This window comes from Niallia nealsonii, from assembly GCF_002835805.1.
Taxonomy (GTDB): Bacteria; Bacillota; Bacilli; order Bacillales; family Cytobacillaceae; genus Niallia; species Niallia nealsonii.
In genome coordinates, this window is the sequence record NZ_PISE01000022.1 from 115344 (window position 1) to 173014 (window position 57671).

Annotated in this window: 58 protein-coding genes, 3 pseudogenes and 1 riboswitch (2 of these 62 cut by a window edge); of the genes and pseudogenes, 50 read left to right on the top strand and 11 right to left on the bottom strand. The window is 34.4% G+C overall.

The window, feature by feature from the left end; translation table 11 throughout:
• The 5 genes from CWS01_RS11295 to CWS01_RS11315 all read left to right on the top strand — a co-directional run.
• On the top strand, window positions 1-36 hold the final stretch of the coding sequence (locus CWS01_RS11295) for an ABC transporter ATP-binding protein (protein ID WP_101177303.1). It extends 1689 nt beyond the left edge of the window; the window shows 36 of its 1725 coding nt (coding positions 1690-1725); its start codon lies beyond the left edge, outside the window; it ends in the stop codon at window positions 34-36.
• Entirely contained in the window at window positions 33-1898 is a 1866-nt protein-coding gene (locus CWS01_RS11300) for an ABC transporter ATP-binding protein (RefSeq protein WP_101177304.1), read from the top strand. Before CWS01_RS11295 ends, CWS01_RS11300 begins: the two co-directional genes overlap by 4 nt.
• Before the next feature lie 204 nt (window positions 1899-2102).
• Window positions 2103-2912, top strand: coding sequence for an amino acid ABC transporter substrate-binding protein (locus tag CWS01_RS11305; protein ID WP_101177305.1), 810 nt, complete (start codon window positions 2103-2105; stop codon window positions 2910-2912).
• Window positions 2899-3600: an amino acid ABC transporter permease gene (locus CWS01_RS11310; RefSeq protein ID WP_101177306.1), complete on the top strand. Its 702-nt coding sequence runs from the start codon at window positions 2899-2901 to the stop codon at window positions 3598-3600. The genes CWS01_RS11305 and CWS01_RS11310 overlap by 14 nt, the downstream gene beginning before the upstream one ends.
• Before the next feature lie 33 nt (window positions 3601-3633).
• Complete coding sequence (locus tag CWS01_RS11315) at window positions 3634-4371, top strand: amino acid ABC transporter ATP-binding protein (RefSeq protein WP_101177307.1); 738 nt, start codon at window positions 3634-3636, stop codon at window positions 4369-4371.
• A gap of 172 nt (window positions 4372-4543) precedes the next feature.
• On the opposite strand, the gene CWS01_RS11320 is transcribed toward CWS01_RS11315, so the two are convergent.
• Window positions 4544-4732 carry a hypothetical protein gene (locus tag CWS01_RS11320; protein WP_101177308.1) on the bottom strand — a complete coding sequence of 63 codons (189 nt, stop codon included), beginning with the start codon at window positions 4730-4732 and terminating at the stop codon, window positions 4544-4546.
• A 494-nt stretch (window positions 4733-5226) separates the two neighbouring features.
• On the opposite strand from CWS01_RS11320, the gene CWS01_RS11325 reads away from it, so the two are divergent.
• The 3 genes from CWS01_RS11325 (at window position 5227) to CWS01_RS11335 (ending at window position 8865) form a co-directional block, all read left to right on the top strand.
• On the top strand, window positions 5227-6513 hold the full coding sequence (locus CWS01_RS11325; protein WP_101177309.1) for a methyl-accepting chemotaxis protein: 1287 nt from the start codon (window positions 5227-5229) through the stop codon (window positions 6511-6513).
• A gap of 539 nt (window positions 6514-7052) precedes the next feature.
• Window positions 7053-8219 carry a rod shape-determining protein RodA gene (rodA, locus tag CWS01_RS11330; protein WP_101177310.1) on the top strand — a complete coding sequence of 389 codons (1167 nt, stop codon included), beginning with the start codon at window positions 7053-7055 and terminating at the stop codon, window positions 8217-8219.
• A gap of 400 nt (window positions 8220-8619) precedes the next feature.
• On the top strand, window positions 8620-8865 hold the full coding sequence (locus CWS01_RS11335; protein WP_101177311.1) for a DUF2573 family protein: 246 nt from the start codon (window positions 8620-8622) through the stop codon (window positions 8863-8865).
• A 177-nt stretch (window positions 8866-9042) separates the two neighbouring features.
• On the opposite strand, the gene CWS01_RS11340 is transcribed toward CWS01_RS11335, so the two are convergent.
• Genes CWS01_RS11340 through CWS01_RS11350 form a run of 3 tightly spaced genes read right to left on the bottom strand, consistent with a single transcriptional unit; the run spans window position 9043 to window position 9856 of the window.
• Window positions 9043-9378: a spore coat protein gene (locus tag CWS01_RS11340; protein WP_101177312.1), complete on the bottom strand. Its 336-nt coding sequence runs from the start codon at window positions 9376-9378 to the stop codon at window positions 9043-9045.
• A 29-nt stretch (window positions 9379-9407) separates the two neighbouring features.
• Window positions 9408-9686, bottom strand: a complete 279-nt coding sequence (locus CWS01_RS11345; protein ID WP_101177313.1) for a hypothetical protein — start codon at window positions 9684-9686, stop codon at window positions 9408-9410.
• A 38-nt stretch (window positions 9687-9724) separates the two neighbouring features.
• Complete coding sequence (locus CWS01_RS11350) at window positions 9725-9856, bottom strand: YuzL family protein (RefSeq protein ID WP_101177314.1); 132 nt, start codon at window positions 9854-9856, stop codon at window positions 9725-9727.
• 236 nt (window positions 9857-10092) lie between these two features.
• On the opposite strand from CWS01_RS11350, the gene CWS01_RS11355 reads away from it, so the two are divergent.
• The 20 genes from CWS01_RS11355 (at window position 10093) to CWS01_RS11455 (ending at window position 31663) form a co-directional block, all read left to right on the top strand.
• Window positions 10093-12471, top strand: coding sequence for a 3-hydroxyacyl-CoA dehydrogenase/enoyl-CoA hydratase family protein (locus tag CWS01_RS11355; protein WP_101177315.1), 2379 nt, complete (start codon window positions 10093-10095; stop codon window positions 12469-12471).
• 39 nt (window positions 12472-12510) lie between these two features.
• Window positions 12511-14271 (top strand): acyl-CoA dehydrogenase family protein, encoded by a 1761-nt coding sequence (locus CWS01_RS11360; protein WP_101177316.1) that lies wholly within the window; start codon window positions 12511-12513, stop codon window positions 14269-14271.
• 638 nt (window positions 14272-14909) lie between these two features.
• Window positions 14910-15269 (top strand): arsenate reductase family protein, encoded by a 360-nt coding sequence (locus CWS01_RS11370; RefSeq protein WP_101177318.1) that lies wholly within the window; start codon window positions 14910-14912, stop codon window positions 15267-15269.
• Between the two features lie 46 nt (window positions 15270-15315).
• Window positions 15316-15699, top strand: coding sequence for a glycine cleavage system protein GcvH (gcvH, locus tag CWS01_RS11375; RefSeq protein WP_101177319.1), 384 nt, complete (start codon window positions 15316-15318; stop codon window positions 15697-15699).
• A gap of 229 nt (window positions 15700-15928) precedes the next feature.
• Entirely contained in the window at window positions 15929-16276 is a 348-nt protein-coding gene (locus CWS01_RS11380) for a toprim domain-containing protein (RefSeq protein WP_101177320.1), read from the top strand.
• A 2-nt stretch (window positions 16277-16278) separates the two neighbouring features.
• Window positions 16279-16593 (top strand): thioredoxin family protein, encoded by a 315-nt coding sequence (locus CWS01_RS11385; protein ID WP_101177321.1) that lies wholly within the window; start codon window positions 16279-16281, stop codon window positions 16591-16593.
• A 532-nt stretch (window positions 16594-17125) separates the two neighbouring features.
• A complete protein-coding gene (locus tag CWS01_RS11390; RefSeq protein WP_101177322.1) occupies window positions 17126-17470 on the top strand; it encodes a hypothetical protein in 345 nt (114 codons plus the stop codon).
• A gap of 292 nt (window positions 17471-17762) precedes the next feature.
• A riboswitch (SAM riboswitch) is annotated at window positions 17763-17875 on the top strand.
• Between the two features lie 158 nt (window positions 17876-18033).
• Complete coding sequence (locus tag CWS01_RS11395; protein WP_101177323.1) at window positions 18034-19050, top strand: methionine ABC transporter ATP-binding protein; 1017 nt, start codon at window positions 18034-18036, stop codon at window positions 19048-19050.
• The gene (locus CWS01_RS11400) at window positions 19047-19715 is read left to right on the top strand and encodes a methionine ABC transporter permease (RefSeq protein WP_101177324.1); all 669 of its coding nucleotides are present in this window, start codon (window positions 19047-19049) and stop codon (window positions 19713-19715) included. The genes CWS01_RS11395 and CWS01_RS11400 overlap by 4 nt, the downstream gene beginning before the upstream one ends.
• An 11-nt stretch (window positions 19716-19726) precedes the next feature.
• Window positions 19727-20566: a MetQ/NlpA family ABC transporter substrate-binding protein gene (locus CWS01_RS11405; protein WP_101177325.1), complete on the top strand. Its 840-nt coding sequence runs from the start codon at window positions 19727-19729 to the stop codon at window positions 20564-20566.
• A 161-nt stretch (window positions 20567-20727) separates the two neighbouring features.
• Window positions 20728-21093, top strand: coding sequence for a carboxymuconolactone decarboxylase family protein (locus CWS01_RS11410; protein ID WP_101177326.1), 366 nt, complete (start codon window positions 20728-20730; stop codon window positions 21091-21093).
• 561 nt (window positions 21094-21654) lie between these two features.
• Entirely contained in the window at window positions 21655-22440 is a 786-nt protein-coding gene (sufC, locus tag CWS01_RS11415) for a Fe-S cluster assembly ATPase SufC (protein WP_101177327.1), read from the top strand.
• 16 nt (window positions 22441-22456) lie between these two features.
• Window positions 22457-23764: a Fe-S cluster assembly protein SufD gene (gene sufD / locus CWS01_RS11420; RefSeq protein ID WP_101177328.1), complete on the top strand. Its 1308-nt coding sequence runs from the start codon at window positions 22457-22459 to the stop codon at window positions 23762-23764.
• Entirely contained in the window at window positions 23764-24993 is a 1230-nt protein-coding gene (locus CWS01_RS11425) for a cysteine desulfurase (protein ID WP_101177329.1), read from the top strand. Before sufD ends, CWS01_RS11425 begins: the two co-directional genes overlap by 1 nt.
• Window positions 24983-25414, top strand: a complete 432-nt coding sequence (gene sufU / locus CWS01_RS11430) for a Fe-S cluster assembly sulfur transfer protein SufU (RefSeq protein WP_101177330.1) — start codon at window positions 24983-24985, stop codon at window positions 25412-25414. Before CWS01_RS11425 ends, sufU begins: the two co-directional genes overlap by 11 nt.
• Window positions 25415-25484: 70 nt before the next feature.
• A complete protein-coding gene (sufB, locus tag CWS01_RS11435) occupies window positions 25485-26882 on the top strand; it encodes a Fe-S cluster assembly protein SufB (RefSeq protein ID WP_101177331.1) in 1398 nt (465 codons plus the stop codon).
• 208 nt (window positions 26883-27090) lie between these two features.
• Window positions 27091-27936 carry a DUF72 domain-containing protein gene (locus CWS01_RS11440; protein ID WP_101177332.1) on the top strand — a complete coding sequence of 282 codons (846 nt, stop codon included), beginning with the start codon at window positions 27091-27093 and terminating at the stop codon, window positions 27934-27936.
• Window positions 27937-28270: 334 nt separating this feature from the next.
• On the top strand, window positions 28271-29689 hold the full coding sequence (locus CWS01_RS11445; protein WP_328588909.1) for a bifunctional metallophosphatase/5'-nucleotidase: 1419 nt from the start codon (window positions 28271-28273) through the stop codon (window positions 29687-29689).
• A 108-nt stretch (window positions 29690-29797) separates the two neighbouring features.
• Window positions 29798-30100, top strand: coding sequence for a YunC family protein (locus CWS01_RS11450; protein WP_101177333.1), 303 nt, complete (start codon window positions 29798-29800; stop codon window positions 30098-30100).
• Between the two features lie 477 nt (window positions 30101-30577).
• The gene (locus CWS01_RS11455; RefSeq protein ID WP_101177334.1) at window positions 30578-31663 is read left to right on the top strand and encodes an HD-GYP domain-containing protein; all 1086 of its coding nucleotides are present in this window, start codon (window positions 30578-30580) and stop codon (window positions 31661-31663) included.
• A gap of 92 nt (window positions 31664-31755) precedes the next feature.
• Here CWS01_RS11455 and CWS01_RS11460 read toward each other — a convergent pair whose 3' ends face one another.
• Window positions 31756-32745: a M23 family metallopeptidase gene (locus CWS01_RS11460; protein ID WP_407938560.1), complete on the bottom strand. Its 990-nt coding sequence runs from the start codon at window positions 32743-32745 to the stop codon at window positions 31756-31758.
• Between the two features lie 272 nt (window positions 32746-33017).
• Here CWS01_RS11460 and lipA point away from each other — a divergent pair, with 272 nt between their 5' ends.
• The 5 genes from lipA to CWS01_RS11485 all read left to right on the top strand — a co-directional run bounded on the left by lipA (window position 33018) and on the right by CWS01_RS11485 (window position 37380).
• Window positions 33018-33932, top strand: coding sequence for a lipoyl synthase (gene lipA / locus CWS01_RS11465; protein WP_101177335.1), 915 nt, complete (start codon window positions 33018-33020; stop codon window positions 33930-33932).
• 397 nt (window positions 33933-34329) lie between these two features.
• Window positions 34330-34611, top strand: coding sequence for a YutD family protein (locus CWS01_RS11470; RefSeq protein WP_101177336.1), 282 nt, complete (start codon window positions 34330-34332; stop codon window positions 34609-34611).
• Between the two features lie 233 nt (window positions 34612-34844).
• Window positions 34845-35984 carry an EAL domain-containing protein gene (locus CWS01_RS11475; RefSeq protein WP_235852033.1) on the top strand — a complete coding sequence of 380 codons (1140 nt, stop codon included), beginning with the start codon at window positions 34845-34847 and terminating at the stop codon, window positions 35982-35984.
• A gap of 26 nt (window positions 35985-36010) precedes the next feature.
• Complete coding sequence (locus tag CWS01_RS11480) at window positions 36011-36448, top strand: DUF86 domain-containing protein (RefSeq protein WP_101177338.1); 438 nt, start codon at window positions 36011-36013, stop codon at window positions 36446-36448.
• 155 nt (window positions 36449-36603) lie between these two features.
• Window positions 36604-37380: a TIGR01457 family HAD-type hydrolase gene (locus tag CWS01_RS11485; RefSeq protein WP_101177339.1), complete on the top strand. Its 777-nt coding sequence runs from the start codon at window positions 36604-36606 to the stop codon at window positions 37378-37380.
• Window positions 37381-37442: 62 nt separating this feature from the next.
• On the opposite strand, the gene CWS01_RS11490 is transcribed toward CWS01_RS11485, so the two are convergent.
• Window positions 37443-37940: a phosphatidylglycerophosphatase A family protein gene (locus CWS01_RS11490; protein WP_101177340.1), complete on the bottom strand. Its 498-nt coding sequence runs from the start codon at window positions 37938-37940 to the stop codon at window positions 37443-37445.
• Between the two features lie 138 nt (window positions 37941-38078).
• Between CWS01_RS11490 and yutH the strand changes: the two genes are divergently transcribed.
• The 4 genes from yutH to thrB all read left to right on the top strand — a co-directional run bounded on the left by yutH (window position 38079) and on the right by thrB (window position 42697).
• Window positions 38079-39086 carry a spore coat putative kinase YutH gene (yutH, locus tag CWS01_RS11495; protein ID WP_101177341.1) on the top strand — a complete coding sequence of 336 codons (1008 nt, stop codon included), beginning with the start codon at window positions 38079-38081 and terminating at the stop codon, window positions 39084-39086.
• Between the two features lie 328 nt (window positions 39087-39414).
• Window positions 39415-40710, top strand: a complete 1296-nt coding sequence (locus tag CWS01_RS11500; protein ID WP_101177342.1) for a homoserine dehydrogenase — start codon at window positions 39415-39417, stop codon at window positions 40708-40710.
• Window positions 40710-41774 carry a threonine synthase gene (gene thrC, locus CWS01_RS11505; protein ID WP_101177343.1) on the top strand — a complete coding sequence of 355 codons (1065 nt, stop codon included), beginning with the start codon at window positions 40710-40712 and terminating at the stop codon, window positions 41772-41774. Before CWS01_RS11500 ends, thrC begins: the two co-directional genes overlap by 1 nt.
• Entirely contained in the window at window positions 41771-42697 is a 927-nt protein-coding gene (gene thrB, locus CWS01_RS11510; protein ID WP_101177344.1) for a homoserine kinase, read from the top strand. Before thrC ends, thrB begins: the two co-directional genes overlap by 4 nt.
• Window positions 42698-42876: 179 nt before the next feature.
• Here thrB and CWS01_RS11515 read toward each other — a convergent pair.
• Window positions 42877-43172: pseudogene (locus CWS01_RS11515) on the bottom strand (NifU family protein).
• 87 nt (window positions 43173-43259) lie between these two features.
• Here CWS01_RS11515 and CWS01_RS11520 point away from each other — a divergent pair.
• Window positions 43260-43583 carry a YuzD family protein gene (locus tag CWS01_RS11520; RefSeq protein WP_101177346.1) on the top strand — a complete coding sequence of 108 codons (324 nt, stop codon included), beginning with the start codon at window positions 43260-43262 and terminating at the stop codon, window positions 43581-43583.
• Window positions 43584-43619: 36 nt separating this feature from the next.
• Here the strand turns inward: CWS01_RS11520 and CWS01_RS11525 are convergent, their stop codons facing one another.
• Window positions 43620-44699, bottom strand: a complete 1080-nt coding sequence (locus tag CWS01_RS11525; protein ID WP_101177347.1) for an NAD(P)/FAD-dependent oxidoreductase — start codon at window positions 44697-44699, stop codon at window positions 43620-43622.
• Between the two features lie 419 nt (window positions 44700-45118).
• Here CWS01_RS11525 and CWS01_RS11530 point away from each other — a divergent pair, with 419 nt between their 5' ends.
• Entirely contained in the window at window positions 45119-45361 is a 243-nt protein-coding gene (locus CWS01_RS11530) for a YuzB family protein (RefSeq protein ID WP_407938561.1), read from the top strand.
• Window positions 45362-45521: 160 nt separating this feature from the next.
• On the opposite strand, the gene CWS01_RS11535 is transcribed toward CWS01_RS11530, so the two are convergent.
• Entirely contained in the window at window positions 45522-46205 is a 684-nt protein-coding gene (locus CWS01_RS11535; protein ID WP_101177348.1) for a DUF2225 domain-containing protein, read from the bottom strand.
• A gap of 283 nt (window positions 46206-46488) precedes the next feature.
• Here CWS01_RS11535 and CWS01_RS11540 point away from each other — a divergent pair, with 283 nt between their 5' ends.
• From CWS01_RS11540 to CWS01_RS11560, 7 genes and pseudogenes are all read left to right on the top strand, one after another.
• Window positions 46489-46854, top strand: a complete 366-nt coding sequence (locus CWS01_RS11540) for a HesB/IscA family protein (protein ID WP_101177349.1) — start codon at window positions 46489-46491, stop codon at window positions 46852-46854.
• A gap of 174 nt (window positions 46855-47028) precedes the next feature.
• The gene (locus CWS01_RS11545; protein WP_101177350.1) at window positions 47029-48054 is read left to right on the top strand and encodes a tyrosine-type recombinase/integrase; all 1026 of its coding nucleotides are present in this window, start codon (window positions 47029-47031) and stop codon (window positions 48052-48054) included.
• Window positions 48055-48090: 36 nt separating this feature from the next.
• Entirely contained in the window at window positions 48091-48276 is a 186-nt protein-coding gene (locus CWS01_RS22370; RefSeq protein WP_157827632.1) for a hypothetical protein, read from the top strand.
• Between the two features lie 356 nt (window positions 48277-48632).
• Window positions 48633-48761, top strand: a complete 129-nt coding sequence (locus CWS01_RS23175; RefSeq protein ID WP_268877068.1) for a hypothetical protein — start codon at window positions 48633-48635, stop codon at window positions 48759-48761.
• Window positions 48762-48982: 221 nt separating this feature from the next.
• Window positions 48983-49270, top strand: a complete 288-nt coding sequence (locus tag CWS01_RS11550) for a hypothetical protein (protein ID WP_101177351.1) — start codon at window positions 48983-48985, stop codon at window positions 49268-49270.
• A gap of 519 nt (window positions 49271-49789) precedes the next feature.
• Window positions 49790-50986 (top strand): hypothetical protein, encoded by a 1197-nt coding sequence (locus CWS01_RS11555; protein WP_157827633.1) that lies wholly within the window; start codon window positions 49790-49792, stop codon window positions 50984-50986.
• 98 nt (window positions 50987-51084) lie between these two features.
• Window positions 51085-51741, top strand: a pseudogene (locus tag CWS01_RS11560) (DUF3885 domain-containing protein).
• A gap of 328 nt (window positions 51742-52069) precedes the next feature.
• Here the strand turns inward: CWS01_RS11560 and CWS01_RS11565 are convergent.
• Complete coding sequence (locus tag CWS01_RS11565; RefSeq protein WP_101177353.1) at window positions 52070-53074, bottom strand: DUF3231 family protein; 1005 nt, start codon at window positions 53072-53074, stop codon at window positions 52070-52072.
• Between the two features lie 781 nt (window positions 53075-53855).
• Here CWS01_RS11565 and CWS01_RS11570 point away from each other — a divergent pair.
• Together CWS01_RS11570 and CWS01_RS11575 are read left to right on the top strand one after the other, a co-directional pair.
• Window positions 53856-54428 (top strand): tyrosine-type recombinase/integrase, encoded by a 573-nt coding sequence (locus tag CWS01_RS11570; RefSeq protein ID WP_101177354.1) that lies wholly within the window; start codon window positions 53856-53858, stop codon window positions 54426-54428.
• Between the two features lie 269 nt (window positions 54429-54697).
• A pseudogene (locus tag CWS01_RS11575) lies at window positions 54698-54817 on the top strand (iron-sulfur cluster assembly accessory protein); the annotation flags it as partial.
• Window positions 54818-55056: 239 nt separating this feature from the next.
• Here CWS01_RS11575 and CWS01_RS11585 read toward each other — a convergent pair.
• Window positions 55057-55599: a recombinase family protein gene (locus CWS01_RS11585; protein WP_101177356.1), complete on the bottom strand. Its 543-nt coding sequence runs from the start codon at window positions 55597-55599 to the stop codon at window positions 55057-55059.
• 171 nt (window positions 55600-55770) lie between these two features.
• Here CWS01_RS11585 and CWS01_RS11590 point away from each other — a divergent pair, with 171 nt between their 5' ends.
• Entirely contained in the window at window positions 55771-57234 is a 1464-nt protein-coding gene (locus CWS01_RS11590; protein ID WP_101177357.1) for a SulP family inorganic anion transporter, read from the top strand.
• 23 nt (window positions 57235-57257) lie between these two features.
• On the top strand, window positions 57258-57671 hold the 5' portion of the coding sequence (locus tag CWS01_RS11595) for a universal stress protein (RefSeq protein ID WP_101177358.1). 6 nt of this gene lie beyond the right edge of the window; the window shows 414 of its 420 coding nt (coding positions 1-414); it begins with the start codon at window positions 57258-57260; its stop codon lies off the right edge, out of view.

The following is a 57671-nucleotide window of genomic DNA, read 5'->3' on the forward strand; positions in this document are numbered from 1 at the left end:
GTTTACTCACAAAGTGTTATGGAGGAAACAGTATGACAAAAGATCAAGGAAATAGCAAAAATCCTATTATTCCATCAAGGGGACATGGCGGACCTGGTCATATGCCTGTTAGAAAAGCGAAAGATGCAAAAGGGACCTTAAAGAGACTTTTGATTTATTTAGGGAAATATAAAATTCAGTTGTTTCTTGTAGTAATTGCAGCAATATTAAGTACGGTTTTTTCTATTTTAAGTCCCAAAATTTTGGCTAAAGCAATTGACCACTTATTTGAAGGCCTTGTTGCAAAGTCAAAAGGGGTACCAGATGCAGCTATCGATTTTACCGCTATTGGAAAGATCCTGCTTTTATTAGTTGGATTATATATTATCAGTGCATTATTTACGTATATTCAGCAAATTATTATGGTTACCATTTCACAAAAAACAATTTTTGAGCTAAGACAAGATGTGCAGAAAAAGCTAAAAAAAATGCCTTTAAAATATTTTGATCAAACCCCTCATGGAGAAACGCTAAGCCGGGCGATAAACGATATTGATAATATTAATAATACGCTGCAGCAAAGTGTAACACAGTTAATTACATCTGTTGTTACATTTATAGGCGTCATTATTATGATGTTAACAATAAGTCCAATATTGGCGCTTATTTGCTTTTTGACGATTCCATTGAGTATTTTTGTTACCATTCAAATTGCTAAGCGTTCCCAAATTCAGTTTAAAAACCAGCAAGCCACACTTGGTAAAATAAATAGTCATGTAGAGGAAATATTTACAGGCCATCAAATGGTAAAAGCGTTTGGGCATGAACAAAAAGCCATCCATCAATTTAATGACATTAATGACAAGTTATATGAATCTAGCTGGAAATCCCAGTTTGTTTCTGGATTAATTATGCCGCTAATGGCATTGATTAATAATTTGGGTTATGTGTTGATTGTCGTAATCGGAGCGATTTTTGCAGCAACAGGGCGCATTACAGTCGGTGAGGTACAAGCTTTTATTCAATATGCACGACAGTTTTCTCAACCCATTACGCAATTGTCGAATATATCCAATATCATTCAGTCAACCCTTGCATCTGCTGAAAGAGTATTTGAATTGTTGGACGAAGAAGAAGAAATAGAAATAGCTTCATCAGCTAAAGAAATTAACTTTCCAAAAGGTGCTGTCCGTTTCGATTCTGTCTATTTTAGCTATCAAAAAGAAGAAGACTTAATTAAAAATTTATCCCTTTCTATTAAACCAGGTCAAAAAGTTGCAATTGTTGGACCAACAGGTGCTGGAAAAACAACATTAGTTAATTTATTAATGCGTTTTTATGATGTGGACAGTGGAACCATCTTTATTGATGGAGTGAACATACAGGATATGGATCGAGGCAAGTTAAGAGGCATGTTTGGCATGGTGCTTCAAGAAATTTGGTTGTTTAAAGGATCCATTCGCGATAATATTGCTTATGGAAAAGAAGATGCAAAAGAAGAAGAGATTGTGCAAGCAGCAACTTTGGCAAATGCAGATCATTTTATTCGAACATTGCCAGATGGCTATGACACGATTATTAATGAAGAAGGAACAAATATTTCCCAAGGACAAAAACAATTGCTTACAATAGCAAGAGCGCTACTTGCCAACCCCACCTTGTTAATCCTTGATGAAGCAACAAGCAGTGTAGATACAAGGACGGAAGCGCAGATTCAGGAAGCTATGGCGGAATTGATGAAAAATAGAACTAGTTTTGTCATTGCCCACAGGCTTTCCACTATTAAAGATGCAGATATGATTTTAGTAATGAAAGAGGGAACGGTGATAGAAAAAGGATGTCATGATGAGCTGTTAGAGAAACATGGTTTTTATGCAGAGTTATATTATAGCCAGTTTGCTGGTGCCGAGGTTAATTAGAAGAGTGGATAATCCACTCTTTATTTTGTTTTATTGAAATAATCTGATGACTGATTGTTCTGAAAAATAAAAAAGAAATTTTAAGTTTAATACCTACTTTTTTGGTGAAAATAAAAGCAAGTATTAAGCTTTGACAAAAGCCTATTTATTATAATATGATAGCAATTGCTGACAAGACATATCGGAATTTGGAGGAATTACAATATGAGGAAATTAAGTATAATGATTCTATTATTATTGAGCTTATCCTTTGTGCTGGCTGCATGCGGTACAAAAGAAGAATCAGATAAGTCCAATGGTGCAGATACAAGTAATGATTTATTGGCAAAAGTAAAAGAAGATGGCAAATTAGTTGTGGGAACGGAAGGAACATACCCTCCATTCTCTTATCATGATGATAATGGCAAATTAACTGGTTTTGATGTAGAAATATCAGAAGAAGTGGCAAAACGTCTTGGCGTTGAGGCAGAGTTTAAAGAGACACAATGGGATGCAATCTTTGCAGGCTTAGATGCAAAACGTTTTGATATGATTGCAAACCAAGTAGGAATAAATGATGAAAGAAAAGAAAAATATTCTTTCTCTGATCCTTATATCTCTTCTTCGGCTGTTCTAATTGCAAGAAGCGATTCGGATGTAAAAAGTTTTGAAGATATAAAAGGCTTAAAGGCAGCACAATCTTTAACAAGCAACTATGGAGAAATGGCGAAATCATATGGAGCAGAATTAGTTGGTGTTGATGGGTTTAACCAATCGGCAGAATTATTAAATTCTAAGCGAGTAGATGTAACCATTAATGATAAATTATCCTTTTTAGATTATAAAAAGCAAAAGCCGAATGCTAAGATTGAGATTGTTGATTCTGCTGATGATGTATCACAAAGTGGATTAATGTTCCGACAAGATAATGAGACACTAGTAGATGCGGTCAATAAAGCGCTAAAAGAAATGATTGATGATGGTACGTACACAAAAATTTCTGAAAAATGGTTTGGCGAAAATGTTCTTAAGTAATATATTCACAGATCCAGATTTGCTTGAAAGATATACGGAGATTGCCCAAAGTTCCCTTCTGCCTTTGCTGAAGGGGGCGTTTTTTTATACGATACCACTATCAATTATTTCCTTTATCATCGGTCTTATATTAGCTATTTTCACTGCACTTGCAAGAATGTCTGATATCAAAGTGCTTCAATATCTAGCAAGAATTTACATTTCTATTTTTAGGGGAACACCATTATTAGTGCAGCTGTTTATTATATTCTACGGTTTGCCTAATTTAAATATTATTATTGATCCATTTCCTGCAGCAGTTATTGGATTTTCTTTAAGTGTAGGCGCCTATGGTTCAGAAATTGTTCGCGCTGCTATTAGTAGCATTCCTAAGGGACAGTGGGAAGCAGGCTATTCTATTGGCATGAGCTATAGCCAAAACTTAAAAAGAATTATTTTACCGCAAGCGGCTAGAGTTTCTTTGCCTCCTTTATCTAATACATTTATTAGTTTAATTAAGGATACATCCCTTGCTTCCATGATTTTAGTAGTAGAAATGTTTCGTGTGGCACAGCAAATAGCCAGCACCAATTATGAGTTTTTATTATTGTATTCAGAAGTGGCTTTGCTTTATTGGATTATTTGTTTTCCCCTTACGATCATTCAGCAGCATATCGAAGAAAGATTAAGCAAGCATTTAGTTAAATAAGAAATAACTCATCCTTTTTGAAAGGAGCATAACATGATATCCATAAATGGATTGTCCAAACATTTTGGAAAATTAGAAGTATTAAAAGATATAAGTTTGGAAGTGGAAAAAGGAAAGGTGATTGTAGTTGTTGGCCCATCAGGATCAGGAAAAACAACAATGCTGCGCTGTTTAAATCTACTAGAGATTCCGACTGCAGGTAAAATAGCGATCCAAGATCAAACACTGGACTTTTCCAAAAAAGTTGGCCAAAAAGAAATAAATACTTTTCGAAAATTAACAGGCATGGTTTTTCAAAACTATAATTTATTTCCACATAAAACGGTTCTTGAAAATGTAATGGAAGGACCAATTGTTGTCAAAAAACAAGACAAAGCTGCTGCTAAAAAAAAGGCAGAACAATTGCTGTCAAAAGTTGGTTTAGAAGATAAATTAGATTTTTATCCATTTCAACTTTCTGGCGGACAGCAGCAACGTGTAGGCATTGCACGGGCATTAGCTATGGAACCAGAAGTTATGTTATTTGATGAGCCAACTTCTGCTCTTGATCCAGAATTAGTTGGAGAAGTATTAAAGGTAATGAAAGAACTTGCTAAAGAAGGCATGACAATGATTATTGTGACACATGAAATGAAGTTTGCTAAAGAAGTAGCAGATGAAGTCATTTTTATGGATGGGGGCTATATTATTGAAAAAGGAAATCCCGCTGCTATTTTTACTGCTCCAAAAGAGCAAAGAACGAAACAATTTTTACAATTAATCCAAGAATAAAAGGAAGCCTGCTATTTAGTTTGGCATGTCGTTTTTTTGAAAATAAAAAAAGAGGAAGTCAGCATACCTCAATGGGAATGTTAACTTCTCTTCAACAAAAGGGGGAATTACACTTTGTAGTTACAGTGTAGTCCCTTTTTTTACTTTTTATACATAATAAATGCAATTTTTTTTAATCACCTCTAATTTTCCTATGAATCACTTCATCTTCTAATAGGTTCAAAAAGGAAAGAGTAATGCCGGCAAGTAGTGCGGCTAAGGTGTATACTGTAAACCCTGTAAGGATATAGCAAATAAAAGTGCTGAAAAAGGTCCAAATCAAACAGTATTGAACAGCAGATAAAATAAAAAAATTTTTCATTTTGTTACCTTCTTTCCATTTTGCTTTATAGCAATATTCATTCCATCTTTAATAAACGTATGACGATATACATAAGAATAGAAGATAGCAAAACAAAGATGCATGAGTTTTTGCTGCGAAATGCCCCTTTTTTTCAAAAAAAGGGATAAGCCCACACTTTTTCTGAAAAATTACATATCTAATAAGTATAAAGGATAGCTTGTATTACCTTCCAGAAAGTAATTGCAAGCTGCTCTTTATACCGTAACCCCATAACCTCCTCTCATTTTAAGGTATAGTTCTTAGGAACTATACCTCTTTTTTTTATAAGGAAATAAAGTCTAATTATCTACAGTTTATAAGTAATCAAAAAAATAAAAAATAATGCTAATTTAATAATCTGCTTTATAAAGGAAAAATAAAGCCGATACATGTAATATAAAACGAGAGAAAATTTCTCAACGCGAACAAAATTAGTTATAATATCCTATAAAAAGGTGAGGAAGGTATAATTTATGCGTAAAAAGACCCCGTTTAAAAGTTTGAACATAAAATTAATACTTGTTATTATTCTTGCTACTATGATTAGCACCCCTATCTCCATTTATTTGAACGAGATAATGAGGGAAGCACATGTGTTCCGTCCTGAATTCAGCATGTTTATTAATACTATTATTAATTTAATAATTACAACATTGATTGCATCCTTTTTTATTCACCAAATTATTCTTCGCCCAATAAAAAAATTGCTGTATTCTACAAAAGAAATACGAGAAGGCAATTTAAACATTGAAATGGAGAAACAATCAAATGACGAGATTGGCATGTTGACAGAAGAATTTATTCTAATGAAAAATTCTATTAAAAATCTTGTTATAAAAGTAAATGAAACTTCTGAACATATTACTTCTTCTGCAGAAATTTTATCAGAAAATACGGTTAGCACAAGCCATGTTTCAGAACAAATTTCTTCTGCTATACAAAGTGTTGCAGCAGGGTCTGAAGAGCAAACAAATGGCATGGAAATTATTGTAGATTCTGTTGCATTGGTAAATAGTGAAATTAAAGAAATTGCAAAAAGTACAGAAGGAATGGCTAAATCGTCCAATGCTGCTATTGTAAAAGCAAAAGAAGGACAAGAAGTGGTAGAAAGCACCGTAAAACAAATGAGTCTTATTCAAAATTCTGTTAAAGAATCAAATAGCTCTATTGCTTTATTGCAAGAGCGTTCACAAGAGATTGGACAATTTTTAAAAGTAATTACAGAAATCGCAGATCAGACAAATTTGCTTGCATTAAATGCGGCAATTGAAGCAGCACGTGCAGGAGAAGCTGGTAAAGGGTTCGCTGTTGTAGCAGAAGAAGTAAGAAAGTTGGCAGAGCAATCCAATCAATCAGCAAAACAAATTGCTGTACTAGTAAATGAGATCCAAAAAGATACACTTACTTCTGTTAAGACCATGAAACGAGTGACAGAGGAAGTAAAAGATGGGATTAATATTACCAATAATACAAAAGAAAAATTTAATCTTATTTCTGATTCTATGTCTGATATGAGCCATCAAATGGATAGTGTGCTTCAGGCTACAAATAAAATATCGATTAATATTATGGAGGTTGCTGGGTCTGTAGATCAAGTAACAAGCATTGCAAAAGAAAATAGTCAAAATTCTATCAATGTTTCTGCATCTTCTCAGGAACAATTAGCAGCAATGGAGGAGATAACAAGCTCAACTAAACAGCTTGCTCAAATAGCGGATGATTTAGTTGCTTTAACAAAGGGGTTTAATATTAATAGATAACAAAGAGTATCATGCATTTAATGGTAGGCTATGTACAAGCAGTTTATTGTTTTCAATTGTTTGAGTAATGTGTTTTCCAGCAATGGTGGAATAAATAAAGCGTAGCTATAAAGTGTAATAAAATAGTTGCATATATCAGGTAGACGGTCTAACATATGTAGGCAGTCTACCTTTTTTTAGTCTTTTGCTTAAATAACCTATTATTTGGAAAAAGATGAGGCATAATAGGTTAATGAGACTGCTTTTATAGTTAACTGCTTAAATCTATTCACGGATGGCCTATTACTAAAAAGAGAGCGCATGTTTTGGGAAACATGCTTTTATTTACAATTACATCACCTTTATATTAAATTTAAGTTAAATAAATGTCGAAAGTTGTTATTTATTAAGAATACAAATATAATGAAGAATTGAATAAATGCTTAATTTATAAATGGACAAAAAATTTACTGCCTTGTGTTATTACTTCGGATTAAATGGCAGTAAGTATAATAAAATTTCACTTTAATCCTGTAATTTTCTCAAGGAGTAATGTATAAATGAACCGTAATCAAAATAATTCAAAAATAGATTTTAGTCTTGTGCTTATATTAATGCTACTTTGCCTTGCAAGTTGTGTTGCTATTTTTAGTGCGCAAAGTACCGGACAATACAATGAAAACTTTTTAGTCAAACAAATTTTTTGGTATGCCGTAGGAGTTGCTATTATTGCAGGGGTTATCTCTTTAGATTCTGATCAACTAAAAAAGATAGCATGGTATGCATATGGATTTGGCATATTTCTTTTGCTGCTATTAATTGTTGCACCTGAAAGCATCGCAAGAGAAGTAAATGGAGCAAAAAGCTGGTTCCAGCTTCCAGGTATTTCTCTTCAGCCATCTGAATTTGTCAAAGTGTTTATTATTTTAGCTCTTTCAAGAATTATTGTTGAACATCAAGAAAAATATTTAGCGAAAACGTTAAAAACAGATTTGTGGCTGCTAATAAAAATTGTGGGTATTACTTTTTTCCCCCTCATTTTAGTGATGCAGCAGCCTGATTTGGGAACTTCCCTTGTTTTTATCGCTATTATGCTTGGAATGATTTTTATATCAGGAATAACCTGGAAAATAATAGTGCCTCTATTTATGGGAGGCTCCTTATGTGGAGCAGGAATCTTATATTTAGTAGTATGGCAGCCAGCTTTATTGGAAAAATATTTAGGTGTGCAAGAATATCAGTTTGGACGCATTTACTCTTGGCTGAACCCTTACAATTATCAAAGTTCCACAGGATATCACTTAACACAATCATTATTGGCGATTGGTTCAGGCGAGACGGCTGGAAAAGGAATGGGTACAAGAGATGTATACTTGCCAGAGAGTCATTCTGATTTTATATTTAGTGTAATAGGAGAGGAATTTGGTTTTATTGGTGCGAGTGTGCTAGTTAGTTTGTTTTTCCTTCTTATATACCATATTACAAAAGTCGCTTTAGAAACAAAAAATTCCTTTTATACATGTATTTGTGTAGGGGTTATCAGTGCCATCACTTTCCATGTATTTCAAAATATCGGGATGACAGTTGGAGTATTGCCGATTACAGGAATACCATTGCCATTTATCAGTTATGGAGGAAGTTCCTTGATGGGGAATATGCTGGCCATTGGATTAATTTTCTCTATACGTTATCATTACAGAAAATATATGTTTTCAAATGGGGAATAAAGTGAAACTTCAATCCGTGTGGTTCTCCTTCCACCAAGGGATTGTTAGTTGAAACAATCAAGCTTTTACGGGCAGTTTCTACCCACCTAGATTTCTCATTTTCTTTTATAACCTTAAGGTGGGGGTCAAAAGCTTGTTAATGCGTGATAAAATTTAAGATAGATGAAGTGCATAAGCAAATAGAAAAATTTCTGGGCACAAAAAAATAACCTGTCATGTGGCAGGTTATTTTTTTGCTTATCTACTTGTTTCCTTTGGGTGAGGGGGAAGGAAACAATCGATAAAAAGTAATGACAATCAAACGATATTGATAATCATTATCAATTGATTTAATATTATAATAAATTATAATATATATTGTGTCAATCTTTATTTCAAAAAAAAATCAGCGGAGGAAAAAATGGAAGAAGAATTTCAAAAAAAATTTGCTGGATTGTTATCTGACTATACACAATTGTTATTGGGACAACAAAACAAGGCAATCCAAACAAAAGTAGAAATTTGGATGCTGTATTCCCATATGGCGAAGTCTATGCCTAGTTTAGTGAAACATTGGAATCAGGAATTTCCAGAAGGAAAACAGGAAATGATGAACATAATAGCAGAAATAAAAAAAATCAACGAAAAACAAAAACAAAATAAATAAAGAAACATATGCTACTAAGAGACCTGGACAATCTTTTTATGTTATTTTTATCTTTTTTTGAAGTTTTATTATTTAATGTTTTTTTCTAAAGGGGGATATTTAGTTTGATAACAAATACATTAACCATTAATAATCAGTGGGATACAAAACAATGCTCCCACTGATTATTAGTTTATTTTATTGAACAGTCGATGGACCATAAGGGAATTGATTAGTATATCCTTTGAATTGCTGATAAGACTGCTGTAACTTTTGTTGTTCTGCAGACTCTAATTTGTACCAGCCCTTTTGAAACATCACAGTATATAATTCCCTTTGCATATTTTGTGTTTCTGTAAAAATTGCTAATAAATCTTGATATAATGCTTGATGGCTTGCTTCGTTTAAAGCAGTGGAATAAGAATCAGTCATATACTTTTCTGTGGCTAATAAATCATTAATAAAATCTCTATCATTCATTTGTGGTGTTTTAGGTACTTGTGTTTCTGGATTTTGAATAGGTTGTTGATTCATCATTTTCCCTCCATAACTAATTCAAACGATTATTGCTGTTGGTAAGTGCCGCTACTTAAAGATTGTTGGGCATTTAAATGGGAAATTATCTGTTCATAATGTTTTTGATGCATTTGTCCACATTTGTCCAGATAAGATTTTATTGTTTGGTCTTTTGTATTAGTAGCAAAAAAATGTGCTTTTTTCATGGCAAGTAAATTCCATGAAAGCATGTCTGTTAAGTAAAGAGAGTCTTTTACGGTTATGGTCGCTGGCGGCTGCATCATCTCATTTGTGTTTTGCACAGCAGAATGGAATGTTTGCTGCATATTATTTTCCTCCAATCGAAATGGGCTGAAATATTTTATTATTTTTTATACTGATTGTTTTGGCTGTTTACTTTTCCACCACCATCGTTTTCAACTGTTGGTCCAGCATTCCCTTTTACACTTGCTGCACTTACGCCAGCTTTTGATGGATTTTTTTTCACTCTAGGCATTGTTGTCACCTCCTACACTTACACATAGTAGCCTTTCCTATCTCAAAAGTTTTAATGAATTAAATCATCATTTACCATAAGTTTTCAAATAAAAATGATAAAAATGTGGACAAAAAAACAGGCAGGATATAATGCACTATCGTATATAGATATAAAAAGGTAAATTTATGATGCATACAGTAGGTGAATATTGTTTGTTTTGAAAAAATTATAAAAAAATGAGAGGGAGGAAAAAAATGAGTGTTATAAAGCAAGCAGTTGTTATAGGTGCTGGCGTCATGGGAGCATCCATAGCGGCTCAATTAGCGAATGCCGATATTCCTACACTGCTTCTTGATATAGTTCCTGATGATCTTTTAGCAGAAAAGAATAATTGGTGCTCCCAACTGGATGGGGATAATAGAAATCAATTAGCAGATAAAGCCAAAAAAAATTTAATGAATCAAAAGCCTAGTCCCATTGTTTCTCTACAAAAACTTTCTTTAATAGAAACGGGAAATATAGAGGATCATTTATCTAAAATATCAAAGGCAGACTGGATTATTGAAGCAATTACAGAAGATATAGAAGCAAAAAGGTCATTGCTTCAAAAAATAGATGATTTCAGAAAAAAAGGATCAATTGTAAGCAGCAATACATCAGGCATTTCCATTGAAACGATGGTGGAAAATTGCTCAGCAGACCTTCAAGCACATTTTTTGGGTACACATTTTTTTAATCCCCCACGTTATATTACTCTCTTAGAATTAATCGCAACCCCTAAAACGAATCTAACTACCCTACAAAAATTCAAAGAATTTGCAGAAAAACAATTAGGGAAAAATGTAATAATTACGAAGGATACCCCTAATTTTATCGCAAACCGAATCGGTGCCTATGCATTTTTAACGATAGTAAAAGTAATGACAAAGTCAAAGCTGTCAATTCCAAAAGTAGATGAACTAACTGGGAAGTTAATTGGACGTTCTAAGAGTGGGACATTCCAAACATTAGATTTAGTAGGATTAGATACATTTTCATATGTTGTAAAAAATATTCAGGAAAGATCTTCTAATCATAGCGAAAAAGGTTTTTATATCATGCCGCCTTTTATGGAAGAAATGATCGAGCAAAATTTGCTAGGAAGAAAAACAGGAAATGGTTTTTATAGAAAAACTAAAAGTGGAATAGAAGCACTTGATTATCAAACTATGCAATACCAAAGGGTAGAAAAAAAGAAACTGCCAGAAAAAGAATTGCAGGAGTTTATTTATGAGGACAGCCAGGATGCAAAATTTTTATGGGAAAGCATCATGCCATTTCTATTATACAGTGCGGCTTTATTAGGAGAAATAGCAGATACCATTTACGAAATAGATGAGGCTGTAAAATTGGGCTTTAATTGGGAAAAAGGGCCATTTGAAATATGGGATAGTATTGGATTAGTTAAAAGCATAACAAAATTAAAATCTGCAAATATTGCCGTTCCAAATTGGATAACCGAAATGATAGAAAAAGGAGAACATGTTTTTTATAAAAAAGAAAAGGAAGCATTAACTTATTATAACAATGGGAAGTATACGCCAATTCAAAAGGATTCCCATCATATAGACGTACAGGAGAAAAAAAGACAAAATGGCATATTAGCCAGAAATGATAGTGGAACACTTTTTGATATTGGCGACGGGGTGGCGATGCTGGAACTTCATGCCCCGCATAATGTAATTGGGATGGATGCAATTGAGATGATGGATGCAGCAGTTAGGGAAGTGGAAGAAAATTCAGCGTTTAAGGGATTAGTGATTGGCAGTGGAGGAACAAATTTTAGTGTAGGAGCAAACCTAGCATTGCTATTAATGGAAGCACAGTCAAAAGATTATTCGGAAATTGAACTGGTTGTACAAAAGTTTCAAGAGGCCATGATGAAAATAAAATATGCGAAAAAACCGATTGTTTCAGCGCCATTTGGCAATACACTAGGAGGCGGTGCTGAGATTTGTTTAGCTTCCTCTTATGTGCAAGCATTACAAGAAACTTATATTGGTCTAGTGGAAACAGGGGTAGGACTAATTCCTGGAGGCGGGGGAACAAAAGAACTGTATATAAACTCACTAAAAGAAGTAGATTTGCTTCAAGAAGAGGCACTAATAAAAACGGTCAAAAAAGTATTTTTCACTATTTTTACAAGTAAAGTATCTACTTCTGCAGAAGAGGGAAAAGAATGGAAATTGCTTAATAAAAAGGATCAAATTACGATGAATAAACGTTATTTAATTTATGATGCAAAACAAATGGTGCTTAAACATTCTACTTTGTATAGTCCCCCACAAAAAAGAAAAGTTGTTGTTGCAGGAAAACCAGGATATGACTTGTTAAAAAAGGAATTATCTAAGTTAGCAATGACGGGAAGGCTATCTCCTTATGAAAGAATTATTGGCGAAAAATTAGCTTTTGTTTTAACAGGAGGAAATTTGCCCTTTAAATCAGAGGTAGAGGAAGCCTATTTGCTGCAGTTGGAAAGGTCAGCATTTATGGAGCTGATTCAAGACAAACAAACACAAAAACGAATGCTGCATTTATTGCAGACAGGAAAAATCTATCAAGAGAAAAGGGAAAACACTTCCCCTGCTAACTAAAATTTTGTTTGATAAAAATAAGGTAACTGTGACGGAGTGATGAGAGTGAAAAAAGGTGGCAGCTTTTTAACAGAAGAAACAAAAGAAATGGATATTTTTACACCAGAAGATTTCACGGAAGAACATTGGATGATTGGAAAGATGACAGCAGATTTTGTGGATAAAAGAGTAATAAAAAATCTAGCTGCAATGGAAAATCACGATTTTAAGCAAGTGGTGGAATTGTTGAAAGAGGCGGGGGAGTTAGGACTTTTAAGTGGTGACATACCAGAGGAATTCGGTGGATTAGGCTTAGATAAAATAAGTTCTGCTATTATTTCAGAAAAGATGTCTATTGCAGGAGGATTCTCTGTTACCCATGGTGCACATATTGGTATAGGCTCTCTTCCCATTGTTTTATTTGGAAATAAGGAACAAAAGGAAAAATATTTGCCCTATTTAGCAACAGGAGAAAAAATAGCAGCATATGCGTTAACTGAACCACAAGCAGGGTCGGATGCCATGAGCATTAGAACAACTGCTGCTTTAAATGAAGAAGGCACCCATTATATTCTAAAAGGAGAAAAACAATGGATTACAAATGCTGGAATTGCTGATGTTTTTACTGTATTCGCAAAAATAGATGGAAAAGATTTTTCCGCCTTTATCATAGAAAGGGAGTTTGAAGGATTTTCTATCGGCAAGGAAGAAAATAAACTCGGCATAAAAAGTTCCTCTACCTGTGCATTAAAGTTTGACAATGTAGCTGTACCTGTAGAAAACTTGCTTGGAGAAAAGGGAAAAGGACATATTATTGCATTAAACATTTTAAACATTGGCCGCTTTAAATTGGGAGTCGGTGCAGTTGGTGCAAGCAAAGAAGCAATCAAAAAGACAATCTCCTATACGAATAATCGTATCCAGTTTCATACCCCAATTACTCAATTTCCATTAACAAAAGAAAAATTAGCCACAATGTCTGCCTATTTATATGCAGCAGAAAGTTCTGTTTATCGAACTGCCGGATTAATCTCCACTAGTATGAGTCCATTGCCACATGACGCTGATAGAAAATTAATAGCTTCTGCCATAAATGAATATGCGATTGAATGCAGCCTAAACAAGGTATTTGCTTCGGAAGTGCTTGATATGATTGTAGATGAATGTGTGCAATTGCATGGAGGAAACGGGTTTATGGAAGGTTATGATATAACAAGGATGTATCGTGATGCTAGAATAAATCGTATATTTGAAGGCACAAATGAAATTAATCGCTTATTAGTTCCAGCTACCCTTTTAAAAAAGGGAATAAAGGGCGAACTTCCATTATTGCAAGCTGCTAAAAATGTAGAGCGACAATTGCTGACACTGCTCCCGGCTGATCCTGAAAAGTCCATTTTGGCACAAGAAAAAATGTTTGTGGAAAACGGAAAAAAAATTGCATTACTTTTACTTGGCTTAACTGCCCAAAAATTTGGACACAAATTAGAGAATGAACAAGAAATACTTGCCAATCTATCAAATATTATCATGACGGTCTACAATATGGAGTCTGCAATATTACGAACAGAAAAAGGAATAAAAAGAGGGCAAAATAATGAAATACAAAAAATTCTTTATACAGAAATTTACTGTGCAGAAGCATTTCAAAAAATCAACTCTGAAGCAATAGAAATACTAGCAAATATGGAAAGTGGAGATAACCTTCGCCTGCTGCTTGCGAGTTTGAAAAAATTGACGAGACATTTGCCGAAACCAATTATTTCCTTAAAAAGAAAAGCGGCAGAGGAAATAATAGCAAAAAAACAATATATTGTATGATAAGGATAAATCTAAAAGAAAGGCTGTTTTCGTAATCTTTGTTGCTTTTAAAGGAGTGGGTGGATTTCCATTCCAGGATGCCCGCTTTCCGTAGAGCGGGCGGTAAGTCTCCTCGGCTTATCGCCTGCGGGGTCTCATCTGTCCCGCTAATCCCACAGGATTCTCGCACCTTTCACTCCAATCCACCTGTTTTAACCATGGATTTATTCATGGAAACTATCCAAAAAAAAAATCATTTTTTAGAAAACAGCCAAAAGAAAAGACAAATTCTTTTCGTTCAGATTTGTCTTTTTTTAAAAGCTTATTTTCACAGTTATCTTTCGTTGAACCAATTCGGCTTTTACGGGGAAGTTTCTGCCTACCTAGATTTTTTGTTTCTTCTTTTAATCTCGAAGTAGGAGTCAAAAGCCTGCTAAATAGGGGGAAATTAATTTGCTGCGAAACAACAAGTTTACGAAAAGAGCCTTTTATAAACCTATTGTTTTTATATGTTAAAAAAACTCTCATGGGGAAGTAGCTTGATCATAATTTTAGCCATTAAATTATAATTATGCTCAATTTCTATATTATGATTTTGAAGAAAAATATGATAATATGCAAGTATATGTAATGAAATTCAACAAAAAATAGGTGATAGAATGAAAGTTACATTTTATTGGTATCCAAAATGCGGTACATGCAGAAAAGCTAAAAAGTGGCTTGATGAAAATGGTGTAGCATATGAAGAAGTACATATCGTCGAAAACCCCCCTTCCCGCTCTAAATTGGAAGAACTGTATAAAAACAGTGGAATGGAATTAAAGAAGTTCTTTAATACAAGTGGCCAAAAGTACCGGGAACTTGGGTTGAAGGACAAAGTAAAAGAGGCATCAGATGCTGAGCTATTAGATATACTAGCATCAGACGGCATGTTGATCAAACGTCCATTAACTACGGACGGAAATAAAGTAACAATTGGATTTAAAGAAGAAGAGTTTAAAGAAAGTTGGATTAAATAGAGCCTGCTTTTTTTAATATAATAATACTATTTGGAGGGAATTGTATATGAGCATACCGAAAGATTTACGTTATTCAGAAGAACATGAATGGGTAAAAGTAGAAGGCGAAAATGCCCGTATTGGTATTACATACTTTGCACAATCAGAATTAGGGGACATTGTGTTTGTTGAACTCCCTGAAGTTGGCGATGATGTTGTAGCAAACGAGCCATTTGGAAGTGTTGAATCAGTTAAAACGGTATCCGAATTATACGCTCCAATCAGCGGTAAAGTAGTGGAAGTAAATGAAGATCTAAGTGATAATCCAGAGTATGTTAATGAATCACCATATGAAAAAGCGTGGATGGTTGTAATTGAACCTAGTAACAAAGAGGATATTGATGGACTTATGACTGCAGAGCAATATGGGGAAATGACAAAAGAAGATTAATACCGAGAAGGAGTTGTCCTGAAACATGAACGAAAACTTCGCCGCCACAGTAAGCATAGATAAAGCTGAATGGATTGGGGGGAAGTTCGTGCATGAATGGATTAGCTCCTTTTTTTATCTAGGAAAAACACTAAAGATTTGAAAATTCAGAAAAATTTCAAAAAGTACTTTCCCTCTTGTTTTATATATGATAAAGTTGAATTCAATACTTCCATTTAGGTGATCAGAGATGAGCAAAATAATCATTGTTGAAGGCAAATCAGATAAGTTAAAAATTAAAAATATTATTAGAGAGCCAATTGAGATTATTTGTACAAATGGAACGATCGGTGTATCAAAGCTAGATGAACTAATAGAAGAATTATTTGATAAAGATGTTTATATCTTAGTAGATGCTGACAAATCTGGTGAAAAGTTAAGAAAACAATTTAGAAAAGAAATGCCTGAAGCAGAACATTTATATATTGATAAAATGTATAGAGAAGTTGCGAGTGCTCCAACCCATCATTTGGCTACGGTTCTATTGCATGCGAATATTGATGTTTTTCCGGAATATTTAGATTTAAGGATGAATTAGAAATGAATAATTGGACGATAGAACAAATAAATAGTGTTATATCAGAAGAAAAAGAACAGGCTTTTCTGCTTTATTTGTATACCCCTCTTTGCGGGACATGTCAGGTTGCATCAAAAATGCTTACTGTTGTGGAAGCTATGGTGAAAAATGGAGTTTTTGCAAAAATGGATTTAAATTATTATCCGGCGCTTGCAGAAAAATATGAGGTGGAGAGTGTCCCATGTCTTCTAATTTTTAAGGGAGGAAACTTGGCAGAAAAAAAATACGCCTTTCATTCGGTGCCTTATTTATTAGAAGAAATTCAAAAATATACATAATGGTTATTCCTGCTGATTTCCTTACTAGTCAGCTGTATGAGAAAAAATCGCCTTTTTTGTAAAAGGCGATTTTTTATAGTCAGGTATTTATCACGCATTAACGGGCAGTAAAACCCCCACCTAAGGGAGTGTAAGAGAAAACGAGAAATCTAGGTGGGGGATAACTGCCCATAAAAGCCTGATTGGTTCAACTAACAACTAGTGGGGGATGAAGAAAACCCCCACTGGTTGAAGCTTCACTTTATGAAAATCGACATGGAAGATAAGAGTATGACATTTCTCGGGAAATATATCGACGGAATTATTACATAAAATCAATTGTTTATTTAATAGCTTTAACCTCCTTTTTTATAGAACTGCTCTTTTATTTTAAAACAAGCGAAAATCTGACAAAGTCCAACAAAGTACACGGAAAAAAATGTTTTTTTTGTCTAAATAAAAATAATAGGGATTTTTCTTTTTAGAAAGGGTTTTAGCTGGTAGGAAAGAATACATATAAAAGATATAGGGAGGATGAAAAGGGAGGGTATTTATGCATCAGCTAGTAATGAGATTAATAGATAATTTAAATAAAAGTAATGCGATAAAACCAATGCTTTATAAAAAAACATTTATTTTATTAGTAAAATGTGACGAAGAGCATTATTATATTGAATTAAAAGATGTTCAGTTTCGTCTTGTAGAAAAACTGGATTGTAAGCCTGATATTGTATTAGAAGGCTGTGAAAAGGACTTGCAGGCGATATTGCTAGGAAAAACATTATTGCGTGAGTCGAAAAAAAGACAAAACATTTTTATTACCTCCAATTTTCGAAAAGTATTAATGCTAGAGTCTCTTTTTTATTTAGGAAATCTTCACGATGTAGCTGCTGAATAATTGGAGCTTTTCGTTAAATGTTTTTGGAACATCTTCATTTTTACCATTAAAAACATTCTCATAAAAATAAATCATAGGTATAGTAGAAATAGAAACGTACGCTGCAATATAGCCAGTGTATTTTTTTTGTCTATTTAAAAAGAATGTAAGAACATTTAACATTATTTACTCAAAATTCAGAAAAAACATTATATTAAAAAATACTGAAAATAGGATTGACACTTTCTTTACGAACGTGTTAAAGTACCTCTAACGAATAATTTCGACAAAACTTTATTTAATTATATAGATACTCTTATCAAGAGAGGTGGAGGGATGTGCCCGATGAAACCCGGCAACCGTCAGCGAAAAAATGCTGATATGGTGCCAATTCACACAAAGCAATTGTGCTTTGATAGATGAGAGAAAGGTAACAGATTATCATGCCTTTCTGCTCATAATGTGCAGAAAGGTTTTTTTTGGTTAAAAAAGGGATGAACCTTTTGCCTCTATCCAATAATATATAAAAATAATGAAACTTTTATTGAAATAAATATATCTTTTGTGAAAAAGCAGGTGAGAATATGATTCATATAAATCGAGTAAAAAAAATATATCCTTCTAAAAATGGAGAAGTAAGAGCAGTTGACAGCGTGGATTTGGAAATTAACCAAGGAGAAATATTTGGAATCATAGGCTATAGTGGTGCTGGAAAAAGTACACTAATACGCATGTTAAACGGATTGGAAATTCCAACAGAAGGCTCTGTAACCGTCGCAGGTTACGAAGTTTCAAAAATAAAAGGAAAAAAATTAAGACAAGCAAGACAAGAAATAAGCATGATTTTTCAGCATTTTAACTTGCTTTGGTCTAGAACGGTTAAAGAAAATATTAGCTTTCCTCTTGAAATTGCGGGTGTGAAAAAGCTTGATAGAGATAAAAAAGTCGATGAGCTAATTAAGCTTGTTGGTTTAGAAGGAAGAGAAAATGCTTATCCATCTCAACTTAGTGGTGGTCAAAAACAAAGAGTCGGGATTGCCAGAGCTCTTGCAAGTGATCCGAAAGTTCTATTATGTGATGAAGCTACGTCCGCTCTAGATCCACAAACAACAGACGCGATTTTAGATTTACTAGTAGATATAAATAAAAGATTAGGGCTAACAATCGTTTTGATTACGCATGAAATGCATGTTATCCGCAAAATATGTCATCGAGTTGCCGTAATGGAAAATGGAAAAGTAGTAGAATCTGGTCCTGTTATCAATGTATTTAAACATCCGGAGGCAGAGATCACAAAACGTTTTGTGCAACAAGTAATTGAGTTAGAGGAAACAAAAGATACCATTGAACATATTGTCGCACATTATACATCTGGAAGCATTGTGATGTTAGGTTTTGTCGGAGAAAACGCCGAGCAGCCAATTATCACCAAGCTGATTCGCTCATTTGATATAACAGTGAATATTATTCAAGGGAAAATATCGCCCACACAAAATGGCTCCTATGGAACATTGTATATACATTTGGATGGAGAGCAAAAAGACCAAGCTCTGCAATTCCTTCAGTCCCAAGAAATTAGTGTGGAGGTGATAAAAAAATGATGACACACTTATTTCCAAATGTAGATTGGGAGAAAATGTGGCTGGCTACCCAAGAAACATTATATATGACAGGTATTTCTATTGTTGCAACTTTTGTTTTAGGACTTTTACTAGGAGTTATTTTATTTTTAACAGCCAAGGGAAATATGTGGAGCAACCCAGTAATTAATAAGATTATTAGTGCGGTTGTGAATATTTTTCGCTCCATCCCTTTTATCATTTTAATCGTATTATTAATCCCTCTTACGATGATTTTAGTGGGAAGCATGATTGGCGTTAATGCTGCATTGCCTGCCTTAATCATTGGTGCTGCGCCATTTTATGCTCGCTTAGTGGAAATAGGGTTAAGAGAAGTGGATAAAGGGGTAATTGAAGCAGCAAAATCAATGGGTGCCAAACCATCGACTATTATCTTTAAAGTACTGCTTCCTGAATCGATGCCGGCACTAGTATCTGGAATTACCGTAACTACTATTGCGTTAGTTGGTTCAACGGCAATGGCTGGTGTAATTGGTGCAGGCGGTTTAGGAAACTTGGCATATTTAGAAGGTTTCCAGCGAAGTCAATCAGATGTTACGCTTGTAGCAACCATTATCATTCTTATTATTGTATTTATTATCCAATTTATTGGAGATTATATTACATCTAAATTAGACAAAAGATAGGAGAGAAAAACATGAAAAAATTATTTGCATTATTAGCAGTGTTTACTTTAGTATTGGCACTTGCAGCTTGTGGAACAGCAAAAGAAGAAGACAATGCAGCAGAAAATGAAAAGGGCAATACAAAACTAGTTGTCGGTGCTTCTAATGTGCCGCATGCTGAAATTCTTGAAGCAGCAAAACCTCTTTTAGAGAAAAAAGGCATTGATTTAGAGATTAAAACATTCCAAGATTACGTATTGCCAAACAAAGCGTTAGAATCAAAAGAATTGGATGCTAACTATTTTCAGCATATTCCTTACTTAGAGCAGCAAATTAAAGACAACGGCTATGACTTTGTCAGCGCTGGAGCAATTCATATTGAACCAATGGCAGTATTCTCTAAAAAATACAAAAGCTTAGATGACCTTCCAAAAGGTGCAACAGTTATCTTCAGCAATTCTGTAGCAGAACATGGCCGTGTATTATCATTACTTGAAAAAGGCGGTTTAATTAAGCTGAAAGATGGCGTGGAAAAAACATCTGCAACGATAAAAGACATTGTGGAAAATCCTAAAAACATTAAATTTAAAGCAGATTATGAGCCTTCATTATTGCCGCAAATCTATAACAACAATGAAGGGGATGCTGTAGTTATTAATGCTAACTATGCATTAGATGCTGGCTTAAACCCTGTTAAAGATTCTATTGAAATCGAAGGAAGCGAGTCTCCATATGCTAATATCATCACAGTTCGCAAAGGTGATGAAAGTAAAGAAAGCATTAAAACTTTAGTAGAGGTTCTACATTCTAAAGAAATTCAAGATTTTATTAACGAAAAATATAAAGGTGCAGTTGTTCCTGTCACTGAATAATACTTTTTTTGAAAAGAGCTTGCACTTTTTTGCAGGCTCTTTTGTTTTGTCCACTTTCTATTTTAATTCTTGTTTGGTTAACGCAATTGCGGGAAGAATAGAATATATGGGAATATACAATACTACAAAGGTAGTGGAAAAGAATAAAGGGAGTGGATAGTTTGGATATTCAATCAGGGCATTCCGTGGAACATGCGTTGCTTCATTATAAAGAAGGATTAGGAACATTTACGCAAAAAATGCCAGAATTGGCTAAAAGCTTTAATGCCTTCACAGAAGTCTGTTTTCAAGAAGGTGTATTATCTCAAAAACAAAAACAGCTTATTGCGTTGGGAATCAGTCTCTACTCCCAAGATGAATATTGCATTATCTATCATGTGAAGGGCTGTCTAGATCAAGGAGCAACTGAGGAAGAAATTTTGGAAACGATTGGAGTTACTGCTGCATTTGGCGGCGGTGCAACGATGAGCCAAGCAGTTACCCTCGTTCAAGAGGCAGTTTCAGAATTAACAACATTAAAGCAATAAACTATTTTTAATTTGCAGGCTGTCGGCGAACACCGGCTTGCCTTGTTCGGATGCTCATTTCCCGACTACGGTAATTCCGCTTCTCTCAAGGCTTCAATCCTCAAAAGGCAGACATTTTCAATCAGCCTGAGAGTATTCGTTTTTGACCTTGTCTACACTCTGAGCAATAAAATGTTTGGATTGGGGATTATTTTACTAAAGGTTTTTAACTACAATAGAAGTTTTTTCTTCTAGTGAATGTGCTGCTGCAATTCTGAGGAACCAAAGATTTTGGTTCCTCTCCTTACATTATAGGTAGAGAAATACTCATGCATGCATAAGAGATCTACATTTCATTTAAAATGATTAAATATAAAAATTCTTATAATTCGGACAATTTACATAAAAGAAAGCTGATATTACAATGAAACCCTTTTTATTTTTCAGAGAAATAGTAAAGAACCATTCTATAGGTTGATATCAGTTTTTATTTGTTATAATATTAGAATGAGAATAAAATGATAATGAAGTTTCGACAAAATTTTTGAATAAAACTTCTTTTTATTATGGGGGTATAAAATAATGAGTCAATCGAAATTGGTAATTAATGATTTACATGTAGCAATTGATGAAAAAGAAATTATTAAAGGTCTTAACCTTGAAATTAAAGGTGGAGAAATCCATGCGATTATGGGACCAAATGGTACAGGGAAATCTACCCTATCTTCCGCAATTATGGGTCATCCAAAATATGAAATAACAAGCGGTGCCGTTACACTTGATGATGAAGATGTATTGGAAATGGAAGTAGATGAACGTGCTCGCGCAGGTCTGTTTCTTGCTATGCAATATCCAAGCGAAATTAGTGGGGTAACCAATGCTGATTTCTTGCGTTCTGCATTAAACAGCCGTTTAGGAGAAGGCAATGAAATTTCTCTTATGAAATTTATCCGTAAAATGGACAGCAATATGGAGTTCCTTGAAATGGACCCAGATATGGCACAAAGATATTTAAATGAAGGTTTCTCTGGCGGTGAAAAGAAACGTAATGAAATTCTTCAGCTTATGATGTTAGAACCTAAAATTGCAATTCTAGATGAAATTGATTCTGGATTAGATATCGATGCATTAAAAGTTGTATCAAAAGGCATTAACAAAATGCGTGGCGAAGACTTTGGATGCTTAATTATTACGCATTATCAAAGATTATTGGATTATATTACACCAGATGTGGTGCATGTAATGATGCAAGGACGCATTGTTAAAACTGGCGGACCTGAGCTTGCACAGCGTTTAGAAGCAGAAGGTTACGATTGGATTAAGCAAGAGCTTGGCATCGAAGACGAAACAGTTGAACAAGAAGCGTAAGGTTAGGGGGATCGACATGACAACGGAAATCAAATTACCATTTGATCAGGAATATATTACTTCCTTTTCAAAAGATATGGGCGAACCAGCTTGGTTAACAGAAGTACGTGTGAAGGCTTTGGAAAAAGCTGAAGACCTTCCAATGCCAAGACCGGATAAAACGAAAATTACTAATTGGAATTTAACTCAAATTGAAAAACATATTGTTAGCAGTGAAGATTTCTCTGATGTTAATGAACTGCCGGAAGAAGTAAAGGCGCTTATTGATTTAGAAAAAAATAAGACATTATACATTCAAAGAAATAACCGCCCGACTTTTTTAGCTGTGTCGAATGAGTTAAAAGAAAAGGGAGTAATATTCACTGATATTTTTACAGCTGCAAGAGAATACAGTGATTTTGTGCAAAAATATTTTATGAAAGATGCAGTAAGTGTTGATGAACATAAATTAACAGCATTGCATGCTGCATTATTAAACGGCGGTGTATTCTTATACGTTCCAAAGAATGTAGAATTAGAAGAACCGATACAGGCAATTTTCTTGCATGATGATAAAGAAACAAATCTTTTCAATCATGTATTAGTTGTTGCTGAAGATAATAGCTCTGTAGTATATGTAGAGAATTATGTATCTACTGTAGATCCGGAAAATGCTGTATTTAATATCGTGACAGAAGTTATTGCGAATGCAAATGCAAAAGTTCAATATGGTGCTGTAGACAACTTGGCTAAAGGTGTTACAACATATGTAAATCGCCGCGGTATCGCTCATAGAGATGCAAAAATTGAATGGGCATTAGGTTTTATGAATGATGGCAACACTATTTCTGAAAACACTACAAATCTAATTGGCGATGGCTCGTATGGCGATACAAAGTCAGTTGTTGTTGGAAGAGGAGAACAAAAACAAAACTTTACAACAAAAGTTGTCCACTTCGGCAAAAATTCAGAAGGTTATATTTTAAAACATGGTGTCATGAAAGAAAGTGCTTCTTCTATCTTTAATGGAATTGGCAAAATAGAACATGGTGCTACAAAAGCAAATGCTGAACAAGAGTCTCGTGTTCTTATGCTAAGTGAAAAAGCAAGAGGGGATGCAAATCCGATTCTTTTAATTGATGAAGATGATGTAACAGCCGGACATGCTGCATCTGTTGGACGTGTAGATCCATTGCAATTGTATTATCTAATGAGCCGCGGTATTCCAAAACATGAAGCAGAAAGATTAGTTATTCATGGATTCCTTGCACCAGTTGTAGAACAACTTCCTATTGAAGGAGTTAAAAAACAATTGGTTGAGGTAATTGAAAGGAAAGTAAAATAATGAATATCCAAGATGTTCGTCAATACTTCCCTATATTAAATCAAGAAGTCAACGGTCATCCTTTGGTATATCTCGATAGTGCCGCTACATCTCAAAAACCAGTTCAAGTAATAGAAACACTGGATAAATATTATCGAGAATATAATTCAAACGTTCATCGTGGTGTTCATACATTAGGAACAAAAGCGACAGACGCATATGAAGGTGCAAGAGATAAAGTAAAGAATTTTATTAATGCAAAAACTATGGAAGAGATCATTTTTACAAGAGGTACAACTACCGCTTTAAATACGGTTGCCCAAAGTTATGCAATGGCTAATTTATCGGAGGGAGATGAAATAATCATCTCTCCGATGGAACATCATAGCAATATTATTCCATGGCAGCAAGTAGCGAAAAAAACAGGTGCTGTATTAAAATATTTCCCATTGCAAAAAGATGGTACAATTTCTATTGCTGATGTGGAAGCAACGGTTACCTCTTCTACAAAGCTTGTATCTATTACTTATGTTTCCAATGTTCTAGGAGTAATTAATCCAATTAAAGAGATTGCAGCAATTGCTCATAAAAATGGAGCAGTATTAGTAGTAGATGCAGCACAGGGAGCACCGCATATGAAAGTGGATGTTCAAGATATCGACTGTGACTTTCTTGGATTTTCAGGACATAAAATGTGCGGTCCAACAGGCATTGGCGTCTTGTACGGAAAAAAAGAATTGCTTGAAAATATGGAGCCTATTGAGTTTGGCGGAGAAATGATTGATTTTGTTGGATTATATGAATCAACATGGAAAGAGCTTCCTTGGAAGTTTGAAGCTGGAACACCAATTATTGCGAATGCTATTGGATTAGGCGCTGCCATTGATTTTCTTCAAGAAGTTGGATTAGATAATATTATTGAACATGAACATAAAATGGCAGCATATGCAATGGAGAAAATGTCAAATATAAATGGTTTAACCATCTATGGACCACAAGATGCCAAAAATCGTGCAGGTGTGATTACATTTAATATAGAAGATGTTCATCCACATGACGTTGCTACAGTCTTAGATGCTGAGGGCATTGCTGTTCGTGCAGGGCATCATTGTGCACAACCATTAATGAAATGGCTTAATGTATCTGCAACTGCAAGAGCCAGTTTCTACCTATATAATTCTGAAGACGAAATTGATAAACTAGTTGAAGGAATTAGTAAAACAAAGGAGTATTTTAGCGATGTCTTTTAACAATTTAGATACACTTTATAGAAGTGTGATTATGGACCATTATAAAAATCCTCGCAATAAGGGTGTTTTAGAGGGCAGTCTAACGGTTAATATGAACAATCCCACATGTGGAGATCGCATCTTACTTACAATGCAGGTAGAAGAAGGAAAAGTGAAAGATACAAAGTTTGAAGGCGAGGGCTGCTCGATCAGCATGTCTTCTGCTTCCATGATGACACAAGCAATTAAAGGGAAAACAGTAGAGGAAGCATTAACGCTTTCCAAAACATTTTCCGATATGATCCAAGGAAAAGATTATAGCGATGATATAGATTTAGGAGATATTGAAGCACTGCAAGGTGTTTGCAAATTTCCAGCAAGAATTAAATGTGCAACATTAGCATGGAAAGCGATGGAAAAAGGAGTTAACGAAGGAATCTAATTCTAGTAAGTTAGTAAATCCTTTTTGCTTAAATTTGTTAATAATTGCATGTAGAATGGAGGAAAATGAAATGGCAAAAAAAGCGCCTGAAATTGGGGATTATAAATATGGGTTCTCGGATAAAGACGTTTCTATCTTTCGTTCTAAACGTGGTTTAACGAAAGAGATTGTAGAAGAAATTTCAAAAATGAAGGAAGAACCACAATGGATGTTAGACTTTCGTTTAAAGTCATTAGAGCATTTTTATAAAATGCCAATGCCACAGTGGGGTGGAGATTTAGCTTCATTAAATTTTGATGAAATTACTTATTATGTAAAACCTTCTGAGAAAACAGAAAAATCTTGGGATGAAGTTCCAGAGGAAATTAAACAAACCTTTGATAAATTAGGTATACCAGAAGCAGAGCAAAAATATTTAGCTGGTGTATCCGCTCAATATGAATCTGAAGTTGTTTATCATAATATGCAAGAAGATTTGGAAGCAATGGGAATTGTTTTCAAAGATACGGATTCTGCTTTAAAAGAAAATGAAGATATCTTTAAAGAGCATTGGGCAACTGTTATACCGCCAACGGATAATAAGTTTTCAGCGCTTAACTCGGCTGTTTGGTCTGGGGGCTCATTTATCTACGTGCCAAAAGGGATAAAAGTAGATACGCCATTGCAAGCATATTTCCGCATTAACTCGGAAAATATGGGGCAATTTGAAAGAACATTAATAATTGTTGATGAAGGAGCACATGTTCACTATGTAGAAGGCTGTACAGCTCCAGTTTATACAACTAACTCTCTTCATAGTGCTGTTGTTGAAATCATCATCAAAAAAGATGCATATTGCCGTTATACTACCATTCAAAACTGGGCAAATAACGTTTATAACCTAGTTACAAAACGTGCTGTCTGTGATGCAAATGCAACAATGGAATGGATCGATGGAAATATTGGATCTAAATTAACAATGAAGTATCCTGCCGTTATTCTTAAAGGAGAAGGCGCAAGAGGAATGACATTATCTATCGCTCTAGCTGGAAAAGGACAACATCAAGATGCTGGCGCAAAAATGATTCATTTAGCTCCAAATACATCTTCCACAATTGTTTCGAAATCTATTTCTAAACAAGGCGGTAAAGTTACGTATCGTGGAATTGTTCACTTTGGACGCAAAGCAGATGGAGCTCGCGCTAACATCGAATGCGATACATTGATTATGGATAATAAATCAACTTCTGATACTATTCCATATAATGAAATTTTAAATGACAATATTTCATTAGAACATGAAGCGAAAGTTTCTAAAGTTTCTGAAGAACAATTATTTTATTTAATGAGCAGAGGTATTTCAGAAGAAGAAGCAACTGAGATGATCGTAATGGGATTCATTGAACCATTTACAAAAGAATTACCAATGGAATATGCAGTAGAAATGAACCGTCTGATTAAGTTCGAGATGGAAGGTTCTATCGGTTAATTCATTCAAAAACGCATCCTATTAGGATGTGTTTTTTTTGTGCGTGTAGGAACGATAAGATATTTGTAAATTTAGAAATTAGAAATGGCTTTAAAAAGTAGTTATTTAAGGTGATTATGTTATGATAATAAGAAGAAAATAGCTAGGGTAGTAAATAGTATTAAACGTAATTATACATACTGGCAATTCCTTTAGAAGGTGATATTATTTGATAAATATTGGTTTAACTGGTTGGGGAGATCATGACAGTTTATATAGAGATAGGACTTCCTCGCGCAATAAGCTAGTTGAATATGCAGCGCATTTTCCTATTGTGGAAGTGGATGCTTCCTTTTATGCTGTCCAGCCGAAAAAAAATGGCGAAAAGTGGGTTAGAGAAACACCTGCAGATTTTCGTTTTATTGTGAAGGCGTATCAAGGGATGACCGGCCACCAAAGAGGAGAGCTGCCATTTTCTACAATGGAAGAAATGTTTGCAGCCTTTATAACATCGTTAGAGCCTTATCAAAAGGAAAATAAATTAAGCATGGTTTTATTTCAGTTTCCCCCTTGGTTTGATTGTATAAAAGAAAATGTTCTATATTTGAGAACTTGCAAGAAATTAATGGGCGATATTCCTTGTGCATTAGAGTTTCGACATCAATCTTGGTTTATTCCAAAATTCAGGGGGAAAACGCTGCAGTTTATGAAGACTGAAGGGTGGATTCATAGTATTTGTGATGAACCACAAGCTGGAACAGGATCCATTCCAACTATTATTGAACCATCTAATGAAGAAAATGTTTTAATACGTTTCCATGGAAGAAACGTGCATGGCTGGCAGCAAAAAAATAATCCTAAATGGCGAGAAGTTCGTTATTTATATAAATATAATCAAAAGGAATTAGAAGAGTGGAGAGCGCATATAAACTATTTACATAGTATTTGCAAAAATATATTTGTTGTATTTAATAACAATTCTGGTGGAGATGCTGCAGATAATGCACTACAATTAATTAAGCTATTAAATATTGAATATAAAAACTTGGCACCAAGGCAATTAGATTTGTTTTAATAAAAGGCTGTTTTCGTAAACTTTGTTGCTACTAAAGGAGTAGGTTGATGTCCGTTGCAGGATGCTTGCTTTCCGTGGGGCGGGCGGTGAGCCTCCTCAGGCTACGCCCTGCTGGGTCTCACCTGTCCTGCTAATCCCATAGGAGTCTTGCACCTTTCACTCCAATCAACCTGTTTTAACAACGGGTTTACTCATGGAAACGATCTGAAAAACAACAATCTTTTAGAAAATAGCCTTAAAATAACAATCCTTTAGAAAAATAGCTTAATAAAATAGGCTGAAACTTGGAATTTAATGTTAAATAAAACTTCAACTAATGGAAGTTTCACTTTGTATGGCCTTACTTAATGGAAGAAATCAGCTAAACTGTTATTTGACTTTATTACTTATCGAAAAGGAAGGCGAAAGAATGGAAGTTATCCATATATATCATACGAATGATCTACATAGTCATTTTGAAAATTGGCCGAAAATTTCCGCACTTTTACGAGAAAGAAAACAATGGCATATTGCTGCAGGGGATTCGGTTTATTTTTTTGATATTGGGGATCACTTGGATTTATGGCATCCCTACACAGAAGCTACAAAAGGGAAAATTAATACACAATTATTAAATAATGAACATTATACGGCAGTGACGATAGGGAATAATGAAGGAATTACACTGCCATATGAAGCACTGGATCATTTATATGAAGACGCAACATTTGATGTTATTTTAGCTAATTTGTATAAAGAAAATGGGGAACGTCCAAGTTGGCTAAACCCTTCTCAAATATATACAACTAACGAGGGGACAACAATTGGTGTTATCGGTTTAACTGCATATTTTGATCATTTATATGAATTGTTGGGATGGCAATTGACGGATCCTTTTTATGAATTGGAAAAAGTACTTCTTCAATTAAGAAGTAAAGTAGATATTGTTATAGTATTATCTCATTTAGGCATTAATGAAGATGAAGAAATGGCAGCACGTTTTCCAGAAATTGATGTGATTTTGGGAGCGCATACCCATCACATTCTTCATCAAGGCAAAGTGATAAAAAATAGTCTTTTAGGTGCCGCAGGTAAATTTGGACAATTTATTGGTCATATTATTCTAACGGTAGATACATCTACCAAAAAGGTAATAGAAAAAAGTGCCCAATTATATGATACCAGTAAGCTTCCCGCTGTTCAGGGCGAAGATAATTTTGTCGACCAATTATATAAAGAAGGAAAAAAAGCTTTATCATCTCAAGTAACAACTTTAGGCAAGCCATGGTCTAAAAAAGAGTTGGCATTATTTTTATGCCAAGAAATAAAAACATGGTGTAATGCTGATTGTTCTATTATCAATGAAGGAATCATTTTAGATGAATTAAAAGGAGGGCCTGTTTCCTACTTTGATTTATTAACGATTTGTCCACATCCGATTAATCCATGTAAAGTAACACTAACAGGTGCTGAATTAAAAGAAATCCTTATTGATATGCAAAATGAAAAATGGGAGCATCTTCAAGTAAAAGGACTTGGTTTTAGAGGAACTTTGTTAGGAAAAATGATTTGCCGAGGAATAGAAGCAAAAACAATGGGAGAACGAACAGATTTTTATATTCAGGATAAAGAACTGGTTGCTGATGCAGCATATACAGTGGCTCTTCCAGATATGTTTACTTTCGGTAATTTTTTTCCTGCTATATATCGTGCCAAAGAAAAACAATATTTTTTACCTGAATTTATGAGAAATATATTAGCAGAAACATTATAAGAAGGCATTTAATATCAGATGGTTTTTTTCCGGTGGCTACAGTTAAGAAAATACACGATTTCTCTCCTCCATGAATATACTAGTAGGAAAAGAGGGGAGTGACTTGTAATGGTAGAGGTATTTCCTATAACGATAGAAGATAAAATATTTATTGGCATAAGTGTACAATTACCAAAAACCAACTTGCTTGTTGTTAAAAGTGAAATAGGGTATATTATGTGCGGCGCACTAGACATAGCATTGTTAAATAAAAAATTAAAAGATAGAAAAATCATTGCTGGAAGAGCAGTTGGAGTAAAAACCATTCAGCAATTATTAGACGCCCCGTTAGAATCAGTAACAGCGGAAGCAGAAAATTATGGTGTTTACGCAGGTATGATTGGAAAAGAAGCATTATTGAAAATGATTTAAAGCTATATGTTAAAATAAAGTTTATGTTAATGAAATAGTGTTCTTTAACAAAACTAACATAATAGAAATCAGATAGAGGTTGTTTTCTATCTGATTCCTATTTAATCGATAGCGCTTCAGAAATTCTTTTGTTAGTTTTTTCTTTGCATACATAGAATGTATATACATAAACGGATGAAACAAATTATATTAATAGGCTTTAATGTCCACTGATTAGGTCATTGTTTTGCTCCTGTTTAAAGGCTCTTACTGAAAAAAGCAGGAGAAGTCAGGGGGAATCTTAGCTGATCAAAAGCCCCATATAAAAGAACAAAGACTATAGTAACCGCGTTCTGTGGAAACGTCCGTATGACCTATATCCTATCTTTTCTTAGGCTACAAACAGTGGCGGATATAGAGAATTCCTACTGTTTGTAGTTTCGTTTTATCGGTATAATCTTTTTTACGTATATATCTTAAATGGAATGGGAGCTTTAAATGAGATTAATCGGAACAAAGTATATTAATGAAGGAGTAAAATTAGCAAAGCCAATACTGAATGATCATGGACTAGTTCTAATTAATAGCGGCATAGAGCTTGACAGCAACAGAATCAAACGATTAATGGAGCTTGACATTTCTTATTTATACATAGAGGATGAAAGAACAAATGATATTTATCCTAATCCAGTCATATCAGAGAAACTAAAAAAAGAAGCAATGCAAACAATTGAGAAGAATTTTAATGAAATAAAAAATGCGGTGACTATACAAAAGCCGATTGTGATGGAAAAGGCTGTGTCAACATTTAAAACCTTGATTGGCAATGTATTAGATGAACTTCAAACAAATAAAGAATTATTTGCATTGATGTCCGAAGTGTTTTTATATGATAATTATATTTTTTCACATAGCTTAAATGTTACTATTTATTCATTGGCGTTAGGCATTGAATTGAAATTATCACGTAAAGAATTAGAAATCCTCGGCTTAGGGGCCATTTTACATGATGTAGGAAAAATGGATATTCCGTTAGATATTTTGATGAAGCCAGGAAAATTGACACAAGAAGAATATGAAATCATCAAGTGGCATGCCGAAACCGGTTTTCAAATGCTAAGAAAAGTACATACAATGCCTTTATTAGTTGCCCATTGTGCTTATCAGCATCATGAAAGATTAAATGGTTCTGGTTATCCTCGGGGGATAACTGGTGATACTATCCATCTTTATGGAAAAATTATTGCAGTCGCAGATGTATTTGATGCCATTACATCCAACCGTGTATATAGACAAGCTATGCTGCCACATGAGGCTTTAGAAATTCTGTATACTGGTATTAATACACTGTATGATGCAAAAATTGTTCAAGCATTTAAAAAGTCCATTGTATTATATCCAACCGGTTTAAGTGTGACACTAAGCAATGGGGAAAAAGGAATCGTCTGCCGACAAAACAAGGGATTAAATGAAAGGCCAATCATTCGTGTGTTAGAGAAAAATGGGTCAAAGGTTGTACCATATGAATTGGACTTAAAAGTTAATCTTTCTATTACTATTACTGGCTGTGAAACGGTTTTATAAAGGCAAGAGAAAAAGATATTTGTTTTGAATGGAAAAAATAGATTATTGGTTCAATCGCTATTTTAAGCATAGCGAAGCCAATAATCTATTTTTTATTTTTGCTGCCGCCGCAGTCTCTCCTGCTGTTCCCATAATCTTAAATGGGCATATGGATCAAATGACCATTCTGTGTAGCCATTATCTTTATACATCCCATAATGCAAATGTGGCGGAAACTTTCCAGATGTGCCGGGGGGACCATAACCAGAACTTCCGACCCCGCCAATTAACATTCCAGGTTCTACAATGGAACCGACCTTTAAATCTTTTGAGAAGCCACTTAAATGAGCGAAGTAATGATAATTATTATTTATATCTCTAATCCCAATACGCCATCCCCCATAGCGGTTCCAGCCTTTCATTTCGATGATGCCGTAGGAGGTAGCCCTCACAGGAACACTATAATCCGCAAAAATATCTGTACCTTCGTGGATGCGTTTCCCCCCCCATCCTCTAGCATCGCCCCAAGTGCTGCGATAACTATGATTGCTGCTTAATGGAACAGGGAAGGCGTGAGAATCAAGATTCAATCTTCCAAAATGGCGATAAATAGCTGCTTTGCCCATAATAATTCCTACGGTTTTATCCCGTTTATAATAATTCCATAAGCCAATTTTAAAGTTATCCTTATCTACTCCATATTGAAGGATATAATCGACAAATGTAGCAAGAACATCTTCATCATTTAATCTTTCTGCTTTGCCGTCTCCATTGCCATCTATACCAAATCCGCCAAACAATTCAATTGTAATCGGATTTGTATCATCATAATCTGGATTAATAATGCCAGACCATTTTTCTTTAGAGAAATAAATGCCTGTCAAGCCATTTGCTTTAGGCAAATCTCTTCTTGCAGAACGAATATTTCGTTCATATTGATCAACAGCTGCTATATAATACCAAGGCAGTTGAGATACTGCCTCCACTTTTTTATATAAAGCTAAACGGTTGTTATATATATTCTCTTGGTTCATGGCAGCAGATACAGGTACAGTTGGAAATGAGCATATCAAAACTGCCAAGAGTATGATTAATTTATACAAATGGAGACTCCTCCTTTCTACAGCATTGTTCTCTTATTTTGCCGAGAAAAAAGAAAAATCATTAATATCAATTAATGGTAATTATAAAACCTTCAGCTTGTAGCAAACATGCCATTGTGTTAAAGTGACAAAAGAAGAATATAGAGTAGAATTCATTGTATATTATACATATTCTCACTTATAGCTGTGTTATAGTATAGTCGCCGGATTATATAAAAGCAGTGTTTAGCAATAGGAAAATGAAATTTATAGGCTAGGAGATGAATCACAGTATGTCAGATAGAAAAGATGAATACTTGCGTAAACCGGAATGGTTAAAAATAAAATTAAATACAAATGAAAACTATACAGGCTTAAAAAAAATGATGAAAGAAAAAAACCTTCATACTGTATGTGAGGAAGCAAAATGCCCCAATATTCATGAGTGCTGGGCTGTAAGAAGAACAGCAACTTTTATGATTTTAGGGGATATTTGTACAAGAGCATGCAGATTTTGTGCTGTTAAAACAGGCTTGCCTACTGAGTTGGACTGGCAAGAGCCAGAAAGAGTAGCTGACTCTGTATTTAGTATGAATTTAAAACATGTGGTTATTACAGCAGTTGCAAGAGATGATTTAAAAGATGGCGGTGCAGCAGTATTTGCAGAAACAGTTCGAGCAATTAGAAGAAAAAGCCCTTTTACTAGCATCGAAGTTCTGCCGTCTGATATGGGTGGAGTGGAAGAGAACTTACAAATATTAATGGATGCAAAGCCAGATATTTTGAACCATAATATTGAAACAGTAGAACGTTTAACACCGAGAGTACGTGCTAGAGCTAAATATGACAGATCATTAGAGTTCTTAAGAAGAGCAAAAGAAATGTCCCCAAATACTCCTACAAAATCTAGTTTAATGATTGGTTTAGGAGAAACAAAAGAAGAAATCATTGCTACGATGGATGATTTAAGAAAAAATAATGTAGATATTATGACAATCGGCCAATATTTACAGCCAACTAAAAAACATTTAAAAGTACAAAAGTATTATCATCCAGATGAATTTAAGGAATTGAAAGAAATTGCGTTAAGCAAAGGATTTAGCCATTGTGAAGCTGGACCTTTAGTTCGCTCTTCTTATCATGCGGATGAACAAGTAAATGAAGCAAAGAAAAACCAAATGCGCCTAGAACAAGCAAAAGAAGCTTAAAGAAAAGGCTCTTTTGATGGTTTCTATAACAAAAGGGAAAGGGTAGTTTTACTATTCTTTCCCTTTTCATATTGTCAAAAAAGTTGTGCAGTAAAATTTTAGGCTGAATGGAACGTTTGACTATCGAGGAACCCCCCTTTTCGAGGAGCGGAGTTACCGTTTTTGGGGTAATGAGTACCGCAGAAAAGGGGAGTGACGAAGAGAGCAAGCGTTTTTCAACAGCTTGAACAGGGAAAGAAATAAAGCAAATTCTGTTTTCATCTCTATGTAATTATTCAGTAAAAGGTTATAATGGAAAGGAAAAATAAAATAATCAAAATAGTGATCAGTGGATTAGAGAGTGTGCATCCTGCATAGATCAATACATAGAAAATGACAAAAAGCGGAGGTGACAGATTTGATTTGCATAAATAATTATTGTTATGAACTAGTGGAGGAAACAAAAGCTGGATATAACGAGGAGGCATTTAAAAATCGATATAGTGAAATTTTGACAAAATATGATTATATAGTAGGGGATTGGGGCTACGGGCAACTTCGACTGCGAGGTTTTTTTGATGACCAAAATCAAAAATCAAGCTTTGACACAAAAATAAGCACTTTAACAGAATACTTATATGAATACTGTAATTTTGGCTGTGCTTATTTTGTTGTAAAAAAAGTAAAAAAAGGAAAATAAATTTCATAAGCAAAGTAGTTTTATGAAAAAATGGTGTAATCGCTTGGGGAATGCGGAGGCTTGAGAGGAATGAAGTCATGGTCAAAAATTATAATAAAAAAATAACTAAGCTGATCAATTGGAGTAAGCTTTTTTTTCCGACAGTTTGTTTAAAATACTTCCCGCCGAATTTTATTATCAGGAACCCAATAACGAAGAGCGTTAAGTCTGCAATAAAAAAGGGGGATGAAGTGATGGTAATTGTCTATCATATAGATAATTACGATGAAATGAAACAGCAGTTAAGTTCACCTGACTTTCAGAAGTATATAACTGAACTTAAACGAACCTTTCAAGAAGTAGTCCAAAGCGTGCTAAGCACAGAAAACGTGTTATCATTACATGATTTTTTTTCAGAAAATTTCACCTTATTAGTGCGAGTTGATTATAGGTCGGAAACTAGCGAAAATGTGGAAAAAGCCATATGGCAAATAGCAGATAATGTACAAACATCATTAAAAGAAAAACACCAAATAATCAATATGAGTCTAAATACAGGCTATGCATTTATAGAGAAGAACAATGGCTTTTTGCAAGAAACGATTGTTAAAGCACACCAAATAGCTTTTTTGATGGCAGTAGAACGTCAAGCGTTTAAATATGATGAAATGGCTAACAAAATCAAAAAAATTATTGTAAATAAAGAAATACGTGTGCTAGCACAGCCTATACTAGATATGGAAACAAAAGAGGTGCGTGCATGTGAAATGTTGACAAGAGGCCCTTGTGGAACTTCTTTGGAAAGCCCCTTGCGTTTGTTTTCTATAGCCAAACAAATGAAATGTTTATATGATTTAGAAATGATTGTTTTAGATAAAACATTAGAGCAAATAAAATCTACCACATGGAAGCAGGATATATTTATCAATTTTACTCCACTTACAATTGGAAATCATCGCTTTGTCCGTGAATTAATGAAAAAAATGAAAAAGTACAAAGAGATTACTCCTAAAAGAATCACAATAGAAGTGACAGAAAGGGAATCGATAGAGGGGCTGCAATATTTTATTCCTAACTTAAGATCTTTGCGAGAAATGGGCTTTCGTATTGCGGTTGATGATACAGGTTCAGGTTATGCCAGCTTGCATTCTATCAATGAAATTATGCCGGATATCATTAAAATTGATCGTTCTGTTATCCAGAATATTGATAAGTCCTCTGTAAAAGAATCCATGTTGAAAGGAATACTCTTAATCGCCAAAGAAATAGGTTCCATAGTGGTTGCAGAAGGAATTGAAAATGAGGAAGAAGCATTGGTCCTTTCCCGCTATAATATAGACTTGGCACAAGGGTATTTTTATGGAAGACCGGCTAGCTTAAATAGAAGCATATAAGCAGATAAAGGGGGAGAATAGACAGCATGTATTTTGTAGATCGCAAGAAAATCGAAGCGCAATTATGCTATCTAGATAATCAAATTATTTTATTAGAGAATCAATCTAATTGGAATACATTAATGGAGAAAGCTGCTTTAGAAAGAATAACACATATGATGCTAGAGGTTGTTCTTGATGTGGGAAACAGCATGATAGATGGATTTATAATGAGAGATCCTGGCAGTTATGAAGACATTGTTGATATCCTTGAAGATGAAAAAGTGTATTCTAAAAGAATCGCAACAGAATTAAAACAGCTTTTATTATATCGAAAAAAACTAGTTCATGATTATTTGAATATTGACCATCAGGAACTTTACGATACTTTTTTTACAAGAGTGCAAGCATTAAAAGAATTTATTGTGGCAATTCATGATTATTTATTAAATGAGCTAGGGCCTGTAACAGCATTTAAAAATTAAGCTAAAGATCTTATCTATGTGAATTTTTAATAAAGGTTAAGTAAACGAATAGGGCTGATAGAAAGATTTTAGATTTATTTGTAAAAAATATTTTTAATGAGGCAAAAATCCACAGACTTCTTTAACTAAGCCTTAATAAAAAAGGAGTAAAATTGATGAAACGTTTTAAAGGATATTTAATTGATTTAGATGGAACTATGTATAGAGGAACAGAAGTTATTGCCGAGGCTCGGGATTTTGTAAAAAGATTGATATCCGCGAATATTCCCTATTTATATGTAACAAATAATTCAACAAAAACTCCAGAGGCTGTTGCGCAAAAACTGAGAGAGTTTGATATCCCAGCAAAAAAAGAAGATGTATTTACATCGGCTATGGCTGCTGCCAATTATATTTGGGATGAAAACAGTTCTGCAAAAGTATTTATGATTGGTGAAGAAGGTCTAAAAACCGCTTTATTAGATCAAAATCTCCATCTTGCTGCAGAAGATGAAACAGTTGATTATGTGGTAATTGGCATGGACCAGCATATTAATTATGAAAAATTAGCTGCTGCCTGTTTAGCTGTAAGAAAAGGAGCTTCTTATATTATTACAAATGGAGATACTGCTTTGCCTACAGAAAGAGGATTATTGCCTGGTAATGGCGCCTTATCGTCTGTAGTAACCGTTTCTACCCAAACAAAGCCCCTTGTTATTGGTAAACCAGAATCCATTATTGTCGATCAAGCGATTAAACTATTAGGTATAGATAAAAAGGATGTTGCTATGGTTGGCGATAATTATTATACAGATATATTAGCAGGTATTCATGCTGGAATTGAGACAATATTAGTACATACTGGTGTTACAACAAAAGAAGAGCTTATGATAATTGAAGAAAAGCCTAGTTTTATTGTGGATAGCTTAAGTGATTGGAAATTAATAAAATAATTGGCCTAGTTGACCCCAAAGAACAGTGGATATAAAAAATTTGGGGTCGAATTTTTTAGGCTCTATTCTTTTTCTCGAACGCGATGGGCCAGTCTGCTTGAAGCTGCCGCAGCAATTGCTCCTACAATATCATCCAAGAATGTATGGCACTTTCCTGTTGATTTATCATTTAATTTTTTTAGAATGCCAGGTTTTAGTTTATCGACATAACCATAATTGGTAAAACCAATAGAGCCATAAACATTTACAATGGAAAATGCCAGTACTTCATCCACTCCATAAAGCCCCTCATCCACTTCAATTATTGATTGTAATGGTTGTTCGAGCATTTTTTTTTCCGCTAGAACATCCAATTGTATACCCGTCAAAATAGCATTTTGAACTTCTCTTTTTGAAAGCACTCGTTCCACGTTCTCAATACAATCAGACATTTCCAAGTTAGTATGATACTTTTCCTGCAGTATATAGACAAGGTCAGCTATATCCCGTATCTCTACGCCTCTTTCATGCAGCCATTGTCTAGCTGTTTTTTCTGTTAGATCCATATCCTCAAATGTCATAGACTTCACCTTTTTCTTTTGTTGTAGGAACTTTTTATCTACTTGTGCTTATTAGTATATGTAAAAAAGTGCAATTTGCTATTAAATTTTTTTTTAGAGCATAGAAATAAAGTAAGTAAAGAGGAAGGAGAGGAGAACATGATTCGTAATATTCTATACAGCAAGTATGGTGTAGAAGTAGAGGAAGAGACAAGAATTGGAATATTTGAAGCATGTATTCATAATGGGGAGTTATATACATTAGTTCCTATTGGAAATAAAAATAATGAAGAAATGGATGAATTAGAACAATTAGTTCAGCATTTAGTGGAAAGTGGCGATCGTCAAGTTAGTCATTTTTTGGCTACTAAAGAAGGAGAAACGCGTGTTGAAATGGAGGAACAAGCATTTTGTGTGCTTCAAAATAAACAATTATCTAGATTTACATCGAAACAATTAGGCAGAAAGCTTGGGAAATTTCACTATAGAGGAAGAAGCGTCCCTTTTAATGTAGAAAAAATTAGTCGTATTGGAAAATGGAAAAATCTTTGGGAGAAGCGTCTTGATCAAATAGAAGGTTTTTGGAATAACATGTTGTACAAAGAGCCAGAAAGTGAATTTGATAGATTATTTCTAGAGTCGTTCCCCTATTATTTAGGGATAGCAGAAAATGCGCTGCAATACTTAGTAGACGCAGAATTAGATGAGGAGCCTGCTGCTGTAGATAGTGGGACCATTTGCCATAATCGTTTTATCAAAGAAACTTGGATGGGGGAGTATTATATTAAAAACCCTTTTGATTGGGTATTTGATCACTGTGGAAGAGATTTATCAGAATGGTCTAGGGAACGATATTTCCGAAATATTAAAACATACCATAGAGATATAAGAAGTTTTTTCAGTGATTATCAAAGTGTTATGCCATTAAGTTCTTTTTCTTGGCGGTTAATTTATGCAAGACTGCTTTTCCCAATGCATTATATCGAATGCATTGAAAATTACTACTCTGCCGCCCATGAAGCAGACCGTTTATTTTTAGAGGATCGGTTAAAAAAATTTTTAAGCCAATCAAAGGATTCAGAACGCTTTTTAAGCCATTTTTTTGAAAATGTGGAAGTGCCGATGAAAAAAATGAAACTGCCTTCTGTTAGCTGGCTTGCTACTTGATGTTAAAACAATATGATATTTCTTACTAAGCTTTCACTTTAATGTGAAGGCTTTTGTTAATGAAGAAAAAAACTAATCGCTATTTTATAAAAAATCATATTAATTAGAAAATTTGGGTTGAATAAACAAATCATTGTTTTATAATGTAGAAAAACAATGTTAACAATATAACAAAATCTAAGTAATGCTAGGGAAAAAATGACGTGGTGAAAAAGATTTCAGAAGAATATGTCAATCACCTCTTGTCAAAAAAATAAACTAACACTATAATGTCTACTATAGGTAGACAATTGTTCGTTTATAAAGTACATCTTTAGGGGGAAAACAGATGGAAGCAATATCAATAGGTTTACTTGGATTAGGTACAGTAGGAACAGGTGTTGTAAAAATTATTGAAAATCATCAAGATAAGATCATGCACCAAGTTGGCTGTCCAGTAAAAGTAAAAAAAGTTCTTGTGAAAAATGTAAATAAAGAAAGAGATATTTCTATTACTAAAGAAATGCTGACAACGAATGCAGAGGATATTTTAAATGATCCTGATATAGATGTTGTAATTGAAGTAATGGGAGGCGTAGAAGAAACAAAGGACTATTTAACCAAAGCTCTTCAAAATAAAAAACATGTCGTTACAGCAAATAAAGACTTAATGGCGATTCATGGAGCAAAACTTTTGCAGCAAGCCAGCCAAAATGGCTGCGACCTTTTTTATGAAGCAAGTGTTGCTGGGGGCATTCCGATTTTAAGAGGTCTTGTGGATGGATTAGCATCGGATCGCATTAATAAATTGATGGGAATTGTTAATGGAACAACTAACTTTATTTTAACAAAAATGAGCAAGCAGCAAAGAACATATAATGAGGTCTTAAAAGAAGCCCAGGAACTTGGCTTTGCTGAAAGTGATCCAACTTCTGATGTAGAAGGCTTGGATGCTGCCCGCAAAATGACGATTCTTGCAACGCTTGGTTTTTCCATGAACATTAGTCTAGAGGATGTAAAGGTTCAAGGAATATCGAAAGTAACAGAAGAAGATATTCGCTATGGCAGCCAGCTTGGCTATACGATGAAGTTAATTGGGGTAGCTCAACGGGATAATGAGAAGGTAGAAGTCAGTGTACAGCCGACCTTCTTAATTGATAGTCATCCACTTGCAGCAGTAAATGATGAGTTTAATGCTGTATATGTTTTTGGAGAAGCTGTGGGAGAAACAATGTTCTATGGACCAGGTGCAGGAAGTATGCCAACAGCAACTGCAGTCGTTTCTGACTTGGTAAATGTTTTAAAGAATATGAGGCTTGGCGTAAATGGAAAAAGTGCAGTGGCTCCCCAGTATAAAAAGAAATTAAAAGAAGCCAATGAGATTTTCTCTAAATACTTCCTTCGTTTACAAGTAAAAGATGAGGTTGGGGTATTTGCTGAAATTACTTCCATTTTCTCACAACATGGTGTGAGTTTTGAGAAGATACTTCAACTGCCTGTAAAAGAAAAAGGGCTAGCGGAAATCGTTTTAGTAACACATCATGCGTCACTAGCAGATTATGAAAATATATTAGTTGAATTAAGAGATTTGGAGACCGTCCAAACAGTAAAAAGTTCGTACCGTGTAGAAGGAGGCATAAAGTAGTGAGATGGAAAGGTCTTCTAGAAGAATATAAAGAATTTTTGCCAGTAAATGAAGCAACACCACTGCTAACATTAAATGAGGGAAATACTCCTTTAATTAAATTAGATAAGCTTTCTGAAGAATGGGGAGTAGAATTATACGTTAAGACAGAAGGAACAAATCCTACGGGCTCTTTTAAAGACAGAGGAATGGTTATGGCTGTTGCAAAGGCAAAGGAAGCAGGCAATAATACGGTTATTTGTGCATCAACTGGAAATACATCTGCAGCGGCAGCAGCATATGCAACACGTGCAGGCATGCGCTGTATCGTTGTAATACCTGAAGGCAAAATTGCTATGGGGAAATTGGCTCAGGCAGTAATGTATGGAGCGGAAATTATTTCAATTGAAGGAAATTTTGATCAAGCCTTGCAAATGGTTCGTACAATTAGTGAAACAGAACCTGTGGCTCTTGTTAACTCTGTAAACCCGTATCGTTTAGATGGTCAAAAAACAGCAGCGTTTGAAGTTTGTGATCAGCTTGGCGGGCAAGCGCCAGATATTTTAGCAATTCCAGTCGGAAATGCAGGAAATATTAGTGCTTACTGGAAAGGCTTTAAAGAATATCATGAAGCGAAGCAAACAGGTCTTCCGAAGATTCATGGTTTTGAAGCAGCTGGAGCAGCAGCAATTGTTCATAATAGAGTGTTTGAAAATCCAGAAACGATTGCAACGGCTATTCGTATCGGAAACCCAGCTAGCTGGCAATTAGCTGTGCAGGCGCAAAAAGAATCAAATGGTATTATAGATGAAGTAACAGATGAAGAAATCATTGCAGCCTATCGTAAAATTGCTGCAACCGAAGGAGTATTCGCTGAACCTGGTTCTTGTGCATCTATTGCAGGTGTTTATAAACATATTCAAAGCGGAAAAATCGCAAAAGGCAGCAAAATCGTTGCAATTTTAACAGGTAATGGACTAAAAGATCCAAATACGGCTATTGATGTAAGTCCTATTAAGCCAGTTCTTCTTCCAAATGATGAGGAAGCAGTTGCGGAACATATTAGAGGAGTAGTTCATATATGAGTGAAAGTGATATGATTCAAATAAGGGTTCCAGCAAGTTCAGCTAATCTCGGTCCTGGTTTTGATAGTATCGGATTAGCTTTGGATCTATATTTAACACTAGATGTTATTCTTTCTGATAAATGGGAAGTAATTCCTATGAATAGGGAATTGGAAGAATTCCCTAAAGATGACACGAATTTTATTGTAAAAACAGCAGCGGAAGTTGCAAAAAGATACAATAAAGAATTGACGCCATGCCAAATAAAAGTTTCAAGCAATATTCCATTGGCTAGAGGGCTCGGATCAAGTGCTTCTGCCATAGTTGCAGGAATTGAACTTGCAGACTGTATATGTGATTTGAAATTATCTAAAAAGGAAAAATTTCATATAGCATCATTGATGGAAGGGCATCCAGATAATGTAGGAGCAAGTATTTTTGGTGGATTAATAATCGGGTGCCAATTAGATGAAGATATAGATGTAGAGGTCATCCATTCTATTGATTTAGAACTGGTTGCAGTTGTTCCGAAAGAAGAATTGCTTACAAAATCTTCAAGAGGTGTTCTGCCTGAGGCAATGTCCTATTCTGAATCAGTTGCAGCAGGGGCAGTTTCTAATTTATTAGTTGCTGCACTTTTAACGGGAAATATGGAATTGGCGGGGAAAATGATGAAAAAGGATAAATATCATCAGCCGTATCGCAAAGGCTTAGTTCCCCACTTGCAAGTAATTGAAGACCATGCTCTTGATTTTGGAGCATATGGTGTCACTTTGAGCGGTGCTGGTCCTACGGTATTATGTTTTATTAAAAAAGGACAAACTTCTTCAGTAATCAATGGATTAAAAAACTTGCTGCCTAATATGGAGTATTTGCCAATTCATGTCGACTATAAAGGCAGTTATGTAACTGGGAGTTTAGACACAGCTTTATTAAAAAAATAAGTGGAAATTCTTGTTCTTTGACTGCTTTTTAGTCTTTGGAGCAAGAATTTTTTTGAAACAGGAAAGTTTTCTGTTTTATATTATGCAGAAAAAAAGAAGACACCATCAAATTGAGTCATCGCTAGTTTAAATTTTACAAGCAATGACTTTTTGCTGGTGTCTCTTTTATTGGATTTGGTTTAGAATACTTGTTCTACTTCCATAACTCCAGGAACTTCTTCTAGTAATGCACGTTCTATACCAGCTTTTAAAGTGATAGTAGAACTTGGGCAAGAGCCACAAGCGCCTAATAAACGTAATTTAACAATACCATCTTCCACGTCTACTAATTCGCAGTCTCCACCATCTCTTAAAAGGAATGGGCGCAATTTATCTAATACTTCCTGAACTTGTTCTTTCATTTCTAATTCTGCCATATATATCGACTCCTTTCCTATTCTTTATTATAATCACAATAAGATAAAAAATCTATTATAGAAGTAGTAAATCATCTAAACAATAAATGGTACTTATTAAGCTAGAAGAATGTAACTAGAAACATATAAGCAAGGGAGCGATAAGCATGATAAAAGAAGTAGAAGTTAGCATATATGGGGCAGAACAAATTTGTGCAAGCTGTGTGAATTTACCATCATCAAAAGATACGTATGAATGGCTGCAAGCAGCAATTGGCAGAAAGTTTCCTGATCAAAAATTTAGTATTCATTATTATGATATTTTTCATCCTCCTGTAGACGAAGAAAAAAATGCTTTTTGCAAAAAAATTATTGAAGAAGATTTGTTTTATCCAATTGTGGTGATTGAAGGTGAAATTATTGGAGAAGGCAATCCTCGTTTGAAAACAATTTATGCGGAATTTGAAAAATATGGTTATGTAAGTATGTGAAAAAGAAGAGGCTGTTTAGCCATCAGCCTCTTTTAACTAAAATCTAAATATTTTTTTCTTTTTTGTTTTATCCTTCCAAAGTACCCCCAATTTAATGAGACGGGGCACCCTTCCGGTTAATGGGGTATTGGCAACTAATCCAAACCCATGTTTGCTGCCTAATGAGCCTAAAATTCCTTTTAATTTTATTTCTGGCATTTTTTCAGGCAATTTCTCTCCTTTCCAACGGGCAATTAATACGGTTGCAATTTGCTCGGCCTGTCCCTCGGCAAGTTGTGCACTTTGTGGTTTGTTTAAACTAGCACAATCTCCAACAACAAAAACATGCTCATTATTTGGCAGATGATGATATTTGGTCAAGATAACACGACCTTTATCATCTTTTTCTACTTGGATGTTTTGCACCACTTTATTTGGTTTTACTCCCGCTGTCCAAACAATACAATCAAAATGCTCTCCCTCTCCATGATTGTAGACGGTATTTTCTTTAATCTCTGTTATCTTGCTGCAACGAATAATCTTTACTTGATGTGTTTCAAACCATTTTTCCACATATTTGCTGACGCGAGGTGGATAGGAAGACAGAATATTTTTTCCTCTGTCAAAAAGTGTTATGTGTAAATCAGATCTGCTTTCTTGCAGCTCTGAAGCTAATTCTACTCCACTTAAACCAGCACCAATAATCGCAACCTTAGATTTTGGAAGCAGCTGGTTTAGTTCTTGATGAGTTTGTCGCGATTTTTCAATAGATTGAATGCTATGTGTGGATGTATCCGCACCTGCAACATTGTGGTAATTATCTTCACAGCCAAGGCCGATAATTAAATCATCATATAAAATAGTACCTTTATTCTTCAATAAAATTTCATTCTGCTGCAAATCAATTTTATCGACTTCTCCTTCAATAAAGGATACTTGGGGATGCTCAGGAAACGGAATGCGGATATGATTATCTGATACAGTCCCTGCAGCTAAGGCATAGTATTCCGTTTTTAGAAAATGATATGGCGTTCTATCAATAAGTGTTATTAAAATATTGTATGGCAAATGAGGAATAATGCTAGTAAGAAGCTTCATTCCACCATAGCCACCTCCAAGAATAACAAGATTTTTCATACAACGTCCCCTTTAAAAGTAAATGGTTGCGAAACTTATTTGGTAATAATTTATTATTCCATTTATGGAGTTTACAAATTTTTAAATAGGTTTTATATACTTAATCGTTCATAAAGAAGTTGAATGGAGCGGAAATCAATTGCTCTTTTTTTGATTAAATAGGAACAAAGTTTACGAAACCAGCCTAAATAAATAAAGTGCACCCAACAATCGTGCTTGTATGAAGCAAATTTTGCTACCTAGATTTTTTCTTCGGACCTTTTATGCTCTTTTAGGTAAGGGTCTTACTGCCTGTTTACTAGAGAGAAAAGGTGAAAACTTTGTCCTTATATAACAGTATATTAACGGGTAGAGCAACTTTATTCTTGATTATTAAAATGAAAAAAGATACGATATGTTGTATTAAAGAGGTGAGAAACTTGTTTAAACCAATTATAGAATTTTGCCTTAGTAACCTTTCTTCTGGATCACAAGCAGCTAAAGAGGTTTTAGAAAGCGATGAAAATCTAGATGTATTGGATTATGGCTGCTTAGGATTATGCGGGCAATGTGGCGAATCCTTATTTGCATTAGTGAATGGGGAAGTAGTGACAGGGGAAACTACGGAAGAATTAGTTAAAAATGTTTATACATTTATAGAAGAAGATCCTTTTTTTAAATAAAAGAAATTGGCCAAAAAGAAAAGATCTATTAAAATTTAATAATCAAAATGTTGGTATAACAGCATTTTTGAACATAAAAAGGGGTATGCAATAGTTAGGAAATTAACTTATTGGATCCCCTTTTTGGTTTTTACCAGATGTAAGCTTCATTTTATGTAGATCATGTCTGGTGAAATTCCTTGATTCTACTCCAGCCTTCTTTGGCTAAATGAATGATATTAGGTTCAATAGTGTTAGTTTGCTGCTCAATAACGAGAGAAAAGTATTTTATTGCTTTGGAGATTTGTCCAGTTCTTCTAGCTAGTTCTCCTATTAAATACATCGTTTTTAATTCAGAGACTATTGTTCCTTTATAGTCTCCTGTCATATAAGAAGCTTCATATTCTTGCAGGGCAAGAAGAAGGAATCGATTCTCTTGATTCTTCTCAAGAATGGAGCGGTAGATCCATGCCAATCTAATATATAAGCCCCCAATCAAAACATGTTTTTCTTCTCGCAAAGTCGCACAATAGGTCGCTAATTTATAAGATGTAATGGCATCACTGAGAGAGCGCTTGCTGCCAAAAGAACGAGGTGTCCACTGGTTGCATACTTTTTCAATTAAAAGCATTTTTTCATTAAACGAAAATTTAGGAGTGGATTCTTCATGAAAGGAAAATCCGCAAGCTGGACAAATATGTACATAATAAAACAATGGATTATTACTATCAGCATATGTAGGAGAAAAATCTGAATCAAGGTTTAACACTTTAACAAACTTTATGCGGATTTTTTTTGTTGTAAAATCAGTGCCACATAATAAACATGTACATTGCTTATCATAAAGTGGTTCTATACTAGTCATCATCGCACCTTCCTGAAAATAGGGAATATAGTTCAAAATGATTATACACGAAATAGTACTATTATACTTATTTGTTTTGATGATTTATAAAAAAAATTTACATAATAAAATATGGATTTGATTGCTAAGAACGATAGGGATAAAAGAGATTATTTGCTGCCTAAGGTTTCCTTTCGAGTGAAGATAGGAAGAATATCAGAATTTCCCAAAAACGATTCAGTTGAGTAGTTATGTTTAGCAGTATATACTAAAGAAAAGATAAATAAGGGAGGAATATATTAATATGTCAGAAGAAATTGTTATTTTAACAGAAGCGGCTGCTTTACAAATAAAAGAAATGATGAAAGAAAGTGAAGAAGATGCAGCATTCTTAAGAGTTGCTGTAAGAGGTGGCGGATGCAGCGGATTATCTTATGGAATGGGTTTTGCAGCAGAAAGGGAAGAAAAAGATATGCTATCCGAACAATTTGGAATCCAGTTAATTGTAGACCAAAATGATTCAGCTATTTTAAAAGGAACAAAAATTGACTACAAACAATCCATGATGGGCGGCGGATTTACCATCGACAATCCAAATGCAATTGCTTCATGCGGATGCGGTTCATCGTTCAGAACGGCGAAGAATGCTGGAAGCCCTGAGGAATGCTAAAAATTGTTGAATGAAGAATTGTGTTACAGGGATTGTGAATTACAGGGGAAACTTGAGTGTACACAATCTAGAAAATGTGTATTAACAACCCCAGTTATGCTAAATCAGGGTTGTGGATTACAAGTCTTCTCGATTAGTTAATGTCAAAAACATAACTATCGAGGAGGCTTTTTTATGTCTTTAAACAAGCGAGTTAGGAAGAAACCAGTAGGGAAAATGGCTAATCAAAAGGAATATCCAAAATTAACAATGGAACAGGCAATTGACCTAGTTGTAGCAGGGAAAAGTGCAGAAGGATTGAGACAGAGAACACTAAAGGACTATAAAAAGGATTGGAACTATTTTGTTACTTGGCTTCACAAAAACTATGAGATTGAAATAGTAGACGAATTATCCCCACAAATTTTTCGGGATTATATTAACTATTTGAAATATGATGCACCAAAATATGATGGGCATAAATATATCAAGAGCGAACAGGGGATAGGTTTGTCTGATACAACCATTAATATTCGTTTGCGAGTATATAGAGCAATGTTTAATTATTTGGAGCGAGAGGATTTAATCGAAATAAATCCAATGGCAAACGTGAAGCAACTGCGACAGGACATTGACCTTACCAACTGTTTTACAAACGAAGAGGTAAAAGAGGTACTTAGACAGCCAAACCAAAGAGATTATGTTGCGATGATATTATTGCTGGATAGTGGCATTAGAGCAAATGAGCTATTAAGTTTACGCACAGGGGATGTTGATTTTCAAACAAGGTTTATTACGCTTGCAGGAGACAAGAATAAAAACCGCAGACCACGGATTGTTCCAATATCTGCACATACAGTGAAGTTGCTATTGCAGTTAATCAATGAAAATAAAAAGCATTTTTCTACAGACAGGATTTTTCTTTCATCATATGGAGAGCCATTGGGACAGAATCATTTTAATAAACGTTTAAAGTATTACGCTGAAAAGGCTGGTATTAAGGATAAGAAAGTTACTGCGCATGTTTATAGACATACTTGGGCAAAGAATATGACGCTAAATGGATGTGATGCTTTTACTTTGCAGAAGATGGGTGGATGGTCTGATATTCGAACCATGAGGCGGTATATTCAGATGGATACAGAGGATTTGAGGAAAAGCCATGATACTTTTTCACCAGTGATGAATTTAGTAAGAAGGAAAAAAATAATAACAGAGTAAGAAAACGTTCATTTTCTACAGTTACTAAGGCTGGCGGTGACTAAGGAATCATATGGATATGACGTTAGCGATGTAGTTTATATAACTTATGCAGGGACAACAGAGTTTGTAGAGGAGGATATAGTCACTGTATATGGGACAGTTAAAGGCTCTCACACATATGAGCCACAAGCAGGCCATCAAATAACATTACCTCATATAGAAGCGGAATTCATAGAGTAACAATAAGTAAGGGGCAGTCTGTGACTGTTCCCTTTACTATTTATATTGCGATAGTTTTGTTTAATGATGGAGTTAAATAGTAAAAATAATAGTCATTGATATATATAGATTTTGCAATGGTTTTGTTTAATATTTACATTTTAGTTAATTATACACAAATAATATTTTCGATGTTACAATGAGATATATCTTATTAATGGAAGGTGGTACATGCCTATTGTTTATACGGATGTATGGACTAAAAGGAAAAATGCATGTTTAGCTTATGTAGTAGTTTTATAGTAACCAGTAACTGAGTCATTATTAGAAAAGGCAAAGAGAATAATAATGTTTCTAAATAATTAGGAGGGAATAACATGAATGAAACTAACATCATAACACAGGAAGATATAGATGTGGTTAATGAAGCTATAAGAGAAGTTCAGGAAACAAGGAATAGAAAACTAGAGATACATAATGAACTAGACATTAGCAAGGAAAAGTGAGGAAAGCGGCATGGTAAGCTGCTTCTCTTGCGAAACCTAGCTTACTGTTTCATCTTAGCATAAGTGCATGTCCAACAAGTATTCTTTTCAGAGGATTTATTGTTTAAGCCTTCCTAAATGCTTGAAAAGATATTGATGAAAGAATCTGTTCGAATTTGATGAAAAGCAGTTGTTTTATGCTGAAATAGTAAGCCTATTTACATAAATGGGAGGTAAGCAGAATGAGATTAATTGATGAAAGAGAGAGGAAAGATTTTGCTATTAAACTTAGAGATTTAGTGGTTTGTAAAAAAAATAACTATATGATAATAAGAGATATGCCGAAGCTAAAAGGAATGAAGGAAGATAGAGAGTTTTCTATTCATTTATTAAATATAACAACTTTTGAATTAATAGATTCTTATTGTAATCTAGGTGATGCTAGCAACTTTATTCAAGGTTTTGACGAAGTGTTAGAAGTTATACCGAGTTATAAATTGAGCATAGTTGCAAGTGATACGCTAGGGTAAGTGAATAAGTCAATACTAAGCCTCTTAATGATATTATTTTTTCGTGAAAAGATTTCCTGTATGGCATCCTAAAAAGACTTATAATTTAAATGCTATATTGACAATTAAATAAACCAAACCATTAAGGGGAAAGTTACAAGTGACCGTCTCGTAAGGAGACACGCTTATTCTGTATGCCTATGATGTACTTATAGGGATAGGCTAATTTAAAAGCCTATATTGGATAGGGGGTAGTGTGTATTCTAAAACGAGATAAGTTCTGCGAATTTTCTCCTTTTTTTGTTGTCTGAGACATAGAATAGATATCATAAGTTACAAGTTGAATCAGATTAAAATAACAAAAATCAAAAAATACTATTTAAAATCACACAAACAGATAGAAAAAACAAGTCGAATCAAAGGGAAAAAAACAGTGCAAGATTTGTCCCTAATTATCTTAATAATATATAGGGGGAAATCCTGCACAGAAGTTTATGTTCAAAACCATCAATAAAAATAAAAAGAAAATAGTTGAACAAGGTGGCAAAAAAATGGACACTACAAAATGCAGTTAAAAAGTTTACGCCACATCAGAAAGTATCATTGAAGAGGAATAAAGGGAATTTAAATAAGCATGGGGTTAATAAATCACAGGTTCTAATGTTAAAGAACTCCAGAAAGGTTAAGGCTTTTAATGCTGAGTGGCTTGAATATATTGAAGGTGTCGAAGATGTTGAAGGCAATGCAATGCGATTGCAGTATATTTATGAAGTGTTACGAATCGAAGTTTTAAACAAAAATTCTATTGACTTGTTTATTAATGCTCATTATCCTTCTGATATTGATTCCTTCAATCAGTTTGAAAATGAAAAGGCTTATCATAACAAGTTGCTTGAGTACGTTGTAGGAAATGCTCAAAAGGAGCATGAAAAGAGATTAGAGTTTGAGTCTAAAAAGCTTACAATGGATGAGGATACAAAAGAAGTGTTAGCAATGTTGAACATGACTGAAGATGAATTCGTTGCACGAAACAAAGAAATGGAAATGCGGAGGGAACTCACGCCATATGAAGCTTTACTTAAGAGCGATAAATATGTTGATTGTATTAGAGAAAGCCATATCCTGTTGCATGGTATGAGTGTGATTGATTCAAGAGAAATCAAAAACATACAAAAATTGAATGATGAACAAAAGAGGGAACAACTTGCATGTTTAGGATTATCAAACATATCGAATGTAGAACCTAGGAAAAGCGTCAAAAATGAAACCAGCTTCAATAATATGGAGCAACAAGAAGAACTAATCAAGAGAGAACAAATCAAAAAACATCAAGTTAATAAAGCCATTAAGGAGATTGTATTAGAGAAAAATATAGAAAAAAGAGTTGTTAATGTAGTTAAGTCAAACGTCCAAGCTTCCAATCACTATGATGAATCTCTAGCAGCAATGGAAGAAATAAGAAACAGGATTCGGGAGTATGAAGAAAAGTATGGAGATAAAGCCATGGAACACATGAGACTTGATACAGCTATCAGGGAATTGACAAGGAAGGTTAAAGTAGAAGAGGTGATTGATGAGTTTAACTATCAATGGCAACGTGAAAAGGAGCAAGAACGTAAGGAATGGGAGAAGCTATTTGAGGAAGGACAACCTGTTAAATGGGAAAGAACCTCAAACAATCCACTTGAAATATTTAATAGAATTAGATACGGTCGTATTGATAAGGAGGACTCTTAATTGAGGCTCTCCTTTTTCATATAAGTTATTTCTGTTATGAGGGAATGTATTTAACTAACGTGGATAGGTTAGTGGGAAATGAAAGTGAGGATGAGCAAATGAACATAGGGAATTACCTTAAAGTAAGGTTTTCAACTCTAGAATTAGTTCCAAGCATTTATTATCAATGGGACATCGGTATTCACTTTTCACTTGGTGGGGACATTTATCAATTGAGAGAAAATAATGAACTCAACTTTGAGTGTTTCCAACTTGTATATAAGCAAATCTATACACTTTTCAATGAATTGTTTGAACAAAATGATGATTTATTCTTTGTAACAAATGTGTATAAGCACAAAACGAAAGAGAAGTTAATAAGAAAGCTTAAGGTATACAAGCCCTTTCTAAAGGACAAAAGTCATTTGAATGAAATTCAGGTGAAAACTTATCCTTATCCGTTTGAGTTGGATGATGCAGACGAATACGAGATGCAATAATTTTCCTTATTATGTAAACGGAGAGACATAAGAGTGAATGAATTACTAAAGGCAGCTAGTAATGAAGATTTTCCATTGAAGCCAAAGTTTGGAGGGTACTCTATCGGTTATCCCGATGTTTTCTTTGTGAACATTACAAAAGACATTATTTTCTTTGTTTACGATGACCGAGGGTGCGAAGTCATAGCACGTAAAGCAGAACAAATACTCCCACTTTATGAGAAATACAACGATTGGGTAGATGAAGTAGATGAAAAAGGATTGAGGAAGGGGTAGGAGAATGAGGGTTCTAAGGGAGTATCTTTAACCCATTAGAACCTTATTAATAAAACTGTGATTTCATTAAGGGTCAAAAGTGTATTTCAATCCTCTTTGATTAAGTATAAAGCTGAAATTGAAAAAGGGTTACTTTCTAACAAGAAGATAAGCTACAATCCCTTGACTTACCTTCTTGCGTTCATTTGCAGTTTATTAAGTAATTCAAGTACAGATAAGCAAAAGAGTAATAAATCCCGTTTTGTCTGCTGCAAAATGTTGCATAAACTTTTATCAAAGCAGATGTTTTTTGGGGGAAATACTATATAGGACTTCCCCAATTTTCTAACTATACCTCTTCGGCAATTTCTTTCCTATTAGGAGCAAGTGGCGGTTGTTCTAACCATTTATTTTCTACCATTAAATTAAACCATTTTTTTGTAACCCAGAGATTTTTTAGAATTGTACTCTCATAAGCAGTCACAAGATCTGTTCGCATGGCTGAGGCTAGACCCGTCCCATGATAGGTTTGTGCAGCTTGAAATAAGAAACCGATATGATACAACATTAGTTTATCGGAAAAAGGGGATTCCGTTGAAGTTGTCACCTCTGTTTCCCAAGATTTAGGAGCTGGTAAGTTATCCGCTTGCATTATTTTTGAAAATGTTTTTATTTGACCATCAGCTGTTTTTTCCGAATCAGCTAAAAACTTTCTTACTTCTTTTGATTGAGCTACTTGACTGAATGCGATAGAAAGAGTTTTAGCCATAATGCTTTTTTTTAGGTTGAAAGAAATACTAATGATTTCTGTCGCTGCTAATGTTCTACCCTTTCCGAAAAATCCATCAGTGAAATCTTGACTGGAAACATACTCAGGGTTTTTATTTGGATAAAATAAAGGGTCTCTTTGAAAATTTCCTTTATCAAGTAATAGCTCAATTGTTTGATGATACATCTTTTTTGCATCATTATCACATGAATCGTAAAACTCTCTTAAGTCTTTTCTGACTGATACACCTAATGCAGTGCTGTGTCCCAGTAAACCATGTAGGCTCATGATATGTAAATAATTCAAGCAAAATATATCTGTGAACAATCTCTGTTTACCCTTAAAGAGGTCAGACTCATTAAATCCAATTGGAACAGGAAATCCCTCTTTCTCCAAAAAAGTTACGATTTGTTGCTTTTGTTTTTCAAAAGTCTTAATAGCATCCTCAAAAATGGCCTTAATACGCTTATCCTCAATAATAGAAACCATATACCTATTTACAACATCTATCATTGTGCCGTTTACAAATTCTCCCCACAATGTTCCTATCTCCGAAGATGTTAATTTTAATCTATTCTTATCCACATTATCACCTCTTGGATATTATTTTCCCATTCGGCAAACTATATGTATTTCTGTGAGAACCAAGAGAACATTTTGCTTAACTTCATTAAGGAGATTTGTAAAACTCACCAGTTTAAGCAAATTCACTAAAAAGGCAAGCATATTTCTACGCTCACTACAACAATGCGAATAGATGATACTTGCGGAATACTCAAAGCTTTTAAGTTAAAGATGGACTTTATGACTCCAAAGGAAAGTCAGCAATGTAAATTAAACCCCAATAAGCGGAAGCTGAATAGTCAATAACTAACTGACAATGCTTAAAAAGGCTCGTGTGGCGGTTTAAAGGGGTAATTCTCATCATTCGACGCTGCTTAGTATTGAATCCAAGGGCAGTGTTTAATCCTGCTATGGAGTTAGTCCCTTGTAGTATTCTTGCTTGATACAGAGACCACCTCCAACAGCACACAAGCAGTCGATAATTGTTCGATACGAAGCCAATATGAGGGGCTACTATGGGAATGGTTTTGATAGTGAAAGTCTAATGGCTCGAGGCTAATTAGATTAATCAAAATGAACTTATTTTTCGTCAGAATGAGCAGGATTTATCATGCTCTTCTCGAGACAAGTTCTAGATTGACTAAAGCTCTTCTCGACTATGAATATATCCAATGTAAACTAATAGATAAAAGTTTACATTCATTTCATTGATAACAATGGAATCTATCTGATTATGATGATATGATATAGACAGATAACAAAAGTATACATTCAAATCGTTGATAGTAAAGGAGTCGTTGGTATGAGTAAGAAAGAACACTTAATCGACGTTCAACCAATCAGAAGCAAGTCTCAGATAGAAGATATGAAGTGGGCATTGAAGAGGCACTGTTCAGAACGAGACTATATCCTATTCCTAATTGGAATTAATACAGGCTTACGTGTCAGTGATATATTGAATCTGAAACGGGATTCTCTCCTCAAGCTTAAATTAAAGAAGCGTAAGGAGTTTCAAATCAGAGAAGGGAAGACTAAGAAGGCTAGAATGATTAATATTACACCTATCTTTCATGAAGTGATTACATATGTCTCAGAACTCGATAGTGATTGGCTATTCCCTTCTCGTAAAGGTGATAAGCCTATAAGTAAAATTCAAGCATATAGACAGCTTCAAAAGGCAGGGGATTTCGCAGGCATCCAATCAATAGGCACTCATACCATGAGGAAGACATTTGGGTATCACTTCTATAAGAAGACTCACAATGTGGCTATGCTTCAAGAGATACTCAATCATTCACATCCAAAGATTACACTGACCTATATTGGTAGCAACAAAGAAGAGACAGATAATGAACTAGATAACTTTAGCTTATAGAGGCTCCAAGGAGGTCTCTTTTCATTTGCGATTGGTATAATGGGGGAGGGGGCATATTTCCACGTTTTCATTGGGGGCATGGATGGGATAAACCCTTAGTTGGTTCATTCACACAGCAGGGATTAATAATAGTGTTACTATTGCATTCTTGTATTTTTTTAGTTACTATTCAGTTATCGACATTAACAATCGTATAGGCTTGCAATTAACAATCATGCTTGCAATTCATAATCCCTGAAAACAGCTATAAACCTTGATGTATCAGCATCTACAAACAATCCATGATGGGCGGCGGATTTACCATCGACAATCCAAATGCAATTGCTTCATGCGGATGCAGTTCATCGTTCAGAACGGCGAAGAATGCTGGAAGCCCTGAGGAATGCTGATATTTTAAGCAATTAAAAACAGGAATAAAAGAAAAAGATGGTGGATGACATGCCTTCTTGATAGTGAATGCAACTATTGTAGAAGGTTTTTTTTATGCCTTTAAACAAAAGAATCCAGTTGGGAAGATGAAAAAGCATAGCAATAGAGCGAGAATGATGAAGAAGTTATATAATAGAAGATATTCGAATAGGCGCGTGAAATTAATCATTCGCCTATTTTTTAATGGCAGCAAAGCCTATTAATTTTCTAGATATCGATATAAGGTGGATTTGCTGATCCCAGTTTCCTCCTTAATCTGGGCAAGACTATATTTTTTACTTTGATACATAATAATAGCACGTCGTACGTTTTCATCAGGTTTTCTCGGACGGCCTGGTGAGATTCCTTTTTGTTTTGCTTCTAATAAGCCTTTTTTTGTTTTTTCACTAATGACATCACCTTGGAATTCTACAAGATGCTTTATAATATCATAGAAGGGATAACCTGATTTATTGCTTGTATCTATATTCTCAGCAAGAGATTGAAGGTATGCCTCTTTAGTTTGTAATGTTTCTAACAACTCGACTAAGTGGCGTGTAGAATCTGCCAAGGCAAATAGTTTGGCTACAACTATTTTATCTCCTTGATTAAGATTATTTATCATATTGTTAAGTTGTGTCCTTTTTTTTGCTGAGGAATGCTCCTCGGAAATAATCGTTTTACAAAAATTCTCTTTTAATAATTTTAATTGATGTTTACAATTAAAATCATCCTCATATGGTCTCATATATCCAACTAGCATTCAAAATCTCCCTTAACGATTATACTTCTCTTTTATCATAACATAACAAATTATCAAAATAAAAAAGTCTCAAAATAGTTCCTTTTTGGGAAAGTAGATGGTACACTATGTCTGTTGAATGCAAATTGACTTGCAGAACAAGTTAAAATATATAGATGGGGTGAACAGAAATTGGTAGGGGAAATAAAACATGAGTGGTTTTCAAACGTTCGGGCAGACGTACTTTCTGGCATTGTAGTAGCTTTAGCGTTAATTCCAGAAGCAATTGCTTTTTCCATTATTGCAGGTGTAGATCCAATGGTTGGATTATATGCATCTTTTTGTATAGCAGTGATTATTGCCTTTGTAGGTGGTCGTCCAGGTATGATTTCAGCAGCAACTGGCGCAATGGCTTTATTAATGGTTCCTTTAGTAAAGGAATATGGTTTAAATTATCTTTTGGCTGCAACCATTTTAACAGGAATAATTCAAGTAATATTTGGTGTGTTTAAAATAGCAAAATTAATGAAATTTATTCCAAGAGCTGTCATGATTGGATTTGTCAATTCATTAGCCATTCTTATTTTTATGGCTCAAGTACCCCATTTTTGGGGAGTTTCTTCTTTGACGTATCTTTTTGTAGGGGTAACATTACTCATTGTTTATCTAGTACCTAGATTTATTAAATCTGTTCCTGCACCGTTAATTGCAATTGTTCTACTAACTATTATTTCTATCTATACAGGTGCTGATTTGCGAACAGTAGGAGATTTGGGTTCTATTACACAAACTTTACCTTCTTTTTTTATTCCTGATGTACCTTTTTCTTTTGAAACATTAAAAATTATTTTTCCTTATTCCATTGCTTTAGCTATTGTCGGGTTATTGGAATCATTATTAACATCTTCTATTGTAGATGATATGACAGGGACAGACAGCGATAAAAATAAAGAATCTAGAGGACAAGGAATAGCGAATATTATTAATGGTTTTTTTGGCGGAATGGCAGGTTGTGCAATGATTGGACAATCGGTAATCAATGTGAAGTCAGGAGGACGCGGGAGACTTTCTACACTAACGGCTGGTCTTTTTCTGATGTTTTTAATTATCGTTTTAGGAGATTTAGTTGTACAAATTCCAATGCCTGTTCTAGCAGGTATTATGATTATGGTGTGTATTGGAACATTTGATTGGTCTTCATTTCAATACTTGGTGAAAGCCCCAAAAGGTGATGCACTGGTAATGCTTGTGACTGTCATTATTGTAGTGGCCACACATGATTTATCAAAGGGAGTAATAGCAGGCGTTATTTTAAGTGCTGTATTTTTTGTTTCTAAAATCTCAACGATAAAAGTAAAAGAACAACAAAAAAATTCCAGCATTTTCTTTGAAGTAGAAGGACAACTGTTTTTTGCATCTGTGGAAGGTTTTGTAGAAACCTTTGATTTTACAGTTCAATCTAAGGAAATCGTAATTGACTTTGCGAATGCGCATATTTGGGATGATTCAGCAGTAGGAGCTATCGATAAAGTAGTGTTAAAATACCGTGAAAATAATAATAATGTAACGATTAAAGGGTTAAATTCTTCTAGTAAAAGGCTAGTGGATAAATTAGCTATATATAAACAGTCGAATCCAAAACTATCTGCACATTAATCTGATTATTGGGAGTATAGCTGATGTATAAAACGATCTTATTAGCCGTAGATGGCTCGGAACATTCATTAAGAGCAGCAAAAGAAGCGGTTGGAATTGCAAGTCTGATAAATGAATGTACAATAGAGGTAGTATATGTTGTTGACTTCTCCAAAACCAAGAATCAGGTTCTTCATGCTATGAGCAAAGAAGAGTTAGAGCAATCAAGAAGGACAAAATTATTGCCGATAGAAAAACAAATCAGAGCAAATAATGTTTCTTACAGAATCACATTTCTTAGAGGGGAACCAGGCCCTGTAATTGTGGATTATGCAAATAAAGAATCGTTTGATTTAGTGATAATAGGCAGCCGCGGATTAAATGCCCTGCAGGAAATGGTGTTAGGAAGCGTAAGTCATAAAGTAGTTAAAAGAGTAAAATGTCCAGTTTTAATTGTG

Excerpts from the sequence above, each read along its gene's own strand:
- CWS01_RS11300 (WP_101177304.1), top strand. The coding sequence starts at position 33 with ATGACAAAAGATCAAGGAAATAGCAAAAATCCTATTATTCCATCAAGG.
- CWS01_RS11305 (WP_101177305.1), top strand. The coding sequence starts at position 2,103 with ATGAGGAAATTAAGTATAATGATTCTATTATTATTGAGCTTATCCTTT.
- CWS01_RS11310 (WP_101177306.1), top strand. The coding sequence starts at position 2,899 with ATGTTCTTAAGTAATATATTCACAGATCCAGATTTGCTTGAAAGATAT.
- CWS01_RS11315 (WP_101177307.1), top strand. The coding sequence starts at position 3,634 with ATGATATCCATAAATGGATTGTCCAAACATTTTGGAAAATTAGAAGTA.
- CWS01_RS11320 (WP_101177308.1), bottom strand. The coding sequence starts at position 4,732 with ATGAAAAATTTTTTTATTTTATCTGCTGTTCAATACTGTTTGATTTGG.
- CWS01_RS11325 (WP_101177309.1), top strand. The coding sequence starts at position 5,227 with ATGCGTAAAAAGACCCCGTTTAAAAGTTTGAACATAAAATTAATACTT.
- rodA (WP_101177310.1), top strand. The coding sequence starts at position 7,053 with ATGAACCGTAATCAAAATAATTCAAAAATAGATTTTAGTCTTGTGCTT.
- CWS01_RS11335 (WP_101177311.1), top strand. The coding sequence starts at position 8,620 with ATGGAAGAAGAATTTCAAAAAAAATTTGCTGGATTGTTATCTGACTAT.
- CWS01_RS11340 (WP_101177312.1), bottom strand. The coding sequence starts at position 9,378 with ATGAATCAACAACCTATTCAAAATCCAGAAACACAAGTACCTAAAACA.
- CWS01_RS11345 (WP_101177313.1), bottom strand. The coding sequence starts at position 9,686 with ATGCAGCAAACATTCCATTCTGCTGTGCAAAACACAAATGAGATGATG.
- CWS01_RS11350 (WP_101177314.1), bottom strand. The coding sequence starts at position 9,856 with ATGCCTAGAGTGAAAAAAAATCCATCAAAAGCTGGCGTAAGTGCAGCA.
- CWS01_RS11355 (WP_101177315.1), top strand. The coding sequence starts at position 10,093 with ATGAGTGTTATAAAGCAAGCAGTTGTTATAGGTGCTGGCGTCATGGGA.
- CWS01_RS11360 (WP_101177316.1), top strand. The coding sequence starts at position 12,511 with ATGAGAGTGAAAAAAGGTGGCAGCTTTTTAACAGAAGAAACAAAAGAA.
- CWS01_RS11370 (WP_101177318.1), top strand. The coding sequence starts at position 14,910 with ATGAAAGTTACATTTTATTGGTATCCAAAATGCGGTACATGCAGAAAA.
- gcvH (WP_101177319.1), top strand. The coding sequence starts at position 15,316 with ATGAGCATACCGAAAGATTTACGTTATTCAGAAGAACATGAATGGGTA.
- CWS01_RS11380 (WP_101177320.1), top strand. The coding sequence starts at position 15,929 with ATGAGCAAAATAATCATTGTTGAAGGCAAATCAGATAAGTTAAAAATT.
- CWS01_RS11385 (WP_101177321.1), top strand. The coding sequence starts at position 16,279 with ATGAATAATTGGACGATAGAACAAATAAATAGTGTTATATCAGAAGAA.
- CWS01_RS11390 (WP_101177322.1), top strand. The coding sequence starts at position 17,126 with ATGCATCAGCTAGTAATGAGATTAATAGATAATTTAAATAAAAGTAAT.
- CWS01_RS11395 (WP_101177323.1), top strand. The coding sequence starts at position 18,034 with ATGATTCATATAAATCGAGTAAAAAAAATATATCCTTCTAAAAATGGA.
- CWS01_RS11400 (WP_101177324.1), top strand. The coding sequence starts at position 19,047 with ATGATGACACACTTATTTCCAAATGTAGATTGGGAGAAAATGTGGCTG.
- CWS01_RS11405 (WP_101177325.1), top strand. The coding sequence starts at position 19,727 with ATGAAAAAATTATTTGCATTATTAGCAGTGTTTACTTTAGTATTGGCA.
- sufC (WP_101177327.1), top strand. The coding sequence starts at position 21,655 with ATGAGTCAATCGAAATTGGTAATTAATGATTTACATGTAGCAATTGAT.
- sufD (WP_101177328.1), top strand. The coding sequence starts at position 22,457 with ATGACAACGGAAATCAAATTACCATTTGATCAGGAATATATTACTTCC.
- CWS01_RS11425 (WP_101177329.1), top strand. The coding sequence starts at position 23,764 with ATGAATATCCAAGATGTTCGTCAATACTTCCCTATATTAAATCAAGAA.
- sufU (WP_101177330.1), top strand. The coding sequence starts at position 24,983 with ATGTCTTTTAACAATTTAGATACACTTTATAGAAGTGTGATTATGGAC.
- sufB (WP_101177331.1), top strand. The coding sequence starts at position 25,485 with ATGGCAAAAAAAGCGCCTGAAATTGGGGATTATAAATATGGGTTCTCG.
- CWS01_RS11445 (WP_328588909.1), top strand. The coding sequence starts at position 28,271 with ATGGCCTTACTTAATGGAAGAAATCAGCTAAACTGTTATTTGACTTTA.
- CWS01_RS11450 (WP_101177333.1), top strand. The coding sequence starts at position 29,798 with ATGGTAGAGGTATTTCCTATAACGATAGAAGATAAAATATTTATTGGC.
- CWS01_RS11455 (WP_101177334.1), top strand. The coding sequence starts at position 30,578 with ATGAGATTAATCGGAACAAAGTATATTAATGAAGGAGTAAAATTAGCA.
- lipA (WP_101177335.1), top strand. The coding sequence starts at position 33,018 with ATGTCAGATAGAAAAGATGAATACTTGCGTAAACCGGAATGGTTAAAA.
- CWS01_RS11475 (WP_235852033.1), top strand. The coding sequence starts at position 34,845 with ATGGTAATTGTCTATCATATAGATAATTACGATGAAATGAAACAGCAG.
- CWS01_RS11480 (WP_101177338.1), top strand. The coding sequence starts at position 36,011 with ATGTATTTTGTAGATCGCAAGAAAATCGAAGCGCAATTATGCTATCTA.
- CWS01_RS11485 (WP_101177339.1), top strand. The coding sequence starts at position 36,604 with ATGAAACGTTTTAAAGGATATTTAATTGATTTAGATGGAACTATGTAT.
- CWS01_RS11490 (WP_101177340.1), bottom strand. The coding sequence starts at position 37,940 with ATGACATTTGAGGATATGGATCTAACAGAAAAAACAGCTAGACAATGG.
- yutH (WP_101177341.1), top strand. The coding sequence starts at position 38,079 with ATGATTCGTAATATTCTATACAGCAAGTATGGTGTAGAAGTAGAGGAA.
- CWS01_RS11500 (WP_101177342.1), top strand. The coding sequence starts at position 39,415 with ATGGAAGCAATATCAATAGGTTTACTTGGATTAGGTACAGTAGGAACA.
- thrB (WP_101177344.1), top strand. The coding sequence starts at position 41,771 with ATGAGTGAAAGTGATATGATTCAAATAAGGGTTCCAGCAAGTTCAGCT.
- CWS01_RS11520 (WP_101177346.1), top strand. The coding sequence starts at position 43,260 with ATGATAAAAGAAGTAGAAGTTAGCATATATGGGGCAGAACAAATTTGT.
- CWS01_RS11525 (WP_101177347.1), bottom strand. The coding sequence starts at position 44,699 with ATGAAAAATCTTGTTATTCTTGGAGGTGGCTATGGTGGAATGAAGCTT.
- CWS01_RS11535 (WP_101177348.1), bottom strand. The coding sequence starts at position 46,205 with ATGACTAGTATAGAACCACTTTATGATAAGCAATGTACATGTTTATTA.
- CWS01_RS11540 (WP_101177349.1), top strand. The coding sequence starts at position 46,489 with ATGTCAGAAGAAATTGTTATTTTAACAGAAGCGGCTGCTTTACAAATA.
- CWS01_RS11545 (WP_101177350.1), top strand. The coding sequence starts at position 47,029 with ATGTCTTTAAACAAGCGAGTTAGGAAGAAACCAGTAGGGAAAATGGCT.
- CWS01_RS23175 (WP_268877068.1), top strand. The coding sequence starts at position 48,633 with ATGAATGAAACTAACATCATAACACAGGAAGATATAGATGTGGTTAAT.
- CWS01_RS11550 (WP_101177351.1), top strand. The coding sequence starts at position 48,983 with ATGAGATTAATTGATGAAAGAGAGAGGAAAGATTTTGCTATTAAACTT.
- CWS01_RS11570 (WP_101177354.1), top strand. The coding sequence starts at position 53,856 with ATGAGTAAGAAAGAACACTTAATCGACGTTCAACCAATCAGAAGCAAG.
- CWS01_RS11585 (WP_101177356.1), bottom strand. The coding sequence starts at position 55,599 with ATGCTAGTTGGATATATGAGACCATATGAGGATGATTTTAATTGTAAA.